The sequence below is a fragment of the Rhodococcus sp. As11 genome (assembly GCF_048957735.1).
GTDB lineage: Bacteria > Actinomycetota > Actinomycetes > Mycobacteriales > Mycobacteriaceae > Rhodococcus > Rhodococcus gordoniae.
Genome location: NZ_JARDJE010000008.1, coordinates 1 through 57,671, shown reverse-complemented (window position 1 = coordinate 57,671; position 57,671 = coordinate 1). Strand labels below are relative to the sequence as shown.

At 67.4% G+C, this 57,671-nt stretch carries 52 protein-coding genes and 1 pseudogene (1 of these 53 running past the window's edge); 26 read left to right on the top strand and 27 right to left on the bottom strand.

Annotation, left to right across the window (positions count from 1 at the left end):
• The 7 genes from PV766_RS12700 to PV766_RS12670 form a co-directional block, all read right to left on the bottom strand.
• Positions 1–1,415, bottom strand: partial view of a class I adenylate-forming enzyme family protein gene (locus PV766_RS12700; protein ID WP_421097216.1) — the 5' portion only. The gene continues 88 nt to the left of window position 1, outside the view; the window shows 1,415 of its 1,503 coding nt (coding positions 1–1,415); it begins with the start codon at positions 1,413–1,415; its stop codon lies beyond the left edge, outside the window.
• Between the two features lie 89 nt (positions 1,416–1,504).
• Positions 1,505–1,969: a PucR family transcriptional regulator gene (locus PV766_RS12695; RefSeq protein WP_421097142.1), complete on the bottom strand. Its 465-nt coding sequence runs from the start codon at positions 1,967–1,969 to the stop codon at positions 1,505–1,507.
• Entirely contained in the window at positions 1,966–2,532 is a 567-nt protein-coding gene (locus PV766_RS12690) for a hypothetical protein (protein WP_421097141.1), read from the bottom strand. The genes PV766_RS12695 and PV766_RS12690 overlap by 4 nt, the downstream gene beginning before the upstream one ends.
• A gap of 353 nt (positions 2,533–2,885) precedes the next feature.
• Positions 2,886–3,209 (bottom strand): hypothetical protein, encoded by a 324-nt coding sequence (locus PV766_RS12685; RefSeq protein WP_421097140.1) that lies wholly within the window; start codon positions 3,207–3,209, stop codon positions 2,886–2,888.
• Positions 3,210–3,272: 63 nt separating this feature from the next.
• Positions 3,273–3,575 carry a hypothetical protein gene (locus PV766_RS12680; protein ID WP_421097139.1) on the bottom strand — a complete coding sequence of 101 codons (303 nt, stop codon included), beginning with the start codon at positions 3,573–3,575 and terminating at the stop codon, positions 3,273–3,275.
• Between the two features lie 189 nt (positions 3,576–3,764).
• Positions 3,765–4,601 carry a hypothetical protein gene (locus PV766_RS12675; protein WP_421097138.1) on the bottom strand — a complete coding sequence of 279 codons (837 nt, stop codon included), beginning with the start codon at positions 4,599–4,601 and terminating at the stop codon, positions 3,765–3,767.
• Positions 4,598–5,437: a MerR family transcriptional regulator gene (locus PV766_RS12670; RefSeq protein WP_421097137.1), complete on the bottom strand. Its 840-nt coding sequence runs from the start codon at positions 5,435–5,437 to the stop codon at positions 4,598–4,600. The genes PV766_RS12675 and PV766_RS12670 overlap by 4 nt, the downstream gene beginning before the upstream one ends.
• Positions 5,438–5,577: 140 nt before the next feature.
• On the opposite strand from PV766_RS12670, the gene PV766_RS12665 reads away from it, so the two are divergent.
• On the top strand, positions 5,578–6,549 hold the full coding sequence (locus tag PV766_RS12665; RefSeq protein ID WP_421097136.1) for a pirin family protein: 972 nt from the start codon (positions 5,578–5,580) through the stop codon (positions 6,547–6,549).
• 300 nt (positions 6,550–6,849) lie between these two features.
• Here PV766_RS12665 and PV766_RS12660 read toward each other — a convergent pair whose 3' ends face one another.
• Genes PV766_RS12660 through PV766_RS12650 form a run of 3 tightly spaced genes read right to left on the bottom strand, consistent with a single transcriptional unit; the run spans position 6,850 to position 8,364 of the window.
• A complete protein-coding gene (locus PV766_RS12660) occupies positions 6,850–7,464 on the bottom strand; it encodes a maltokinase N-terminal cap-like domain-containing protein (RefSeq protein WP_421097135.1) in 615 nt (204 codons plus the stop codon).
• Positions 7,465–7,507: 43 nt separating this feature from the next.
• A complete protein-coding gene (locus PV766_RS12655) occupies positions 7,508–7,912 on the bottom strand; it encodes a DUF1304 domain-containing protein (RefSeq protein WP_064065395.1) in 405 nt (134 codons plus the stop codon).
• Positions 7,909–8,364, bottom strand: a complete 456-nt coding sequence (locus PV766_RS12650) for a cupin domain-containing protein (RefSeq protein WP_064065394.1) — start codon at positions 8,362–8,364, stop codon at positions 7,909–7,911. The genes PV766_RS12655 and PV766_RS12650 overlap by 4 nt, the downstream gene beginning before the upstream one ends.
• A gap of 87 nt (positions 8,365–8,451) precedes the next feature.
• Between PV766_RS12650 and PV766_RS12645 the strand changes: the two genes are divergently transcribed.
• From PV766_RS12645 to PV766_RS12610, 8 genes are all read left to right on the top strand, one after another.
• On the top strand, positions 8,452–9,561 hold the full coding sequence (locus PV766_RS12645) for a helix-turn-helix transcriptional regulator (RefSeq protein WP_421097134.1): 1,110 nt from the start codon (positions 8,452–8,454) through the stop codon (positions 9,559–9,561).
• Positions 9,562–9,819: 258 nt separating this feature from the next.
• Positions 9,820–10,809 (top strand): NAD(P)H-dependent flavin oxidoreductase, encoded by a 990-nt coding sequence (locus PV766_RS12640; RefSeq protein ID WP_421097133.1) that lies wholly within the window; start codon positions 9,820–9,822, stop codon positions 10,807–10,809.
• A gap of 19 nt (positions 10,810–10,828) precedes the next feature.
• Entirely contained in the window at positions 10,829–11,413 is a 585-nt protein-coding gene (locus PV766_RS12635) for a PadR family transcriptional regulator (RefSeq protein WP_129976789.1), read from the top strand.
• A 113-nt stretch (positions 11,414–11,526) separates the two neighbouring features.
• Complete coding sequence (locus PV766_RS12630) at positions 11,527–12,297, top strand: hypothetical protein (RefSeq protein WP_421097132.1); 771 nt, start codon at positions 11,527–11,529, stop codon at positions 12,295–12,297.
• 360 nt (positions 12,298–12,657) lie between these two features.
• Positions 12,658–13,032, top strand: a complete 375-nt coding sequence (gene gvpJ, locus PV766_RS12625; protein WP_016934320.1) for a gas vesicle protein GvpJ — start codon at positions 12,658–12,660, stop codon at positions 13,030–13,032.
• 94 nt (positions 13,033–13,126) lie between these two features.
• Positions 13,127–13,750, top strand: a complete 624-nt coding sequence (locus PV766_RS12620) for a maleylpyruvate isomerase N-terminal domain-containing protein (RefSeq protein ID WP_421097131.1) — start codon at positions 13,127–13,129, stop codon at positions 13,748–13,750.
• A gap of 32 nt (positions 13,751–13,782) precedes the next feature.
• Positions 13,783–13,986 (top strand): zinc-ribbon domain-containing protein, encoded by a 204-nt coding sequence (locus tag PV766_RS12615; RefSeq protein WP_064064072.1) that lies wholly within the window; start codon positions 13,783–13,785, stop codon positions 13,984–13,986.
• 405 nt (positions 13,987–14,391) lie between these two features.
• On the top strand, positions 14,392–15,852 hold the full coding sequence (locus tag PV766_RS12610) for an Hsp70 family protein (RefSeq protein ID WP_421097130.1): 1,461 nt from the start codon (positions 14,392–14,394) through the stop codon (positions 15,850–15,852).
• Between the two features lie 4 nt (positions 15,853–15,856).
• On the opposite strand, the gene PV766_RS12605 is transcribed toward PV766_RS12610, so the two are convergent.
• Positions 15,857–16,492 (bottom strand): hypothetical protein, encoded by a 636-nt coding sequence (locus PV766_RS12605; RefSeq protein ID WP_421097129.1) that lies wholly within the window; start codon positions 16,490–16,492, stop codon positions 15,857–15,859.
• 167 nt (positions 16,493–16,659) lie between these two features.
• Here PV766_RS12605 and PV766_RS12600 point away from each other — a divergent pair, with 167 nt between their 5' ends.
• A complete protein-coding gene (locus PV766_RS12600; protein WP_421097128.1) occupies positions 16,660–19,320 on the top strand; it encodes a LuxR C-terminal-related transcriptional regulator in 2,661 nt (886 codons plus the stop codon).
• Positions 19,321–19,333: 13 nt separating this feature from the next.
• Here PV766_RS12600 and PV766_RS12595 read toward each other — a convergent pair whose 3' ends face one another.
• Positions 19,334–19,882: a DinB family protein gene (locus PV766_RS12595; RefSeq protein WP_016934545.1), complete on the bottom strand. Its 549-nt coding sequence runs from the start codon at positions 19,880–19,882 to the stop codon at positions 19,334–19,336.
• 100 nt (positions 19,883–19,982) lie between these two features.
• Here PV766_RS12595 and PV766_RS12590 point away from each other — a divergent pair, with 100 nt between their 5' ends.
• Complete coding sequence (locus PV766_RS12590) at positions 19,983–20,966, top strand: helix-turn-helix transcriptional regulator (protein ID WP_165369234.1); 984 nt, start codon at positions 19,983–19,985, stop codon at positions 20,964–20,966.
• A gap of 60 nt (positions 20,967–21,026) precedes the next feature.
• Positions 21,027–22,103 carry an alkene reductase gene (locus PV766_RS12585; protein WP_129976782.1) on the top strand — a complete coding sequence of 359 codons (1,077 nt, stop codon included), beginning with the start codon at positions 21,027–21,029 and terminating at the stop codon, positions 22,101–22,103.
• A gap of 9 nt (positions 22,104–22,112) precedes the next feature.
• On the opposite strand, the gene mqo is transcribed toward PV766_RS12585, so the two are convergent.
• Positions 22,113–23,624: a malate dehydrogenase (quinone) gene (gene mqo / locus PV766_RS12580; protein WP_421097127.1), complete on the bottom strand. Its 1,512-nt coding sequence runs from the start codon at positions 23,622–23,624 to the stop codon at positions 22,113–22,115.
• Positions 23,625–23,712: 88 nt separating this feature from the next.
• On the opposite strand from mqo, the gene PV766_RS12575 reads away from it, so the two are divergent.
• Positions 23,713–24,630, top strand: a complete 918-nt coding sequence (locus tag PV766_RS12575; protein ID WP_421097126.1) for a LysR family transcriptional regulator — start codon at positions 23,713–23,715, stop codon at positions 24,628–24,630.
• Between the two features lie 14 nt (positions 24,631–24,644).
• On the opposite strand, the gene PV766_RS12570 is transcribed toward PV766_RS12575, so the two are convergent.
• The 4 genes and pseudogenes from PV766_RS12570 to PV766_RS12555 form a co-directional block, all read right to left on the bottom strand.
• Positions 24,645–26,111: an FAD-dependent monooxygenase gene (locus PV766_RS12570; RefSeq protein ID WP_421097125.1), complete on the bottom strand. Its 1,467-nt coding sequence runs from the start codon at positions 26,109–26,111 to the stop codon at positions 24,645–24,647.
• Between the two features lie 114 nt (positions 26,112–26,225).
• Positions 26,226–26,702 carry an SRPBCC family protein gene (locus PV766_RS12565; protein ID WP_421097124.1) on the bottom strand — a complete coding sequence of 159 codons (477 nt, stop codon included), beginning with the start codon at positions 26,700–26,702 and terminating at the stop codon, positions 26,226–26,228.
• A gap of 59 nt (positions 26,703–26,761) precedes the next feature.
• Positions 26,762–27,034 (bottom strand): cytochrome P450, encoded by a 273-nt coding sequence (locus tag PV766_RS12560; protein WP_421097123.1) that lies wholly within the window; start codon positions 27,032–27,034, stop codon positions 26,762–26,764.
• A gap of 11 nt (positions 27,035–27,045) precedes the next feature.
• Positions 27,046–27,552: pseudogene (locus PV766_RS12555) on the bottom strand (cytochrome P450); the annotation flags it as partial.
• Between the two features lie 284 nt (positions 27,553–27,836).
• On the opposite strand from PV766_RS12555, the gene PV766_RS12550 reads away from it, so the two are divergent.
• Complete coding sequence (locus PV766_RS12550) at positions 27,837–28,100, top strand: GlsB/YeaQ/YmgE family stress response membrane protein (protein ID WP_129976778.1); 264 nt, start codon at positions 27,837–27,839, stop codon at positions 28,098–28,100.
• 111 nt (positions 28,101–28,211) lie between these two features.
• On the opposite strand, the gene PV766_RS12545 is transcribed toward PV766_RS12550, so the two are convergent.
• Entirely contained in the window at positions 28,212–28,583 is a 372-nt protein-coding gene (locus PV766_RS12545; RefSeq protein WP_421097122.1) for a winged helix-turn-helix transcriptional regulator, read from the bottom strand.
• 80 nt (positions 28,584–28,663) lie between these two features.
• On the opposite strand from PV766_RS12545, the gene PV766_RS12540 reads away from it, so the two are divergent.
• Positions 28,664–29,074 carry a RidA family protein gene (locus PV766_RS12540; protein WP_129976776.1) on the top strand — a complete coding sequence of 137 codons (411 nt, stop codon included), beginning with the start codon at positions 28,664–28,666 and terminating at the stop codon, positions 29,072–29,074.
• 14 nt (positions 29,075–29,088) lie between these two features.
• Here the strand turns inward: PV766_RS12540 and PV766_RS12535 are convergent, their stop codons facing one another.
• Positions 29,089–29,442, bottom strand: coding sequence for a Zn-ribbon domain-containing OB-fold protein (locus PV766_RS12535; protein WP_064064061.1), 354 nt, complete (start codon positions 29,440–29,442; stop codon positions 29,089–29,091).
• 705 nt (positions 29,443–30,147) lie between these two features.
• On the opposite strand from PV766_RS12535, the gene PV766_RS12530 reads away from it, so the two are divergent.
• Positions 30,148–30,531, top strand: coding sequence for an alpha/beta hydrolase (locus PV766_RS12530; RefSeq protein ID WP_421097121.1), 384 nt, complete (start codon positions 30,148–30,150; stop codon positions 30,529–30,531).
• 6 nt (positions 30,532–30,537) lie between these two features.
• Here the strand turns inward: PV766_RS12530 and PV766_RS12525 are convergent, their stop codons facing one another.
• The gene (locus PV766_RS12525) at positions 30,538–31,866 is read right to left on the bottom strand and encodes a PucR family transcriptional regulator (RefSeq protein ID WP_421097120.1); all 1,329 of its coding nucleotides are present in this window, start codon (positions 31,864–31,866) and stop codon (positions 30,538–30,540) included.
• A gap of 232 nt (positions 31,867–32,098) precedes the next feature.
• Here PV766_RS12525 and PV766_RS12520 point away from each other — a divergent pair, with 232 nt between their 5' ends.
• The 4 genes from PV766_RS12520 to PV766_RS12505 all read left to right on the top strand — a co-directional run bounded on the left by PV766_RS12520 (position 32,099) and on the right by PV766_RS12505 (position 40,327).
• Positions 32,099–33,559, top strand: coding sequence for a TIGR02677 family protein (locus PV766_RS12520; protein WP_421097215.1), 1,461 nt, complete (start codon positions 32,099–32,101; stop codon positions 33,557–33,559).
• The gene (locus PV766_RS12515; RefSeq protein WP_421097119.1) at positions 33,556–34,950 is read left to right on the top strand and encodes a TIGR02678 family protein; all 1,395 of its coding nucleotides are present in this window, start codon (positions 33,556–33,558) and stop codon (positions 34,948–34,950) included. The genes PV766_RS12520 and PV766_RS12515 overlap by 4 nt, the downstream gene beginning before the upstream one ends.
• Positions 34,947–39,101, top strand: coding sequence for a TIGR02680 family protein (locus PV766_RS12510; protein ID WP_421097118.1), 4,155 nt, complete (start codon positions 34,947–34,949; stop codon positions 39,099–39,101). Before PV766_RS12515 ends, PV766_RS12510 begins: the two co-directional genes overlap by 4 nt.
• A gap of 77 nt (positions 39,102–39,178) precedes the next feature.
• Complete coding sequence (locus PV766_RS12505) at positions 39,179–40,327, top strand: hypothetical protein (RefSeq protein WP_064064827.1); 1,149 nt, start codon at positions 39,179–39,181, stop codon at positions 40,325–40,327.
• 24 nt (positions 40,328–40,351) lie between these two features.
• On the opposite strand, the gene PV766_RS12500 is transcribed toward PV766_RS12505, so the two are convergent.
• Both PV766_RS12500 and PV766_RS12495 read right to left on the bottom strand, forming a co-directional pair.
• Complete coding sequence (locus PV766_RS12500; RefSeq protein ID WP_421097117.1) at positions 40,352–40,747, bottom strand: tautomerase family protein; 396 nt, start codon at positions 40,745–40,747, stop codon at positions 40,352–40,354.
• A gap of 51 nt (positions 40,748–40,798) precedes the next feature.
• Complete coding sequence (locus PV766_RS12495; protein WP_421097116.1) at positions 40,799–42,202, bottom strand: FAD-dependent oxidoreductase; 1,404 nt, start codon at positions 42,200–42,202, stop codon at positions 40,799–40,801.
• Between the two features lie 149 nt (positions 42,203–42,351).
• Between PV766_RS12495 and PV766_RS12490 the strand changes: the two genes are divergently transcribed.
• Entirely contained in the window at positions 42,352–42,984 is a 633-nt protein-coding gene (locus tag PV766_RS12490; protein ID WP_421097115.1) for a pyridoxamine 5'-phosphate oxidase family protein, read from the top strand.
• A gap of 114 nt (positions 42,985–43,098) precedes the next feature.
• Positions 43,099–43,395 (top strand): type II toxin-antitoxin system Phd/YefM family antitoxin, encoded by a 297-nt coding sequence (locus PV766_RS12485; protein ID WP_421097114.1) that lies wholly within the window; start codon positions 43,099–43,101, stop codon positions 43,393–43,395.
• A gap of 188 nt (positions 43,396–43,583) precedes the next feature.
• Here PV766_RS12485 and PV766_RS12480 read toward each other — a convergent pair whose 3' ends face one another.
• Complete coding sequence (locus PV766_RS12480; RefSeq protein ID WP_421097113.1) at positions 43,584–45,092, bottom strand: protein adenylyltransferase SelO; 1,509 nt, start codon at positions 45,090–45,092, stop codon at positions 43,584–43,586.
• A 17-nt stretch (positions 45,093–45,109) separates the two neighbouring features.
• Between PV766_RS12480 and PV766_RS12475 the strand changes: the two genes are divergently transcribed.
• Positions 45,110–46,738 carry a Mur ligase family protein gene (locus PV766_RS12475; protein WP_421097112.1) on the top strand — a complete coding sequence of 543 codons (1,629 nt, stop codon included), beginning with the start codon at positions 45,110–45,112 and terminating at the stop codon, positions 46,736–46,738.
• Between the two features lie 14 nt (positions 46,739–46,752).
• Here the strand turns inward: PV766_RS12475 and PV766_RS12470 are convergent, their stop codons facing one another.
• Positions 46,753–48,336: an alkaline phosphatase D family protein gene (locus tag PV766_RS12470; protein ID WP_421097111.1), complete on the bottom strand. Its 1,584-nt coding sequence runs from the start codon at positions 48,334–48,336 to the stop codon at positions 46,753–46,755.
• A gap of 153 nt (positions 48,337–48,489) precedes the next feature.
• Here PV766_RS12470 and PV766_RS12465 point away from each other — a divergent pair, with 153 nt between their 5' ends.
• From PV766_RS12465 to PV766_RS12455, 3 genes are all read left to right on the top strand, one after another.
• Entirely contained in the window at positions 48,490–48,885 is a 396-nt protein-coding gene (locus PV766_RS12465; RefSeq protein WP_064064833.1) for a VOC family protein, read from the top strand.
• Between the two features lie 1,146 nt (positions 48,886–50,031).
• Positions 50,032–50,793 (top strand): SDR family NAD(P)-dependent oxidoreductase, encoded by a 762-nt coding sequence (locus PV766_RS12460; protein ID WP_421097110.1) that lies wholly within the window; start codon positions 50,032–50,034, stop codon positions 50,791–50,793.
• 330 nt (positions 50,794–51,123) lie between these two features.
• A complete protein-coding gene (locus tag PV766_RS12455; protein ID WP_115311451.1) occupies positions 51,124–51,918 on the top strand; it encodes a crotonase/enoyl-CoA hydratase family protein in 795 nt (264 codons plus the stop codon).
• A 739-nt stretch (positions 51,919–52,657) separates the two neighbouring features.
• Here PV766_RS12455 and PV766_RS12450 read toward each other — a convergent pair.
• From PV766_RS12450 to PV766_RS12440, 3 genes are all read right to left on the bottom strand, one after another.
• Entirely contained in the window at positions 52,658–54,862 is a 2,205-nt protein-coding gene (locus PV766_RS12450) for an acyl-CoA dehydrogenase family protein (protein WP_421097109.1), read from the bottom strand.
• Between the two features lie 2 nt (positions 54,863–54,864).
• The gene (locus tag PV766_RS12445; protein WP_421097108.1) at positions 54,865–56,001 is read right to left on the bottom strand and encodes a steroid 3-ketoacyl-CoA thiolase; all 1,137 of its coding nucleotides are present in this window, start codon (positions 55,999–56,001) and stop codon (positions 54,865–54,867) included.
• Between the two features lie 259 nt (positions 56,002–56,260).
• The gene (locus tag PV766_RS12440; RefSeq protein WP_064064983.1) at positions 56,261–57,562 is read right to left on the bottom strand and encodes an MFS transporter; all 1,302 of its coding nucleotides are present in this window, start codon (positions 57,560–57,562) and stop codon (positions 56,261–56,263) included.
• Between the last annotated feature and the right edge of the window lie 109 nt (positions 57,563–57,671).

The following is a 57,671-nucleotide window of genomic DNA, read 5'->3' as shown; positions in this document are numbered from 1 at the left end:
TCGGGCACCTTCGCGCGCATCAGGTGCCGCCGGCAGTGCTCGAGGAGGCCCTCGGCGGTCGTCGTCGCATCCGGGTACAGCACCACGTAGGCGACGGGAACCTCGCCGAGGACCGGGTCGGGCCGGCCGACGACCGCGGCTTCGAGAACGTCGTCGATCGAGGTAAGGACGGTTTCGATCTCCTTGGGGTAGATGTTCTCGCCACCACGGATGATCATGTCCTTGACGCGGTCGACGATGCGCAGATAGCCGTCCTCGTCCAGGATCCCGATGTCCCCGGTGTGCAACCAGCCGTCGCGGACGGTCTCGGCGGTCGCATCGGGGCGATCGAGGTAACCGCGCATGACCGTCGGCCCCGCGATGACCACCTCTCCTGTCTCGCCGGACGCCAGCAGTTCCCCGTCCGGCGACATGATCCCGATCCGCTGCCCGGGCAATGCCGGTCCCACCGTTCCGAGCTTGCGGACGCCGTCGACGGGATTGCAGGCGGATGCGCAGGTCGCCTCGGTGAGGCCGTATCCCTCGACCATGACGAACCCGAAGCGGTCGTGGCACCGCTGCAGCAGTTCCTTCGGGACCGGAGCCGCGCCGCACACCACGAACCGCAGCGACGAGGTGTCGGGCCGGACGGTGTCGGGCAGCGCGGCAAGCATCGCGTAGATCGCGGGTACAGCGGAAAAGTATGTGGGGCGGAGCTTTTCCACGTGGTCGAAGAATCGGCTCGCGGAGAACGATCCGATCACACTGAGCTGTCCGTGCGAGCGCCAGACCGCCAGTGCGCTCACCATGATCGCGTTGACGTGGAACAGCGGCAGGACCAGCATGCAATGGTCGTCGGCTGTGAGACCGAAATGGTGCGCCATCGTCGACGACATGGCCTCGGCATTGTCGTGATCGAGTATCACGCCCTTCGGCCGGCCGGTGGATCCGCTGGTATAGATGACCAGGCTCGGTTCGTCACCGCGCAGGGCCACGGGTTCGGGGCCGTCACCCTCGACGGCGAGATCGTCCACGGTGATGCTCGACCGGCCGCCGTCGGGCGCGTCGGTTCCGTTGTTGACGACGAGGACAGCACCGGAGTCCGAGATCTGATAAGCCGCTTCCGATTCCGTGAACGCCGGATTGACGGGCGTCGCGGCAGCACCGAGACGCCACGCCGCGATCATCGCGACGAGCAGTTCGACCCGGTTCGGCAGCATGATCGCGACGACGTCGCCCGCACCGACGCCGTGTCGCGCGAACTGCGCTGCGACAGCGCGGGTTCGGTCGTCGAGCCGGGCGTAGGTGAGTTCGAGCCTGTCGTCCCGGACCGCCGTGCGAGCGCGATCCTCGGCGGGGACATTCCAGGGAGAAAGGGAAAGCGGGAGAAGGGCATCTACAACTCCTCGGTCCGACGAGCACGTATCGGTTGTGATGCACGACACTATGCGGCCGGCGTGATCCAAGACACGTCCCGCGAGACCAACTTCGACGCTGCCGTTGTCGAATCTGCACAAAAATCGGGTCAACGACGGGACGCGCGCTTCCCCATGGGCATCAGCACGGGTCGTCCGAGCACGTGACAGACGTGCAGAGCCAACTCGAGATCCAACCGGTTGTCGGAGATGGGCCGTCCCCGTTCCTCCTCCGCCTTCTGCAGCCGGTACTTCACGGTGTTCCGATGAAGGACGAGTTCCTCGGAGGTCTGCACATAGCTTCCGCCGGTCCGCAGGAACATCCGCGTCGTGTCCCGCAGACGCTCCGCGGCCGGGTTGTCGATCGCGAGTCGGCCCAGCGCATCGGCGACGAAACGCCTGGTCGTCGCGAGGTCGCGTGCCAGCACCGCCGTCGCGGACATGCCGTCCTCTCCGTAGTACACCGCTCGGCTGTGCGGAACGGTCGCGGTGCTCGCGACGATCCGCACCGCTTCGGCCTGCTCGTGGCTGCGCCGGAACCCCGCGACCCCGACCCCCGGCTTCCCGAATGTCACGCGCAACCCGGGGACGGCCTGCACAACGGTCCGGAGGCGTGGCACGTCGACGACCGTGCCACCGCCGTCGTCGTCCACAACCAGGCCGTGCGGCGATCCACCGGGACGAGCAAAGGCGACCCTCCCCCACCGGCCGCGACCGTGAGGGTCTCCGCTGCCGCCGCGAGGGTCGGGGTCTGGTCCGCGCCCTGGGCCGGGCCTTCGATCCACGCGATCGCACCGAGGTGGGTTCCGTCGAGCCGGTAACCCGTCTTCGTCGCGAACTCCTCGGTATCGAACGCACCGCCGCTCAACACCTGTTCCACCAGCGCCGACGTCACGTTCTCGGACTGCCGGACCAGCACCCGCTGCTCTTCTTCGTGAGCGTCGAGCACGACGCGCGTCATCCAGTCCACATACTTGTGCATCCACCCGGCGAAATGGTGGAGCAGCTCGAGTTTCAGGTCGGGCGCACAATCGAGCTGCTGGATCTCCGCGAACATCTGGTTGAACAGGTCGTCGGAGCCGATGTGGTAGGCCCAGCGCAGCCGCAGGAACGCCGTGCCGCGCGAGCCTGACCGCATACTCCGTGGCGGCGGTGATCGGCTGGATACGATCGAGCGGGATGTCGTTGCTGATCATGTGCAGGATGGTGGCGACGTTGCCCTCCACGCTCGCGCGCAGCATGTCGGTCAATTCGGACTCGCCGAGATCTTCGACGGCCGACTCGATCGCCGCGTCCATGCTCGCGACGATCTCGTCTGACCGCCGCTGCATCCGCTCGCCGACCACCACCACGAGTTCCTGCACATCGGCGGCACGCGTGTCCTTCGACGGAGCACCGCGTCCGGCGTCATCGCTCATTGCACTCGTCTACCAGAAAACTCTCGTGCACAGTGTGCGATCACCACACCACCGACGAGGTCCTACACGAACGTCAGCCCGCGGCGTCGTCCTGACATGCCGCACAGCCTCGGGCAACGAAGGCCGACAACGGCATCATGTAGCGCAGGAACAACACCTTCTTCGGCACAGTGGTATCGCCCCACGGCAGTACGGTCACGGTCGGATCGACGACCGAGGGAAGGTCGGACGGCGCGGCGATCGCATACGTGTAGTAACCCGACGCGTCGAGTGCGCGATGATCTGGTCGAAGCCTGCCTGTGCGAGCTGTGCGGCGGGTCCGGTACAGGAAGTTCGGGTCGAACGGCTGCTCGCACGGTTGCCTGAGCATCGTCGCCCCGCCGAGGCGCCTGGTCACCTCGGGGCAACGGCACGCAGTCGCTGAGCGATGCGGCGTCGTCGGGCACGGACACGCGGATGATCAGAAGCCCACCGGGGTGCTCTGCCCCTCCGGAACACCGCGGATCTCGTTGCGCGCGTGGTCCGCCGGACCGGGTACCACAGTGGCATGCCACTTCTGCTGTGACGGACGGCGATTCCGCGCCGCTGATTCCGCGAACGGATTCCCGCTACCCGAATCCGGCACGATCATGTCGTCACGCAGCAAAGCGACGGTGTCGAAGTTCGTGCCGTAGGTGTCGAGCGAGAAGTACCGCGCGGCCGGATAGATGCCGGACACCTCGATCGAGTCGCCCGGGCCCAGCGCAGAAGGCCGGTTCGGCACCGTCGGCCGGGGGCACGGCGAGCGTGACGCTCCCGCACAGAAACGCAAGCGCGGCGACGATACGAGCACAGAGGACTCGGGACGAATTGCGGGACACGGGGACTCCGTTCGTCACATACACGATGAACGCGGGTCACCGCCTGTGAAGCGAATTCGGTGGACGAAATCGTCGATTTCACCCTCGCCGCATCAGGTGAGAAGCGCGGCGTCGAGTACTCGGCGCGCCACCGCGGGATCGTCGACGTGGATCGAGACCCGGCTCACGAGCGCCGGACGGCGGCGGTGTTCGAAGAATGCCGGCAACAGGACGTCGACAGGTTCCGCGAGCATGAGGTCGAGATTGGTGCCGTCGGGTCCGGGCAGGAACAGCACCTCGCCATCCACGCGCGTCTCCGTCGGCCGGAAGCGGTGGCGAGGAGTGCATCGCTGCAGGTTGTCGGCGCCGATATGTGCCACGACCTGATGTCCGGCGCGCAGGACCAGGCCGTCCCGCGTCAGAAGATGCGGATTGACGACACGATCCGCGAGCCACCCGACCAGGGGAAGAAGTGAGCACACCGAGACGATCGACAACGTCCAGCGCAGCCACTCCCAGGGCACGAGTATGTGGACCACCGCGATCTCGATGACCGACGCCACGAGCCACGCGATCGGCACGCTCATCGTGCCGCGGGTGTAGCCGATCGTCGTCACCCCGGGGCCGGCATCGACTCGACGCCCTCCTATCAGCAACCACAGTGCGCGATAGCTTCTCAGCTCCGCGCGCATCAGGGTTGCGGGCACGCGGCCGACGAGTTCGTCGAGCACCCTCGCCCATGGGGCTTCGGATCGGCGCAGAACTCGGATGCGCACTGCTCCGACGATCAGCACCAGGACCCCGAGAGGTAGCTCGAATCCGAGCCAGACCTTCAGCGCGGTCGCCGGGGCGAAGACCTCCAGCGCAGCAAGGACGGCGTTCGTGCAGGCCACTACTACGGTGAGGACAAGGGCGGCCCGGTGGACGAGCCGGACGGTGCGCTCGGTCATGACCGCGCTCCGTGCTGTTGCGGTCCCGATTGTTCGGCGACGCGCCGGACGAACCCGATCGCGACGGCCTGCTGGGCCGGGTCGGGCAGGAACTCGGCGAGAACGTCGATGTTCGATTCGAGGGCCGTCGCCGCCTCGGCCGCCCAGGAACCGAGCACCTCCACCATGATCGGGATGTCGTCGAGAAGTGCGGTCATGCCGTCGATCACGGCGGTGATCTCGTCGGCCGCGGCAGCGGAATCCTGTCCGGCGAGTCCGCCGAAACGTCGGTAGACGGCAACCATCGCGTGTCGTTGTCCGGGGTCGTCGAGCAGGGTTCGCAGTGCCTCGAGGTATTCCGGTGGGGCCTGTCCGGTGAGTGCGAGCATCTCCCAGCTGTCGCGCTCGCGCACGAACAGAGTCCGGGTACGCGGGTCGCCCTCGCCGTCGATGAGTTCGTCGAACGCATCGACGATCGGTGACGGCAAAGGCGAGAGCCGGTCGCCTGCGCGATGGCGCTCCAGGATCGCGGCGAGAGCATCACGCTTGACCTGCAGGGTCCGGATCTGGGCATCCGCCGCCTCGAGCAGCGATTCGAGGTCTGCAGTGAGATCGGACCCGGAATCGCGGTCGTCGCCGTCGATGAAGCGGCCGCCGAGAACTGTCGCCACCGAACCCAAGGGAACACCCGACTGGGCGAGCCGGCGGATGCGCAACAGGCGCACCAGGTCGGCGAACCCGTAGTCCCGATATCCGTTGGGTGCCCGTGGGGGTTCGGGCATGAGCCCGAGCCGGTGGTAGTGCCGGACGGCCCGAACGGTGGTTCCTGCGGCCTGGGCCAAGTCGCTGATCCTCATGGCTCCAGCATCGACCCTGACGCTACGTCAGGGTCAAGTCGTGGATGCGGCGCACCTCGGGCGGGAACAACCCGAGGAGGACGGCGGTTGAGTGCAGTAAGGTAGTTGACAAATCAACTACATGACCGAGAGGGGTTACCGTGCCCGCCGTAACCGTCGACAACGTTCTCGCTCTTCCCCGCGTCGAAGAGCCCACACCCGGCGCGCTCTCGCGTCCCGTCCTGTCCGTGACCACCGCCCCGCGCGGCTTCGAAGGCGAAGGCTTCCCCGTCCGCCGTGCGTTCGCGGGCATCGAGACGAAGCACCTCGATCCGTTCATCCACATGGATCAGATGGGCGAGGTGAACTACGCGCCCGGCGAACCGAAAGGCACACCCTGGCATCCGCACCGCGGATTCGAGACCGTCACCTACATGATCGACGGCGTCATGCAGCATCGCGACTCCCACGGAGGCGGCGGCACGATCGGTGGCGGCGACACCCAGTGGATGACCGCAGGCAGCGGCATCCTGCACATCGAAGCGCCACCGGAACACCTGGTGGTCAGTGGTGGGCTGTTCCACGGCGTGCAACTGTGGGTGAACCTGCCCGAGGCCGAGAAGTTCGTCGCTCCGCGGTATCAGGACATCGGTGGCGGCGAGGTCGCCTTGTTGTCCTCGGCCGACGGTGGCGCGCTCATCCGGGTGATCGCCGGAGAACTCGACGGGCACCGCGGCCCCGGTTCGACGCACACACCGATCACCCTGTTGCACATGACCGTGGCGCCGGGAGCGAGCGTCACGCTGCCGTGGAACCCGGAGTTCAACGCGCTGGCATACGTACTCGCCGGCGATGGCGCGGTCGGACCGGAAGACCGTCCGATCCGAACCGGGCAGACGGCCGTCTTCGGCAGAGGTGAGAGCCTGACCATCTCTGCTGCCGCCATGCAGGATTCGCGTACCGACGCGCTCGAGTTGTTCGTGCTCGGCGGCAAGCCGATTCGTGAACGCGTCGTCATGGCAGGTCCGTTCGTCATGAACACCCGGGCCGAGATCATCGAGGCGATGGACGACTTCCACGCGGGGCGTTTCGGGTCGATTCCTGCCGTGCGCGGCTCGGACGAGAAGGCCTAGACGTACCGGTCGCCCAGGGCCTCGCCCGCCGGAATGAAGATCCGGCGGGCGGGCAACCGGTACCGGCAACACCTCCGCTGGATCGACACCCGCCAGGGTTTCCCGTTCGCCGGGAACTTCGATCTCGCGATCCATGCGCATGCTCCGTTGACGGTGCACCTCGTCCAGATGTGGATTCCGCCGGACACCGCCGGTATCGAACCGAGTTACGAGGAACTGCCCGTCGCGGAGGAACTCGCGAGGGTAGGACCGGGCTTCACGGAGACGTTGCCCTCCGCGGCACTCGACGGACGAGACCGATCAGCAAATCGTGGCGAGCACACCTCCGCCACCTTCCCACGTGCCCATGAGGCCGGGACCGGCAAGCTCCACGACCGTCGGCAGGTGATGCACAACGATCGTGATACCCGCTGTGCCGATATGCGTCCGACTGTCGCTCTCATCGGTTGCATCGATTGTTGTGACTGCAGGGACCTCGATGCCCTCGGCACCACTTCCCCGAACGCGAACAGTTCCGGCGACCTTCCTCGGTTTGCCCCCGTCGACGTGGACATAGTGTTCGGCTTCGCTTCCGCCACTGCAGATCGTGACGAGTAATTGCCGGACGTAGACGGGATCGGTGGTCGCGTCGTAGACGAATCGGTGTCCCAGCACCGAATGTTCCGTCTCCCCGACCGATCGACCGTCGGGTAGTGGCGCCGAACGATAGGTCCAGGGCACCTGATAGACGACGCCTCGGGTGTCGCGCACGAGGTGGGTTTCGATACCGACCTCACCGGCCGGATCATCGAAACGAAACGCGCCGAGCCGGTCGACGTCGGAGTCGCCACCCCGGTAGAAGGACGTTCGTGGGAGCCAATCCCGCAGCAATCGCCTCTTGGTGGGAGACAGTTCGGCGTCGTACAGGAGAGCCATGCCGTCGACAATAGTGCCGGCGCAGAGCGAATGGCCCCCGCACCTACGCCAGTGCCAGCGCCACGAGCGCGACCAGCGACGGCACACTCTGGCACAGCGACCCCACCACTCCGGATCCACGTGGGCGACTCATCGCCATCCGGTCCGAGACGAACAGCGCGACCCCGGCCGAGAACATGAACGCACATGTATAGACGACGAGCGTGCGACCCGGGGTCTCGTGCCCGGTCCACCACACGATCACCCCTGCGATGGCTCCGGATCCGAGGAACAAATTGTAGAAGCCGACGTTGAACGCCCACATCCGTACCGGCGGAACATCCGCAGTAGGGATGCGGAACAGGTCCCGGTGAATGCTCGGGCGGCGGAACAGGATCGTTTCCCACGCGAATGCCAGCACGTGTATCGCGGCGGCGACCAGCGCCGCGAGCTGCGCGATGAGGATCATGTCGCGGCCTCCTCGGCGAACCGGATGTCATAGCGAGCGGCGATCTGCGCGAGTGTGCTCGTCAGCACTTCCTCCGGAAGATGCGCCTCGCCCAGCGCGTGGAGATCGGTGAAGAAGCCTCTCATCCCGGTACCGGGACAGACGAGGAGGAACGCCGCGTCGTCGGTGAGCACCGAGAAAGTGTTCGATGTCCCCGCCTCGATGGTGAGCGTATCGCCGGCAGCGAGTTCACAACCGTAGCCGTCGAGCAGGGCGAGAATCCGGCCGCGCAGCAGGTGGTAGGTCTTGGGCCAGGGCTCGGAGTGCAGCGGCGGTGGAGTGCCGCAGGGCGCCTCGACCAGCATGACCTCGTAAGCGCCGCCGGTATGTTCACCGGACGACAGAACGGTGACGACGGCGTCCGGCACCGAAAGACGCCTACCCGTACCGGCCTGAGTGAGATGAGTGGACACACTGGCGACGCTAGGGCGCCGTCAGTGGCCGAACCATCCCCGAAACCGGGGATGCTCCGGCGGTTGGGGCCGGCGCATACTGGGCTCATGCTCGAAGTGCGGGCAGAGCGGGTCCGCCGTGAGATCCTGGAGTTCGCGGGCACCGGCGCGGGTGCCACCGAACTGCACGAACGTGCCATCGAACTGGTCGATCGCATCGTGCGCAGCGACCTGACGTGCTGGGCGCTGTTCGATCCCCTGACCCTGGCGTTCGGTTCGATGACCAGTGGACGCAACCGCATTCCTTCCGAATACGAGCCACTACTCGCCGAATCGGAATGCGGTGGACACGATCCCGCGACGTTCGCAGACATCGTCCGCAGTGGACGAACGGTGGTGCGGGCCTCGGATCTACCGTCGACCGAAGTCGCCCACAGCCTCCGGCACGCTGCGGTATGGCGCCCGCTCGGACTCGACTGCGAGGTGCGTGTCGTCTTCACGGTTGACGGATTAGGTTGGGGATCAGCCGGTTTCGTCCGATCGGGTCCGGACTTCACGGATCGCGAACTGGAGTTCCTGGCGATGATCGCGCCGGCGGTGGCGGTCGCGACACGGGCGGCCGCCGTCCACTCCCTGCAGGCACGCCCCGGAGCCGATCCCGGTCCGGCGGTGATCGTGACGGACCCTGTGGGCGAACCGGTCGCGTCGACCGTCGCGGCGCGGGCCTGGGAGGAACGACTCGCCGGTCCTGTGCGACCGGCATTGCTGTTGCGGGCGGCAACGTTCGGAGCCCGGGCGAGTTCGACCGGGGTGTTCCGGGCGCGTGTCCGCAACGAGGGCGGAGGCTGGATCGTCGTCCGTGCGGCGCCGTTGAGCGCCGACGGCGACGAGTCCCGCACCGCGGTCACCATCGAACCCGCTGCGGCCAGTGACCTCACAGAGGTGCTGTTCGCCGCGTACGCGCTGACCGATCGCGAGTGTGAGGTGTGCACCGACGTGCTGAACGGGCTGTCCACCGCCGAGATCGCTCGGCACCGGGGCATCACGACGAACACGGTGCACGATCACTTCAAGTCCGTCTATGCGAAGACAGGATCGAGTAGCCGCGCGGAACTCGCCGCTCGGTTGGCCGGCCGGCAGATGCCACGGTCGTCGCTGTCGTCCCGGGCCGGCGCAGCGCCACGGAAATCGGTTCGGGGGGCGCGTCGGAACCCGTGAACGCCGGGGTTCGGGGTTGGATGTCCGTGTCCTCGACGTTGCCGGCACGATGCCCGGCCTCCCCGTGCGTCTGGACATCGTCGTAGAGATTCGTCGACCCGAACGACGCACCGTCCTGATGCACACGAGTGCATACAGCATGTATCAGCCGAAACATGCCGGCCCCGATCCGATCGAAGTCGCCCCATTGTTTTTTGCACCTTGTTGCACATAGGCTGCCGTCGAAGGGACCGTCCGGAGACAAGAAGGAGCCACACCATGACGCTGCCACCGATCCTGTCCGGCCCGCTGAGCGTGCCCCTGATCGCTTCCCCGATGTTCATCGCGTCGGGGCCGGAACTGGTGTCCGCCCAATGCCAGGCCGGTGTCATCGGGTCGTTCCCGGCGCTCAATGCCCGCCCCCAGTCGATGCTCGTCGACTGGTTGCACCAGATCACCGAGAGCAACGCCGACTATGCCGCACGCCACCCCGAGCAGTACGTCGCGCCGTTCGCCGTCAACCAGATCGTGCACCGCTCCAACGAGCGGCTCGAGCAGGACCTCGAGGTCATCGTCGAGCACCGGGTGCCGATCGTGATCACCTCCTTGGGGGCGCGAGAAGAGGTCAACGAGGCCGTCCATTCCTATGGAGGCATCGTTCTCCACGATGTGATCTCCAACGAATTCGCTCGTAAGGCGATCGACAAGGGTGCGGACGGAATCGTCGCCGTCGCCGCGGGAGCAGGAGGACATGCCGGCGTGCAATCACCGTTCGCCTTGCTCCAGGAGATCCGCCGGTGGTTCGACGGCCCACTGCTGCTGTCGGGATCCATCGCGCACGGCCGCTCCATCCTCGCCGCCCAGGCCGCCGGCGCCGACCTCGCGTACGCCGGCACCGCCTTTCTCGCCACCGAGGAAGCCCGCAATGCCGCCGATTACAAGAATATGATCGTCGACAGCACCGCCAAGGACATCGTCTACAGCAACCTGTTCACCGGGGTGCACGGCAACTACCTGCGAGGCAGTATCGTCGCCGCCGGCCTCGACCCCGACGAACTCCCCGAATCCGATCCGTCCGCCATGAACTTCGGCTCCGGCGGCGGCACCGACGCCAAGGCCTGGCGCGACATCTGGGGAGCCGGCCAGGGCCTCGGCGCGATCGAGTCCGTCGTCACCGTCCGCGAACTCGTCCAACGGCTCCGGGACGAGTACGAGCAGGCGTGGGGGTCCCTCGAACGACGCCGAGTCGTCATGATCGACGCCGGATAACGTGACCTAGGCTGACCCGATGTCACTCAGGTTCGCCATCCTCACCGCACTGGTCGAGCGCGACAGCACCGGACTGGAACTCGCTCGACGCTTCGACCGGTCGATCGGTTACTTCTGGCCGGCGACCCACCAGCAGATCTACCGCGAACTGGACCGGATGCGCACCGCCGACCTGATCCGCGAGGTCCCTGCGGACGGCAAACCCGGCCGAGGACAGCCCCGGCGTTTCACTATCACACCCGACGGCCGACGGCTGCTGCGCGGCTGGATCGCCGAGATCGAGGATCCGGACGTAGTTCGGTCCGGCATCTCCGTCCGTCTGCGCGCCGCCGCGGCCCTCGCCGATCCCGGCTCCGCGCGCCCGGCCTTGGAACATCACCGCGCGTATCGGACGGCGATGCTCGAGCAGTATCGAGCCATCGAGCAACGCGACTTCGCCGAACTTCGCGGCGACGCGCGGCGTACCCTGCAACACCGCGTGCTGCGCCTCGGCATCGTCCTGGAGGAGACCTGGCTGGCCTGGCTGGACGAGACGCTCGATACGATCCACCGACTCGACACGGCACCGGATACTTCGGACGACCGGAGCGGAACACTGCCGTAGGCCGATCTACGGTAGGCGGTGAGCTCAGAAGTGCTGTCACCAGGGGGGCAACAGGTGTCCCACGCGCGTGTCCTGCCCCGGAGTCGCCCACCGTTCGTGGCAAGGTCGACAGAATGCATCCGTACGACCAGGGGTTCGAGCCTCCGCAAGCGTGTTCGGAGTGGTGCCGGGCGCGCTCGTTCGACCTGCAGGTACTCGACGAGGGCGTCACCGTCGACCTGAAGTGGTGGAACGGCCATCTCGAGCGTGCCGGGCACGAGATCCGCCTCCGCGGCCGGAATCTCGACGGACGGATCATCGATGACGGTGACGCGATCGTCCAGCGCAACGACCTCCGTTCGGGCAGCGAACTGATCGATGCAGACCACGCCGGACTGGGTCTGCTGTTCCTGTGCGCGGCCTGGCGTAGTGCACACCCGAGACGACGCGGCGCCAGACGCTTTCCCGATGTCCGCGACGCACACGCCCCGAAGGACCGGGACAGGTTCGCCAAGATCAAGGGAGTCCTCGACTACTGCGCGAAGACCGAGTCGCTGCCCGAGACTGCTCGGCAGACCTGGTCCGGATGGCCGGATACCCCCGGGGTCGGCGTGCCGCTACTGGCGACCTATCTGTGGGCGGTCGAGGTCCGGACCGAGGCAGGGCCGGCGCAACTTCTCGATCAGCACGCGGTGTCGACGCTCATCCACGAAGGGTGGCTCGAGGATCCCTCGGTCGCCGACTTCACCTTGCGGCGCTACCACCGGTACGTCGAACTACTCGACATGTGGGCGTCGTTGATCACCACGCGTCCGGAGATGGTGGAGATGTGGCTCGTCGACCGCTGGCACGCCCGGATCTGTGAAGCCCGGGACGGGTCGCACGCGACGCCGCGCTTGTTCTGACTCCGCTCGGTTGTGGACGCGAGGCCGCGCGAATCACGCCGTCGAGGTCGTCTTCCGAGTCTGATCGGCGGCAACGCCACGGCTCCGAGGAGCACACCACCTCGCGTTCGTGCCCTCGACATGCTGGTCGCGCTGCCGGGAAGGCGTCATGATGGAGGAGTGACGCCCGCGTCGCCAGGAGACTTCGCGTTCCTCGCCCGGATCCGTACTGGGGATCCGGAATCGCTGTGCGCCAGTTCTGTTCACGCGATCACCCGGACGCCCTTCCGCCGCGACGGAAGGGCGCAGCGGTGACCGTACGGCACGAGGAGCAGCACCATGACATCGATCGAACCTTCCCGAGGCGGGGGTGGCGGCACGATGGCGCGGCCGAACTCGTCCGGGCTGGCAGACGTCATCGACACCATTCTCGACAAGGGTCTCGTGATCGACGCGTTCGTGCGGGTGTCCCTCGTCGGCATCGAGATCGTGACCATCGATGCCCGCATCGTGGTCGCCAGCGTGGACACCTACCTGCGGTTCGCGCAGGCCGTCGACAGGCTGGAGATCTCACAGACCCAGCCGAAGGGTGTGCCCGAGATCGTCGGTGATATCGGTGGCAAGGCCGTGGAGAGCGCCGCCGAGCACAAGACCCACAGCGCCCTGGACTCCGCTGCCGAGAAGGTGCTGGGATTTCTCGACGATGTGTCGGAGAAGCGGCAGGAAGCTCCGCGAAGCAAACGGAAGCGGCGGTAGCGGATCGACCGTCGTTTTCCGGTGGCGAACGTACGGCGAAGAGCACGGATGGGCGATACCGTCGGAACCGCAGCACGTCGACCGAGGGGTGGCAGTGGCGGATTTCGAACGGGACCGGGCGCTGATGATCCGTCTGTGGCGCATGTGGGGCTCACGCGCCGCCGACCTGTCCGACCAGCAGTGGACGACCGACACCCGACTACCCGGTTGGACGGTTCGCGACCTCTACGTGCACATCACTCCGTCCGTGATGATCGACATGCTCGCCACCCCCACAGCGGATGGTGCCGCGAAGGTCACCAGCGCGGCCGAAATGCTCCAGGTCTTCAATGCCGATCCGACCGTGGCCGAATTGCGGCACGGGCAGATGGCCGAGATGGTCCGGCAACTGGCGGTCGATGCCGATCGCGCGACCATGGCGACGCGCTTCGTATCCGAGTTTCCCGCCGCCTTCGAGTGGCTCACGGGATTGAATCGTGCCACCGTCATCCCGCATCCCTTTCTGGACTCGGTCGCGCTCGGCGCCTTCATCGACGTAGCGATCCTGGAGACCACGATCCACTGGCTCGACGTGGCCGATGCGGTCGGAGGACCACCGCCGGAGTCGATGGCACTCGAACGGACGCGCGACATCCTCGCCGCGGTACCCGATCCGCTCACGTTCGTCGAGGCAGCGTCGGGACGGTCTGATCCGGCGATCCTGCCGGTCATGCGCTGAGGGACCACACGTCGTCGCTCTATGCTCGGACGATGTTCCTTCTCTTCGGCTTCGGCACCAAGCGGCAGAACCTCGGTCAGGGGCAGAACCGGACGTGTCCGCGCTGCCACAACACCACGCAGTGGGCCCGCATGCGGGAGTTCAAGCAGTTCACGTTGTTCTTCGTACCGATTGCGCGCTGGAGCCGGCGGCAGCTGGAGCAGTGCGGGATCTGCGGTACCGCGGTGGAGATCTGAGGGCGATCGGTGGGGATCGGCGAAGGTGGACGGCCGCTCGGCCATGCCCGCGGAGCCGGCCTCGATCCGATCGGGCGATCCCGTCAGCTCGACCCGCAGTATGCGCCGCCGGAACAGAAGCTCTGCCCGCCCGGTGGAGCACCACGGCGCGTACCGCGCGGTCGGTCCCCAGTTGCTCGGTGGCATCGACGATCGCGAACCTCCTCGAATTCCGGTGGGACCGCCACGCGCGGACAGCTCGGCCCGCAATCGCGAAGTCGGCTGCACAAGAGGGATTTCGATACCGACGACAGCATGTGGCTCGTCGCGAGGAGCTCTCTCCCCAGCGACCCGGAGACGCGTGCCGACGTCGGCACCGAACGCCTCGGCGAGGCACACCGTGACCGAACCGTTATAGTCGGCGTCATGACTACAGTTCTCGGTGTCTCGGTCGGTGCCAGCGCGGTGCGCTTTGCGCGACGTGACACCGGGAGTGTCGACAGTCCGATCTTCCGCTCCCGCGCGATGCCCGCCCTACTCGACCGGCCGGCCGAGCTGGCCGCGGAGTCCATCGAAACGATGCTCGCCGAGACCGACGAGATCGAACAGGTGCGGGCCATCGGCGTCGCCTACCAGAACGAGACGCAGGCCGATTTCGTCCAGGGCGCGATGAGCAGACTGGACATCGACAACTTCCGACTCGTGCCGGAGGTGACAGCCGCGCTCGAAATGCTCGAAACCACCGGCGATCTCGGCGATCACAACACGCTCGTCTTCTACGACCTCGGCAGCTCGGGCCTCACCGTCACGGTCGTCGACCGAGGCACCCGTATCGCATTGAGTACGGCGCGCTCGAACCGGATCAGCGGCGACCTCGTCGACCGCCTGATCTACGATCACCACGTCGAGCTGCAGCGTTTCGCCGAGCCGGCCGACATGGCGGCCCAGCGGGCGCTCACCGCCCGGTGCCGCGACGCGAAGGAGCAGTTGTCGTCGAAGGACGCGGTGTGCATGCCCGGTGAGGGTGGTCTGTTGCTGCTCTCGCAGGACAGTTTCGATTCTCTCATCGACGAGCCAGTGAAGGCCTCGGCCGGCCTCGCCCTCGACGTCATCCGGCGCTCGGGACGCACTCCCGACGCTGCGGTGCTCATCGGGGGCGGAGCGAACATTCCGCTGGTCACTGCCGTGATGGAGTCGTGGCTCGACATGCCGGTCATCGTGCCCCCGCAACCCGAACTCGTCGCAGCGGAAGGCGCGGCGCTCCTCGCCCGCCCGGACACCGCGAAGCCCAGCGAGACGGCGGAGTTCGCCGCGCCGACGGAGGTGACCGAGACCGCCCAGTTCGCCTCGCAGCTGATCGCGTCGCACGCGCCGACCGAGGGTTTCGCCGCAGCCGACCTCCGGCAGGAGCCCGAGGCGACCGCGCAACCGCGGAAACGGCGACGCCTCCTGCTCGCCGGTGGGGCCGTCGTCGTCGCGGCGGCGATCGGTCTGGGCGTCGAACTGCTGCAGGGATCCGGCCGCGATCCCCAACCGACCGCGACGCAACAGGAGATGCAGGTGCCACCGGCGCAGCCTGCACCGGAGCCACGTCCCACGACAACCACGGACGCCGGCACCTCGTCGGAGGCCACTCCCACGGTGGACGAGCAGTCGGCGGTTGCGGATCGGAACGAGCCCCGCACCACCTACCAGCCGCAAACGCAGACCTCCACACAGGCGCCCATCTCCACCGGGACGCAGCAGGACGCGGCGGTCGACACCTCGGTGCCGTCTCCCGAACCCGAACCTGCTCCACTCGTCCCCGGGCTCCCCCGCTTCGAGCTACCGACACTCCCGCCGCCGCAGCTGCCGCTCCCGGAGCTGCCCCGGATTCCCGGGCTCTGAGTCGTCAGCCGCAGACCACCGGGGTCCGCTCGGGATTCGCCGATCCCGGATGTGACAACAGTCGCTGCCACCACCGGGCCACACGAGGACCCGGGAACGTCCGTGCTCCACGGGACCGGGTCGGCTCCCGCTTCGTCGCGGGTTCGGGGTGAGCGGAAACCGTCGGCGCCGCATCGCGCACCACGCACTGTTTCTGCGGTGCCGAGTACCTGCCTTCGCCGTGGTCCCACTCGACCACCACCGAGCGTGCCCCGCTCCGGATGATCAGCGACCGCACCGGTCCCTCCACGAAGACCTCGCGGTCGACGTGATGTGCGTCGAGATGCCCGGCACCGGGTGTAGAGGCCACGCCCAACAGGATCTCGGGTTCGGTGGACTGTCGGCTCGCTTCGACCAGCAAGCGTTCTTCGTCGACTTCGCGAACAGTGACGTCACTCCGCCCCGAAACGTCTCCTACCAGCAACGCGACGTATTCGGTCTCGCCCTCCTCATCGTGGATCGCCAGCAATCGGGCCTTTCGGGAGCCACAGCGCAGCGACTCGTCGAGCTCCGGAACCATCGAGCGCGTATCCTCTGCCGCGCTCAGATCGATCCGTCTCGACGTCCAGCTGAAGAACGGCTCCGACGATGTCGTTGTCATCACCAGCTCCTTCGGCCGCCGCCCGTTCGGTTCACTTCGACGACTCCATCGTCGTCACCGAACATGCAGGAGTCGCGCGTAGTGGAGTACTCGAAACAGGGCCGCATGCCGGAGCCGAAATCTCCATCCCGGAGATATCCGCACTCTGCACATCTACGATCGAGTGCATGGATCAGCGCTGGCCACTGATTCAGCGGCGGGGGGAACTGGACATCATTGTCGCGGCCCTGACGGACCCCGACCGAGGCGGTGTGGTCCTCACCGGAGATCCCGGCGTCGGCAAGACCACCCTGGCCCGCATGGCCACCGACTCGCTGGCCGCCCCGGTGCGCTGGATCGCGGGAACAGAATCCGCTCGCAGCATCCCGCTGGGTGCCTTCGCGCACCTCGTCGAAGCTCCCCCGACTCGCGACCCCGTCGCGTTCCTCGCCGCCGCCCGACAGGCATTGCTGCACGAGCACGGCTCCGGTCACGCACGCCTGGTCCTCGGTGTCGACGACGCCCACCTGCTCGATCCGCTGTCGGCCACCTTCCTCCATCAGCTTGCACTCGATCGGGCCGTCCACACCGTGGCCACGGTGCGCCACGGCGAATCCGTGCCCGACGCCGTCACATCACTGTGGAAGGACGGTCATCTCATCAGAGTGGAGCTGTCACCGTTCACCCGGCAGCAGTGCATCGACCTCGTCGAAACCGTGCTCGGCGGCCCGTTGGAGGAGCTGAGCGCCGACCTGATCTGGAAAGCGTCCGGCGGCAACGCCCTGTTCGTCCACCACCTCGTGATCGGAACCCGTGAAGCAGGCACGCTCCGCCGCGCCGGGAACGTGTGGCAGCTCCGTGGCGGCACGGCTGTCACCTCGGAGCTGGCCTCGCTCCTCGAACATCGCATCGATCACCTCACGTCGGAGGTGCTGCAGGCGCTGCAACTGCTGGCGTTCTGCGAACCGCTCGACCTCGAGATCCTCTGCGGTCTCGCCGGTGACGAGGCTGTCGAGGAAGCAGAACGACGCGGATTGATCGACGTCGTCGACGACGGCCGCAATTACCGCGTGCGCTACACCCATCCGCTCTTCGGCGAGGTGGTACGTCGCCGCGTGGGCCGGGTCGCAGGTCGCAGGATCCGCGGTCAGCTCGTCGAGGCCCTGGGCTCGCGTGTCCAACGGGGTCCGGCCGACCGGATCCGTCTGGCCGAGCTCTCCCTGGACAGCAACCGATCCGTCGGCACCGAACTGCTCGAGACCGCGGCCCACGACGCGATCGCCCTGGGCGACGCTCCACTGGCCGAACGGCTCGCCCGCGCGGCATTCGATGCCACGGGGACGTTCTCGGCGGCCGATCTGCTCGCCCGCGCCCTGGTGTGGATGGGTGGGATCAGCGAGGCCGAGTCCGTGCTCGCGTCGTTCGACCCCCGCACCCTCGACGAGAGCGAACTCGTGCGGTGGGGCACGACACGCATCTCCAATCTGTTCTGGGGAATGGGCAACGCCGCGGAGGCCCAGCAGGTGCTCGCCACCCTCCGCGAACTGGTCACCCGCCCGCACCTCCGTCCGGTGATCGACGCGATCGACTGCGGGTGTGCGGTGTACGAGGGCCGCCCACACGACGCGCTCACCCTGGCGCATCGCACCCTCGCCGCCGAACCTGCACTCCCCTGGGCGATCGAGTGGGCCTTCTTCGGCGGCGGTCTGGCGCTCGCGGTGATGGGACGCGGTCACGAGGTCCCCGCGATGGCGGCGCGCTGTGCAGCGATCGCCCATCAGGTCGACGGTCTGCTGCGCTATCCCGCCGGTCTGGGTGAGGTCCTCGCGTTGCTCCTCACCGGGAATCTCGACGAGGCCGAGCGGCGGGCCGAGACCTACCGGCACAGCGCGATGCGCGGTCCCGCCGACGCCCGCGGAACCGTCACGTCGACAGGGCAGTATCTCGCCTGGGGCCTGGCGAACATCCTGCGCGGCGTCGTCGACACGACGCGAGGGAGGTTCGTCCACGCCGTGCACCGTCTCGAGCAGGCCGTCGCCGCGCTCCAGGTGGACGACCGCGCCGCCGCCGTCTCCTGGAACGTGCCGGCGTACATCGCCCTCACACAGGGCTATGCCGTACTCGGTCGTGTCAACGACGCGGACGACGCGCTGGCACAGGCCACATCGCGGAGCGGACGGCACGTCGCCGTCTTCGAACCGCAACTCCGGATCGCGGAGGCATGGCTCGCCGCGGCGCGCGGCGAGACCACGAACGCGGTCGGCCTCGCCCGAACCGCGGCGGAGACCGCGGCCCGGAACGATCAGTTCGGCATCGAGGCCGTCGCCCTGCACGCCGCCACTCGGTTCGGGGATCACACGACAGCAGAACGGCTCTCGGTTCTGGCCGAACAGTGCGACGGGCGCTTCGTCGCGGTCATCGCCGCCCATGCGTCCGCGGCCGCGGACGGCGACGGCCGGGGACTGTCCGCAGCGGCGATCGACTTCGAGGCACTCGGCGCGCTCGCCGACGCGGCCGACGCCCATGCTCGGGCCGCCCTCGCCTACCGCGATCGGGGAGACACACGGCGGTCGATCGAGTCCGCGGCCACAGCCGCGGCGCTGGCCGTGCGATGCGACCACGCCACGTCGCCGGCACTGGACGAAGCGGCCCGCCCGCTCCCCCTGACCAGCCGGGAACGGGAGATCGCCGCCATGGTCACCGCCGGACTGTCGAACCGGCAGATCGCCGACCGTCTCGTGGTGTCCGTTCGCACCGTCGAGGGCCACATCTACCGGGCGTGCACCAAACTCGACGTGTCCGACCGCACCGAACTCGCCGAGTTGATGCGGGACACCGGCCGGCGCTAGCGCGACGACCGGCTCATCCCATCGATTTCGCGCCGTCGAGGGATTCACGGATGATGTCGGCATGACCGGCGTGCTGTGTCGTCTCCGCGACGATGTGCAGCAACGCGCGGCGCACCGACCATGTCTCCTCGATGTTCCACGGCGCCTTCGGAAGTTCATGGATCACGTCCAGCGACGGCAGTGTCCGCACCAGCTCGTCCGTCCTCGCCGCCACCTCGTCGTAGGCGCGCAGCGCTCCTTCGAGGGTCTCCCCCGGCTGCAGCTGGAAGTCCTTCTCGCGCTCGGCGAAATCTTCCTCGGTCCACTCGGTGAAATCCTTCTCGATGTAGTCGGCGCCGACCACAAGGAAATCCGCCCATCCTCTCTCGACCTCGGTGACGTGCTTGATGAGGCCACCGATCGTCAAGGCGCTCACAGTGGTTCGTTGGGACGCCTGATCGGTTGTGAGATCGCGGGCAGTGAACCGCAGGAAATGCCGCGCGTGGGCCAGGCTCGACAACACATCGCGGCGTTCCTGGTCGAGCCTCGGCGTGACGTTCTCGGTGGTGGTGGTCTCGGTCATCGGGTGCTCCTCGTCGTCGTGGTTCGGTGAGAACTACGCTACGAGCTATTGGTGCCAGTTCCTGTCACTTATTGCTCCGAAGGTGCGGAAGAATGCGACCATGTCCGACACGAGCTCCCGCACGCTGCGACTTCTGTCGCTGCTGCAGACCCACCGCTACTGGCTCGGCGCCGACCTCGCCGAGCGGATGGGCGTCTCGCTGCGCACCCTGCGCCGCGATATCGAGCGGCTCCGCGATCTCGGCTACCCGGTGCGGTCGGATCGCGGAGTCGGCGGCGGATATCAGCTCGCGCCGGGCGCGTCGCTGCCTCCCCTGGCCCTCGACGACGACGAAGCGGTCGCGCTCGCTGTCGGTCTACTCACCGCGGCCCAGACCTCGATCACCGGGATCGCCGAGATCTCCGTACGCGCGCTCGCCAAGGTCATCCAGGTGATGCCGCCGCGACTGCGGCGCCAGGTCGAGGCACTGGACGCGGCGACGGTCTCCGCCGACACGCCGTGGGCGACACGCGCGACCGATTCGCAGCAACTGGTCACCGTCGCGCGCGCGTGCCGCGACGACGAACGCATCGTGTTCGACTACACCGCGGCCGACGGGACCGCGACGAGCCGACGCGTCGAACCTCGCCAGCTCGTGTCTCTCGGGCGACGCTGGTATCTGGTCGGGTACGACCTCGACCGCAGCGACTGGCGCAGCTTCCGGCTCGACCGGATGACCGAGGCCGCCGCCACCGGGATGCGCTTTCGCCAACGCGACCTGCCCGGCGGCAATGCCGCTGCCTTCGTCGAAGCCGGAATCCGCGGGCGCTCCCACGTGAAGGTCAGCGCCGAGCTGGCGGCCTCCGAGCACGAGGTGCGCCGACGGATCGGCCAGTGGGCCGAGGTGATCGCGATCGACGCCGACCGGTGCCGGATCGAGGTGGACGCCGACAGCCTGGACTGGGCGGTCTTCGCCGTGGGCATGTCCGGTGGCCGGTTGCTCGGCGCATCTCCCCCGGCGTTCGTCGAGCACCTCGCGGAGTGGTCGAATCGCCTGCTCGCAGGTGCCGAGAGACCGGATTCACCATCTCCCGACACGGTATGACCCCCCTCACAATCGGATCGGCATCGGAATGTCGCCGGGACGCGAGCGGTTGCGCCACCCATGGACTTGTTCACACCGGTAGCTCTCGGAGACCTCGAACTCGCGAACCGTATCGTCATGGCCCCGCTGACCCGCCTGCGTGGTGGTTCGGCCGGCGTACCCGGAGATCTGATCGTCGAGCACTACCGTCAGCGGGCGAGTGTCGGCCTGATCATCGCCGAGGGAACCTATGTGAACTTCGAATCCCAGGCCTTCGTCGGCCAGCCCGGAATCGTCACCGACGAGCAGGTCGCCGGTTGGCGCCGCGTGGCGGAGGCCGTGCACGACCGTGGCGGCCGCATCGTGGTGCAGTTGATGCACGGCGGCCGCGTCACGCATCCCGCTGTGAACGGTGGTCGACGCGTCGTCGCGCCGAGCGCCCTCGCGATCGACGGCCAGGTGCACACCGAACAGGGTAAGCAGCCCTACCCCGTGCCCCACGCACTGACCACCGACGAGATCCCTTCCGTCGTCGACGACTTCGTCGCATCGGCCCGCCGAGCGATCGACGCCGGGCTCGACGGCGTCGAGGTCCACAGTGCCAACGGCTATCTGTTGCACGAATTCCTCTCTCCCGCCTCCAACGTGCGGGCCGATCAATACGGCGGTTCGGTGGAGAACCGGATCCGGCTGGTCGTCGAGGTCGTCACGGCCGTGTCGGACGCCGTCGGTGCCGGACGCGTCGGACTGCGGATCTCCCCCGAACACAACATCCAGGACGCGGTCGAGACGGACCGCGACGACGTCCACGCCGTCTACGGCGCTCTGGTCGACGCCCTGCAGCCCCTCGGTTTGGCGTATCTGTCCGTCCTGCACAAGGAGCCGACCGGAGATCTGGTGCAGGAACTGCGGAACCGATTCGGCGGCAAAGTGATCGCCAACAGCGGATTCGGTTCGCCGACGACCCGTGACGAAGCCGTGCAGCTGATCGAGGATTCGCACGCCGACGCCGTGGCGGTCGGTCGCGCGGTGCTCGCCAATCCCGACCTGGCCGAGCGGTGGCGGGACGGACAGCCGGAGAACCCGCCGCGTCCCGAACTGTTCTACGCGTCCGGAGCCGAGGGGTACACCGACTACCCGTTCCTGCAGACAGTCTGAGCGGAGAACTCACCGCTCCTCGAAATCCTTGCGCGCCGAACCGTTTCTCGCCGCCGCTGTAGCGCGGGCGGAACCCGGTTCGGCGCGTGAGGTCGTCTCGGCGTCCAGGTGCAGGTCGGGCATCATCCGTTCGAGCATCGGTCGCCACCGCTCGACGTGGTCCGGGAAGCACGTGCGCAGCACCTCGATCAGTGCCGTCGGGGCGATCGAGGCGCCGGGTGATGCGCCGAGCAGACCGGCGATGCTGCCGTCCGCGCTCGTCACGACCTCGGTACCGAACGTCAGGACACCGATCCTGCGGCGATCGGGCTTGACCAGCTGGGCCCGCTGCCCCGCGTCGATCAACTCCCACTCGGAATCCCGCACATCAGGGCAGAATCGCTGCAGCTGCCGAAACTTCCGTGTGCGGGACGCAAGCAGTTGGCCGATGAGATAGCGCACCAGCGGCAGATTCTGTATCCCCACCCCCAGCAATGGAGCGAGATTGTGGGGGCGCAGAGTGGTGAACAGATCGGTGAGCCGGCCGTGCTTGAGCAACCGTGTGCTGAACGTGGCGTACGGACCGAACATGAGCCATTCGCGCCCGTCGACGATCCGTTTGTCGAGATGCGGCACCGACATCGGCGGGGCGTCCACGTCGGCCTGGCTGTAGACCTTCGCTGCGTGCCGCGACACCACATCCGGATCGGCGGTGCGCAGGAACTGCGCCCCTACGGGAAAGACCGCGAAGCCTCGCACCTCCGGGATCCGGGCCTTCTGCAGCAGTTTCAGGGCATACCCACCGGCGCCGACGAACACGAACCGGGACCGGACCGAGAACCGCCCCGTCTTCGTGCGTCCCGAGACCATCCACCGCCCGTCGGCGGTGCGGCGCAGTCGTGTGACCTCGTGTCCGGTACGAATCTCGGCGCCACGACGGCGCGCGTCCGACAGCAGTCGATGTGTCAGGGCGCCGAAGTCGACGTCGGTGCCCGCCTCGTAGCGCGTAGCGGCGACCGGTTCCGATCCGGTGCGACCGGCCATCACCAGCGGCGCCCATCGGGCGATCGTGTCGGGGTCCTCGCTGTACTCCATCGCCGAGAACAACGGTGATCGCTGAAGTGTGGCGTACCGCCGGCGTAGGTAGTCCACATCACGTTCGCCGAAGACGACATCCATGTGCGGCGTCGCGTTCACGAACGTCGCAGGTGCCTCGTCCGGCTCGTCGAGGGAGTCCCAGAACTGCCGTGAAATCCGGAACTGTCGGCCGATCTCCTCGGCCCGGGTCGAATCCGTGGGATCGGGCATGTAATTCAGCTCACACAGGCCGGCGTGTCCGGTCCCGGCATTGCTCCACGGGGCACTGCTTTCCATCGCGACCTCATCGAGTCGTTCCAGGACGAGAATCGACCGATCGGGTTCGAGCCGTGCCAACAGTGCACCCAATGTCGCCGACATGATGCCGGCACCGATCAGGACGGCGTCGTACTCGGGGTCGTCGTACTGTGTTCCTTCGGCAGAGTGTCTCCGACTCACCGTCATTCACCTGCTTTCGTCGTTATCGATCATCAGCGTGCGCCCTTCCCCACTCATCCGTCCAATGAGATTCTGCGGTCAGTACCATGCAAATATGGATTGGTATGTGACGACCGAGACCACCGCCGTGGCTCCGCTACTCGTTGCCTTCGACGCCGCGGCACGCGAAGGCCACATCACCCGGGCGGCAGATCTACTCGACGTCCCCCAGTCCTCGGTCAGCCGCCGTATCCGGGCACTCGAGAAGACACTGGGCGTGACACTGTTCCAGCAGTCCGGGCGCGGGGTCGTCTTGACGACGGCCGGACGAGAGTTGCACGAACGCATCCGACATCTGATCCGTGAACTCGACGGCGCGATCACCACCGTGCGCGAGCACGCCGATCCCGACCGCGGCGTCGTCCGCTTCGGGTTCCCACTCACCCTCGGACCGGTGAGCATCCCGTCGCTGCTGGCCGAGTTCCACCACCGCGCACCCGGAATCCGGCTCCACCTGGTCCAGGCTCACGGCGAAGCACTCGCCGCGATGGTCCGCGACGGCCGGCTCGATCTCGCCGTCATCATCCCTCCGCCGCAGGATCTACCGGTCACCGTGCTCGCCCAGCAGAAGCTGTTGCTCCACCTCCCGAGCACCCACCGACTCGCCACGCGTGCCCGGCTCGACCTGTGTGATCTCGCGGACGACCACTTCATCGCGAGCCCACCGGACTACCACATCCGAAGGGAACTCGAAACTGCGTGCACCGAGGCCGGATTCGAGCCGCACATCGCGTTCGAGATCAGCGAGTTCGACACGATCCGCGCACTGGTGGCGAAGGGCCTCGGGGTCGCACTCCTGCCTCGCTCGGAAACACCGGTGACCGGAACCGCCACGATCCCGGTCACCGGCATCGAGAACCGCACGATCGGATTGACCACCGGGACACGGACGCCCTCACCGTCAGCGGCGCGACTGCACGCCCATATCACCGAACACGCCGACAGATTCGATGATCGCCGGGTCGATCCATAGGGATTGCTCAGCTGTCACTCGTGCCGATGATCGCGGTCTGTAACGCCGCACCACCGTTCGAGCGCGTCGCTCAGTCCGTCCGTCGAGCCCTCCCCCACCCATGCCACATACCCGTCCGGGCGCACGAGCACAGCCGACGGCGCATCCACCCCACCGAGGACCGGCAACTCCCATGCGCCGTCGTAGCGCGCTCGCACATGGCCGACGTGTTCGGGCAGGGTCCCGAAATCTGTTGGCGGAACATCCAATTGCAGCAGCAATGGATGGGCCTGGTGCATGAGTTCGAACACGCGCACCGACTCCTCATCGACGACGATGTCGAGATCCGGCATCCGCCGCCCCACCAGTGGATGACCTTCGCCGAGGTCGTAAGTGACGTCGAGACCGGAGATCAACGCTGCGATCGGCGATCCGGCGTCGTCGACGCGGAGCATCTCGTCGATCAGATCGCGCAGGGCCTCCTGGCGTGGATCGGCTTTCTGGAACAGGGATTGCGCCATCGTGAACTTCAGCGCTCGCGCCCCGGCCGGGTGCCGTTCGGCGTGATAGGTGTCGAGCAGTTCGTCCCCCGATGTCCCTCGCACGACCCGCCCGAGTTTCCAGCCGAGATTGACGGCGTCCTGGATGCCCAGGCCGATCCCGAGTCCCCCGGTGGGCGAATGCACGTGTGCGGCGTCGCCCGCGAGCAGGATCCGGCCGGCGCGATAGGTCGTCGCCTGCCTGGTCGCGTCGGTGAATCGCGAAAGCCAGGTGGGAGCGTGCACACCGAAATCGGTACCGAACACGTGGATCAACTCTCGTCGCAGGTCGTCCAGCGTCGGCGCTGCGGCCGGGCCCAGCTCGGCCTCGGTCACCACCACCCGCGCGCGGCCCTCTCCCATCGGATACAGCCCGTGGACGCCGCGTTCATCGATCGTGGCGTCGGTGGGGAGTTCCTCGGTGACCCGCACTTCGGCGATCAGGCTGCTCCGTGTCGCATCGGGCCCTTCGAGTCCGATCCCGGCCTCGCGGCGCACGACACTGCGACCGCCGTCGGCGCCCACCACGTACCGAGCCTGCACCGACTCCCCTGATGTGAGCCGAAGGTGGACGCTCCCCTCGTCCGCATCGACGCCGACGACCTCCGAGTCCCGTCGGATCCGCACTCCGAGTTCCTCGACCCACTGCAGCAACAGCCGTTCGACGTGGTTCTGGAACAACGCCAGCGTGTACGGGTGGCGGGTGGGTAGGCGCCCCACATCGAGCCGGGTGCCTCCGAAGGTCGCGGTGTTCACCGTTCGCCCCTCGGAGAGAAAGCGCTCGGCGATCCCTCGTTGATCGAGCAGTTCGATCGTGCGGGCATGGATACCGCCACCCCGTGACCCTGCGAGTTCCTGCGATGTGCGACGTTCGAGTACGACGACGTCCGCTCCGGCCAGGCGCAACTCCCCCGCCAGCATCATTCCCGTCGGCCCGCAACCGACCACTGCTACCTCGTGCATGTCCACCCCTCTCCACGACATCGGACGGGCAGTATGAGCCCCGGGGTGGGGGTTGCGGCAAGCCCCCACCTGCGCGATACCGTGGAAACGGGACGGGACGACCAGCGTCCCGGGTCAGCCCCCGAGGATGCGTTCGATCGCGTCCAGGGTCGCCGGAATTCCGCTGCGGGCGGACTGTTCCCGTGCGGCGATCCGGGCAGGTGCCTCCGCCCCGAACTTCTCGTGGAAGAACGTCAGTCCGGCTTCGGTGAACTCCCAGGTCTCCGTCAGCTCCGTGCCGGCGTCCGCGGGCTTGATGATGTAGCTCCAGCGCACGAGGCCGGGACCGACCGACCACGCGAACTCGCGGCCCGGAGATGCGACGACGACCTCCGACCGTGTCTCCCAGGTGCGCTCGGGGGTGACGTTCCGTCCGGTGAAGAAGGACCCGACCTCGGGGCCCTGACCTTCGTCCCACCAGCATTCCGCGCAGACGGGAGACCATTCACCTGTGCGGGTGACATCGGAGACGAGGGCATACACCTCGTCGGGGGTGGCGGAAACGGCGACGGAGGATTCGAAGGTCAGGGGTGTGGTCTGCATGGCTGCCATCCTGCCCTGTCGAGATCACCGCGTCGCGCCGTACTGCCCCGGCCGGATCGCCGGGACGGCTACGCAGCGACGGCTCTGCCCTCCACGCGCGCCGGCACGGGTTCGGCCGCGACCGAGGTGAACGGTGTCTTCACCGGAAACTCGTCGTGGAGGGATTGCACGCAGAGCTTTCGCACGATGCTCGCAAGACCGAGTGTTGCTTCGAGCATGGCGAAACGGTCGCCGATACAGGTCCGTGGGCCACCCCCGAAAGGCGGATACTGCCGACGCGACCGATTTCTGATCGCCCCGGTGCGAACCGCTCCGGATCGAATTTCTCGGGTTCGTCCCACAGTGCAGGATCACGGTGGAATGCATAGATCCCGACGACCGTGTTCGTGCCGGCCGGGATGCGGTAACCATCCACTTCCACGTCCTGCATCGCCATCCGCCCGGTCGTGGCCCCGGGCGGACACATTCTGAGCGACTCATGGATCACCTGGACGGTACAGGGCAGATGCTCGATATCGTTCGCTCGCAGGGGACGGTCCCCCAAGTCGACAGCTTCCGGCGCCACGCGCTCTTGAATTCCGGGATTGCGTCCGAGTTGCCACAAACTGTAGGTCAGAGTGGTCGCGGTGGTGTCGTGACCGGCGAAGAGAAAGGCGAACAGGTCGTCGCGAATCTCCTTGTCGGTGAATGGCTTACCGGTGGCCGGATCGGTGAGTTCGGAGATCCGATCCGCGTGAACCGCCACGTGGTTCCTGGTGAACAAGGGCTGCAATGCCCGGCGTCGGGGCACCCACGGTTCGTGGGGAAGATCGAACAGGTTGTTGCCGCCCCACAACCGTTCCTGGACACAGACCGTCATCTCCTTGTCGAAAGCCCCGTCGGAGCCGCCGAGAACATCGTGGGCGTCCTGAGGCGAGGTGACGATTGCGAAGGTCGGCGCCCATCGAGCGGGACGGAGGTGGACGAGGGTGACCGGTCCACCCGGCATCAGGAACGAGGCACTGCGCAACCGCATTCTTGGTGAACTGCACGGGTGAATTCGTCTGCAGGCAACAGTTCGATCGAATGTCAGGATCGGACTTCGAACTGCAATTCGATCCGTAAAGCGCTGTTCCCGTGTCGATGTGTGCTTATACTCGCGCAATGTTGATCATCGGGATCATTCTGTTCGGGCTGCTCGTCGGCGCGGCGGCACAGATCGTCGTGGGCAGATCCGGGACCGGGATCGATTGGACGCTCGCGTGCGTTGCGGGCATCGGCGGTTCGTTCGCCGGCGGTCTGCTCATCAGCCTTCTCGCGGGTGACGGACTCGAACTGCGGCCCAGCGGGATCATCGGCTCGCTCGTCGGCGCGATCATCGTGACGGCTGCCTGGTCGGCATGGAAGGCGCGCTCGCGTCGGGCGTAGCTGTCCGAGCGACCACCGGCCCCGCGAACGAGCAGCGACTGCTCGACATCGAGCCGGGAAATCCGGTGTGCCGCCTCGGCCGTCGCTCAGGGGCCCGAGCACTGATCTCGATCATTCGTCGGAAGCGTCGTCGAAGCGACGCCGCGCCTCCTCGATGTAGGGAAGATTCGTCGACGCCCACAGCAGGAGGGCGTCGATCGGTTCGCGCGCGGTCTTCCCCAACGGGGTGATGCGGTACTCGACGCCGACCGGTCGGGTGTTCACCACTCGGCGTTCGACGATCCCGTTGCGCTCGAGTCTGCGCAGCGTGTTGGTCAGGGGTTTCTGCGTGACCCCGGGAACGGCGCGGCGCAACTCGTTGAAGCGACGCGGCGCCTCGCACAGTTCGGTGAGCACGCTCAGCGACCACTTGTCGAGGATCTGCCCCAGCAGCTCCCGGTGGGCAGCGAGGGCCAGCAGATTGTGATCAGCGGTATCCGTCATGAAACCTGGTTTCGTTGAAGTGACTTTCGGCTACCAAGTATAAATCGGATACCAATCGGATTCGATCTCAGGAGTAGCCCGTGCCCGTCACGTTGTTCAGCCCCGCAGGCATGCTGCCGAACGCGCCCTACCATCACATCGCCGTCGCCACCGGAACACGGCAGGTCCACGTCGCCGGCCAGGTCGCGCACACGCCGGACGGTTCACCGGTCCCCGCCGACCTGGCCGGTCAGGTGTCCCGGACGCTGCGCAACGTCGCCCGGGGCCTGGCCGGAGCCGACGCGAGCTTCCACGACGTCGTGCGCCTGACGTTCTACGTCACCGACTGGCACCCGGAGAAGATCGAGGCACTCATGACCGGCGTTCGGGCCGTGGCGCACGAGATCGGACTGCCCGATCCGATGCCGCCGGCGTCGCTGATCGGAGTCGCGGCGCTCTACGAACCAGCAGTGCTCGTGGAGATCGAAGCGACCGCGGTTCTCGAGGGGTGAGCGTCGTTCGTCGGTCAGGCCGCGCAGACCTCGAAGATGGGGAACCCATCGCCGCACGCCGTCGCATGGAACGCGACCCGCACCCGGGCGTCGGCGCAGTCGGGGAACGATCCTTCGATCTTCGAGTACAGCCACGGCCCGGCGTCGAGTTCGACGATCGCGAGCGTGACGGCGGTATCGTCCTGCGGGCCACCGTCGAGAGGCTCGACGACCTTCCAGGACACGATCGAACCGGTACCGGAGCAATCGGCGGACTCGAGATTCGCGCTGCCACAGGAGGAGCAGCGCACTGTGTCGGGAGCGAGCAGCGTCGTGCAACTCCCGCAGCGCAGGATGGTCATGCGGCGCTGCGTCGCGTGGGGCGCCATCGCGGTCCTTCCGTCAACGAGAATGTCCGAGCCACAGCAGCAATCCGTCGCAGCAGGGGCGAGACCCCGACGGGCCGATGACGTGGCTCCGGTCATCGGCCCCCATTCGAAGGTAGGCCTCGGTAGGGGACTTGCCATCGGTACGGGAGCACACAGATCAGTGTTCCATGCTGGTCTCAGCGCACAATCCGGGGTTCTTCCGCTGGGACTTTCGGGCTGCCGTGCCATGTGGGGACGAGGGCCCGAACATCGCCGTGAACTGTAGGTTTTCCCCACCGGCCGGTGACGCACCTCTCCCTGGCACCCGGTGCCGCACGCAATCACTGTGCGCACAGCCCGAAGGAGACTCCAAACAGTATGCACGTACCCCGGTGAAACGAACACCCATCCTCCTCAGCCTGGATGAGCAGCGAGCCCGCTGCGTCGCCGCGCTGGGTCACCCCGCTCATCGCGGCCGTCTCCCCTGCGGATCGACCGGCCCCAGACATTCGACCGGTTTGTGAGGAGTTCTCCTGTGACGACCGCACGCGACGTGCGCGCGCCATCCGCCCCCGCGAAGGCCCGGGGGCCGAAACCCCACCTGGCCTTCCGGCCGCTGTCCGCCGACGCGAGTTCCACGGTGCCAGCCCCCAGGCTCGGCTGCTGCCGGCGATCGACGGGACGGGGTCCGCCCCGGTCGCACTTCCGAATTGTGGCGGATCCTGGGTGGAAGGACCACGTGCGGGTTTCGACCGGGTGATGCTCTACCTGCACGGGGGTGGCTTCCTGTGCGGAGGGATGCGCAGCCACCTGCGTCTCATGTCGCGAATCTCCGACGCGGGACGAACGCCGGTGCTGATGGTCGACTACCGGATGCTGCCGAAGCACTCGATCGACGACGCCGTCGACGACGGGGTGGATGCCTTCCGCTTCCTTCTCGCCGCGGGGTACCGGTCGGAGCAGATCGTCGTCGCCGGGGATTCGGCCGGCGCCTATCTCGCGTTCATGGTCTCGCTGACACTGCGCGACCGGAGATTGCCGACGCCCGGGGCGATCGGCGAGATCGGACGTTTCGTTCGGGCCGTCGTCCCGGGCCGCCGGGCCGGATGACCGCCCTCACCCGGGCGGCAAGGGGCTTTCGGGATCCGGTGCGAGCACGGTGGGTCCGAGCCAGTGACACAGAGCCAACGCGTTCTCGAGATCGAGTCGATGTTCGCGCACGCTGTGACCGATCTGCTCCTCCGCCTTGCTGATCCGATAGGCGACCGAATTCCTGTGCAGGTGCAGCCGTTCGGCAGTCGCTACGAAACTTCCTCCACTGGTGAGGAATTCGCGGAGGGTGTGACGTAGCTGCGCGGCGCCGGGATCATCTGCGGCGAGCCGGCCGAGCACATCACCCACCCACGCACGCACCCAATCGAGGTTCGTGCACATCAGCGCCACCGCCCCGACCTCGTCGATCGAGACGAGCCGCGGCCCCGGCAGCTCGGACGTCAGAGCCACCTCCCGCGCCTGAGCCGCCTGCCGATGGGTGCGGACGAAACCGTCGATGCCCTCGTGAGGTGCGCCGAGCGCCACACCGACGGGTCGCTGCCACGCCGCAACGATCTCGGTCAACATGCTCGCATCGACGTGGTCGACCGCACCGAGCGGTATCCACGCCCAGGCCGTGTACTCGTCGGACTGCTCGAACAGCGCTCGACCACCGACTCCGAGGTGCTCGGTGAGCACCGTCACCGCCTGCTCGAGCCCGTTCCATTCGGTCCCGGACCGGTCGCCGCCGGCCACCTGGATGTCGTCGGTCCAGACGATCACGCCGAGATGGTGCTGCCCGAGCCGATATCCCAGGGTGCGCTCGGCGTCCCCGACCTCGATGGGACGTCCGGCCAGAATGTCCTGGATCCGGGCGGTTCGGGAGGCATTGCGGTTGAGCAACCAGGTGTCGCGTTCCGACTCGTACACTCCCAGCAGCGTCTGGGACACCCCGTCGATCCCGGCCGAGAGCCTCATGAGGATCTCCACCCCCGCCTGCGTCACCGCTCCGGCATCCTCGCTGAGTCCCGCCAGCGCCTCGAGATACCACCGCATGATGCTGTCCTGTGCAAGCCGATTGCTCCGATCCACCACCGAGACCGGGAAGCCCTGCCGGGCCAACATCCGGACCAACGCATACGATGCGGCCGGTATCTCGATCTCGTCGCGGTCGTTTCTGAGAAAGCGGGTGATCGCGTCGACACCGTCCTCGGCGGTCTGCTCGAGTGCGCGACGAGTCGGGCGATCCTGGGACATCGCGTCGATCTCCGGGGAGATCCGCTCGAACATGTACCGCATGATCTCCGAACGCCGCGTGATCGGCAGATCGGCCGCCGCGTCGATCAGTGCACGCGTGTCCGGTGCCGGATCGCCCACCGCGCGGGCGCCCCGTCCGATCTCGTGAGCATTCATCGTTTCCGTTCCCGGAGCGTGCCGCCTCCGTCGAGGTGCGCTGCCTCGACGGTAACGGCTCGATGCGGGCGGCGACCGCGGATCGGCGGCGTTGATCCGGACACGATCGTGCCGACACTCACCCCGGGTGTTGTCCTGACCCGTCGGCCGCGCCGCCTAACCTGTCACGGTGAGTGAATCAGGCCGAGCGCGGTTCGACGCGATCGAGGACGCGTTGGTGCGGGACGACCGCCTGCGGTTGTTCTCGTTCGCCACGGCCGAGAAAAGAGTGGACTACCTGTGGGTTCTGCGCGCATTCGATCACGCGCGCGGCAACTATTCGGTGCTGCTGCACGCCGGGGACGTCGAAAACGTCCTGGCCCGGCTGCCCGGGGCGACCGGCGACGACGTCCCCGATTCCTCCGAGATCCCGGCGCTGCTCGAGCAGTTGCACGCATGGGGTGTACTCGAACGCAGCTACGACGGCACCCGCGCGGCGACACTCGCCGAATATCGCAACCGGCACTACGTCTACCAGTTCGGGCAGGCCGGTTACCGGGTGTTCCGTGCCGTCGAGGATGTCCTGTCGTCCCGCGGTGAGGATGTGTCGCTGTCGCGCCTCGCACTCCCCGACCTGCTCGCCGACCTGAACGATCTCGCCGACGCGAACGCGGCCGGCGACGGCGAACTGGTCTACCGGAAGCTGAGCCGGCTCGACGCGACCTTGTCGGACATGGCCGAGCGCGCCGCCCGCTTCTATCTCGTCCTCGGCGACCTGGTGCGCACCACCGAGGTCACCCCGGAGACCTTCCTCGCGCACAAGGATGCGTTACTCACCCACATGCGCGAGTTCAGCACCGACCTGGCCCGCTATGCTCCGAAGCTCTCCGCGGCCCTGGACCGGGTGCAGGCCACCGGCGTGCAGAAGCTCACCGCGGAGGCGGCCCGGCACGACGAGCGGGTGTTGCTGTCGTTCGAGGAACGCGAAGCGGACTGGGCGCAACGCTGGTGGGGCATCGAACACTGGTTCGTCGGTGTAGGTGCCGAGCCGAGCGAGTCCGAACGTCTGCGCGGCGCGACGATCAACGCGATCTCGGCGGTGCTGGGACTGTTGCGCCGGCTCACCGAGCAGCGGCGCGGAGGCGTCAGCCGCGAGTCGCAGCTGCGGCATCTCGCCGGCTGGTTCGCCGCGGCACCATCCGAGGACGCCGCGCACGCGCTGTTCGGGGCGGTCTTCGACCTGGACCGCCCCCGGCATTTCTCCGTCGCACATCCCGATGCCGACGTCGTTCCGGTCACCCGGTCGTGGTGGGAGGCGCCACCGGTCGAGATCTCCCGCACCCTGGCCGAGACCGGTCGCCGGCCCGCAGCGGGGGCGCCGGGGCGGATCCAGCGCAACGATGCCGGGGTGCGCCGGTTGCGCGAGACCCAGCTCGAGAAGCAGCGTCGCCGGGCCGAGGCGGCTCGTTCCCTCGCCGCCGGTGGGGTGCGCGAACGGAAGCTGAGCGAACCGGAAGCGGAGGTGCTGTTGAGCCTGCTCGACGCGGCGTTGTCGGCGCGAGTCCCCGTGAGGGGCCGGGTGCGCAGCGACGATGTCGCCTCCGGCACCCAGAACGGGGTCGAGCTCACACTCCGCCCGAGCGGCGAGTCCACCGTGGTGCACACCGCGCGGGGGCGCCTGTATCTGGACGGTCTGTCGGTGGAGGTGCGGTGAGGGCGCGTTCGATCCCGTCGGTCGAGTTGGATTCGTATCAGCGTGCTGCCCGGCTGGTGCTCACCCACCATCTCGTCACCGCGACCTTCCCCGACCGTGCGGCGCTGGCGACGGTGCGCCGCTGGGCCACCGAGTTGCGCGACGATCTGCTCGCCACCTTCGGATACCGGCTCGAGGTCACCGAGACCACCGCGCGGCTGTTCACCGTCGCCGATCGTCTCGACGCGGGTACGGGCACGTCGACGCACACGGGTCGGCCGTTCGACCGTCGCCGGTACGCCTATCTCGCGTTGGCGATTGCGGCGCTCGGTCGTGGTGCCGGCCAGATCACCCTGTCCGAACTCGCCGAGCACGTCGCCTCCGAGGCGGGTCGGGTGAACGGTGTCGAACTCGACACCGAACGCGCCGCCGATCGCGATGCCTTCGTCGACGCCGTGACCTGGCTCGGTGTGCGCGGCGCGATCACCCTCGCCGACGGTGATGCCGGTGGGTGGGCGAGCGACCCCGAGCGCGGTGAAGCGCTCTACGATGTCGACCGTGCGGTCGTGCACGCCCTGTTCCGGCCACCGCGGGCGTTGCAGCATCTCGAATCGGTGTGCGGTCTGCTCGGCAATGCGGGTGCCCCGCATTCGGATACGGCGGAGGTTCGGCGGCGGGTGCGACGCGCAGTGGTACAGCGCCCCGTGGTCTACGCCGACGACCTCGACGAGGACGAGGCGCTGCAGCTGGCGTTGCGCCGCACCACCGACGACGTGGAGTTGCTGACCGGCCTCGTCTGCGAGCGTCGCGCCGAAGGCGTTGCGCTGGTGGACACTTCGGGACGACTGTCGGATCTCCGGTTCCCGAACACCGGGACGGTCGCCCAGGTCGCCCTGCTGCTGGCCGGAGAGATGTGCGACCGCGTCCTCGACCCCGACACCCCGGCCCCGCCCCGGTTGCCGGTCCCCGCGGAGACACACGACGCCCTCGTCGCCGCCGTCGATGCCGCGATCCCGAGGTCGACGGTGTTCACCCCGCTCGCGGTGTCCGACACTCCGATACCGCACGAGCAGGCCGAGAACGACGACATTCGCGCACCGCTCGAGCATCCTTTGCTCGAGGATTCGTGGCTGGCAGGCACCGTCGGGCGTCTCGTCGACATCTACGGCCGGACCTTCGCCGCGCAATGGCAGGCCGACCCCGCCGGACTGACCGAAGCCGCGGTGGACATGCTCGACCGGCTGCGGCTGGTGGCCCGGGTGGCGGGCGGGGTGCTCGTCCTGCCCGCGATCGCGCGCTTCCGCGGCGTGACGGTCAGTGTGCGTGAACGGGATCCGGAGATCGACCTGTTTCCCGAGTCCACCCCGCCGACAGTCCCCGACCCCGATACGACCCCGACGGAGATCTCATGAGCAGCGCCCGATTCCGCCCCACGCGTGCCGGGATCATCAACCTGTGGGACTACCGCGACCAGGAGTTCTCGTTCGCCGACGGACGACTGGTGCTGCGCGGACCGAACGGGTCGGGCAAGACGAAGGCCCTCGAGGTGCTGTTCCCCTTCGTGCTCGACGGCCGCATCGAACCGCGACGCCTGAACCCGTTCGCCGGCGAGGAACGCACCATGCGCTCGAATCTGCTGTACCGGGGGCAGGACAGCGCCCACTCCTATGTGTGGATGGAATTCTGCCGCGGCCGCGCCGACGACCCGGAGGCCGTCACCGTCGGCATCGGCATGCGCGCCACCCGCGGCAACGACAAGGTGACCCGCTGGCACTTCGTCGTCGACGGCCGTGTGGGCGTGGACTTCTCACTTCTCGACGACGAGGACCGCCCGCTCACCCGCAAGCAACTCGCCGACCGGATCGGAGCCGACGCGATCACCGATCGCCCCGTCGACTACCGGGGCGCGATCGACGCACGCATGTTCGGACTGGGCGCGCAACGCTACGACCAGCTGATCAACCTGATCTTGACGCTGCGCCGCCCGCAGCTCGCCAAGAACCTCGATCCGAAGGGCTTGTCGCAGGCCCTGACCGACGGACTCCGCCCCCTCGACGACGACCTCATCGTCGAGGCCGCCCGCTCGTTCTCCGCCATCGAGGAAGTCGAGCGCACACTCGAATCTCTCGCGGCCGCCGACGACGCGGCGCAGCAGTTCGTCAAGGTGTACTCGAAGTACATCCGTCAGCAGGCCCGCACCGCTGTGGACAAGGTCGCCGTTCGTCTCGGGGTGGTCGACACGGCGGTCCGGTCGCTGCGTGAGGCGTCCGAGGCCCGCACCGAGGCCACCGCCGCACGCACCGCCTCGGAGGAACAGCTCCTGGTGGCCGAACGCGACCACGAACAAGCGCGCACCACCCTCGAGGCACTCCACCGCTCGAGCGCCTACGAAGGCAAACAGCAGCTCGACGACCTCGCGTCGGCGGTGAAGAACCTCGAGCGCACCACCGCCGCGCAGGCCGAGCAGGCGAACCGCGCCCAGGCCGTGGTGGCCGACCGGCTCCGCGATCACGACAGTGCCCGCGACGCGCTGGAGACGGCGACGGCGACGCGTCGTCGCACCGAGGACGGGCTGAGTGCGGCAACCGAGGACGCCGGCATCACGTGGAGCGGTCTCGACGACATCGAACGGACCGAGCAGCTCAACGCGGCGATAGACGCGCTCGCCGAGGAACGCGACGCCGACGTGCGCGCCGTGCGCAGTGCACTGTCCCATCTCGACGGTGCCGCCGCGGCGCGATCACGGGCCGAAGCCGCGGCGGTGCGTGCCCGCGCGCAACGCGACACCGCGTCGGCCGCGGTGGAGACTGCCGAGACCATCGTCGAGCTGTCCCGCAGCGAGATCGCCGCCGAGCTGGGCCGGTGGTGGTCCGATCGCGCCGAGACCTTCGCGGCCGTGGGTCTGTCCACTCCGGTCTTCGAAGCGCTCGACACCGCCTTCGGAACCGTCGGTCAGGACGATGCGCCGGCTCCGGCGGCGGTGTTCGCCGAGCACACCGGCCCGGTGCTCGACGACCTGCGGTTCCGGCGTCGCGTATGCGGCTCGGAGATCGAGTCGCTCGGCACCCGCATCGCCGAACTCGAGACCGAACGCGCCGCCGTCGCGGCCGAACGCGACGACGCTCCCCCGGTATTCCCCGCTCGCACCGGCAACCGTGACGATCTTGTCGGCGCCCCGCTGTGGCAGCTCGTCCGGTTCCGCGACGACGTGTCGACACAGGACGCCGCCGGTATCGAAGCGGCATTGCAGGCCGCGAACCTGCTCGACGGGTGGATCACCGATGGCGACCTGCCGGACATCGAGTCGGAGCAATTGTTGGTGCCGTTGGCGCCCGAGCACCGGCCGAGCGGTCCCACGCTCGCGGATGTACTCGTTCCCGAGCCCGACACGGCCGTCCCCGAGGAACGGGTCGCCGCGGTGCTGTCGTCGATCGCGTGGGCCACCGACCTCGGACCGGGCGCGCGGGTGTCGGTCGATGCGCACGGCGGGTTCCGGCAAGGAGTGCAGCTCGGTCGCCACGTCAAGGAGCAGGTCGAGTTCATCGGGGCCACCGCCCGCGCCCGGCGTCGGCAGCGTCGCATCGTCGAACTCGAGACCACCATCGCCGAATGCCGCGCCGACGTGGAGTCGCTGCGCGAGCAGGATCGCGAGATCGGCGACCGGCTCACCGCACTCGACGACGCCGCGAAGTCGTTGCCGCGCACCGGATCCGTGCTCGCGACGCTGCGCAAGGTTACCGAATGCGCCGGCGCGCTGCGGACCGCATCCGAGTCCGCGGCCGCCGCCGACCGCGACCTGGACCAGGCGATCGCCGCGATCGCCACCAAGGAACAGCACCTGCGATCGACGGCCGGCCGGCACCGGGCACCGCTCACTGCGACGGAACTCGACAGTCTCGACGCGGCCGTGCGGCACTTCCGTTCGCAGGCTCAGGCCCTGCAGCGCGCCCTGCGCGAACAGGTCACCTGTGGCGATCGGCTCCGCGACACCGATCTTCGCCTCGAGGAAGCACGGGTCTCCGCCGAGAACGCGGCCGAACTCGCCGCGGAGAACGCCGAAAGACTGGCCGACGAACAGCAGAAACTCGCGACGCTGCGCGAGTCCATCGGGGCGAGCGCCGACCGCCTCGACACCCAGCTCGACGAGGCGCGGCGCAGGATCGAGATGACGAAGACCGCCGAACGGACCGCCCGCAAGGCCCACGAAGCGGCGCTCGAACGAATCGGCAAGGCCGACGCGGCCCATACGGGCGCCGAGACCGCCCTGCGCTCGGCGCTCACCGAGGCCCGGGCCGACGCCGACACACTCGCGCCGTTCGCCCGCCGCGACCTGCTGATACTGCTCGGTGTGGACACCGAACACGTCTGGCCGTCCAGCGCGGCCGCGTGGCTCGACGCCGATCAGCTCGCCTATCGGATCCGGCAGTCCCCCGACAACCCGGTCGACGTACTGCCCACCGAGGTCCTCGCACTGTTCCGTGCCCTCGACACCGCCACCGAATCGGTCACGACCTCCGAGTCCACTCGCAAGTCCACCGCCTCGGCGCTGACGTCCGCACTGCAGGAGTTCGACGCCGAACTCGCCCGGGGCCGCGACTACCGGCTGCACTGGGACGCCGCCGAGGGCGTCACCGTCGTGCAGGTACAGGATGAACAGGGCTACACGTCCGTCGCGGCCTTCGCGCAACGTATCGCCCGAGCGCGGCAGGAACAGGAGACCCTGCTCACCGACTCCGAACGGCGCATCCTCGAAGACGCGCTCCTCACCGGTCTCGCGCAGCAGATCCACGAGCGCACCGTCGACGCCCGCGACCTCATCGCCCGGATGGGTACCGAGATGCGGCAACGGCACATGTCCTCGGGCAACACCATCGGGGTGCACTGGGTGCTCGCCGACCATCTCGACGAGCCGGCCCGGGCGGTGTGCAAACTCCTCGACCGCGACGCGTCGATGCTGGCACCGGACGATCTCGCGGGGATCCGCGCGCATTTCGCCTCGCGGATCCGCGCGGAGCGGGCCGCGCACCCGGAACGGTCGTACCCGGAGATCCTCGCCGCGACGCTGGATTACCGCCGGTGGCGGGTGTTCTCGTTCAGTCTCATCGGTGCGGACGGCAGCGAGGACCGCCTCACCCCGGCCCGGCACTCGGCGTTGTCCGGTGGCGAACAGTCCGTCTCCCTGCACCTGCCGTTGTTCGCGGCGGCGCACGTGATGCTCGATTCGGCCGACCCGCACGCGCCGCGCCTGCTCGCCCTCGACGAGGCCTTCGCCGGCGTCGACGACACCGGTCGCAGCGAACTGCTCGGTCTGTCCGTGCAATTCGACCTCGATCTGTTCATGACCGGTTTCGACCTGTGGATCACCTATGCGGGCGTGCCGGGGTGCGCGCACTACGACCTGTCGCATTCGGTGGCCGAGCACACCGTCGCCACCACGCTGCTGGTGTGGTCGGGGGGCGAACTGCTCGCCGAGCACGACGGGTCCGATCTGGAGAGCGCGCTGGGATCTCCGCGGACCCGTCGGGTCGCACGCCCTGCGGAGGGGGCCTTCGAGTTCGCCTGATCGTGACGACGGTCACTGCGGCGTGTTGCTGGTCGATCGGGGCTCCCCCCTTGCCTCGCGGTCCTACGATCCGGAAGATGACGAGGCTTCGGGTATCCAGACTCATCGTCGGCGCCGCGACCGTGGTCGGCCTGCTCCTGGGCGCGGGCCCCGCGGCAGCCGCACCGGCACCGGGCGCGCGGGTGACCGCGTCGCCGGACGGTTTCATGCTCGACGGTCGGGCCTGGTGGCCCACCGGGTTCAATGCCTACCAGCTCGCCACCGATTGGTCGGTGAACTGGGGATGCGGCGCCATGGTCGACCTCGACGCCTATTTCGGCGCGCTGCCGCCGAATTCGCTCACCCGATTCAATCTGTTCCAGGCGCTGGCCGTCAACCGGTTCACGGGACAACTCGACTTCGGACCGATGGATGCGGTCTTCGCGGCGGCCGAAGCGCACGATCAGATGCTGCTACCTGTCCTGGCACCTCAGGACGGTGCGTGTGAGGACGAGGTCTTCAAGGGCCGGCAGTGGTACGTCGACGGCTGGACCGAGTTCACCCCGGGCCACGAGCGGGTGGTGATGAGCTACCGGGACTGGATGCACACTGCCGTCGCCCGCTACCGGGATTCCCCCTCCCTCGCGGCGTGGGAGCTCGTCGGCGAGCCGGAGACGAGTTCCTGCACCGACGCCGCGTGCTATTGGTGGACCCGGTCGTGCGAGCCCGGGGCCGCCCAGGTGCTGCGCGACTTCTTCGATACAGCCGGTGCCGAACTGCGCGCTGTCGACCCCCGCACCTTGATCACGGCGGGGTACACCGGAGGCGGCCAGTGCGGAACCCAGGGCGACGAATACCGGTTCGTCAGCGCCTCACCGTATGTCGATGCCGTGCAGTACCACGACTACGGCGCCGACGGCGTGCCCTTGCCCGGCGATCAGTGGAACGGTCTCGCCCGGCGAGTCGCGCAGGCCACGGCCGTCGGAAAGCCGTTGCTCGTGGCGGAGATCGGTGAGCTCGCCGGATCGTGCGGATCGCTCGTCGACCGCGCCGAGCACATCACCACGAAGATCGAAGGTCAACGCGCCGCCGGCACCGCGGGTGCACTGCTGTGGGCGTTCGTACCCGACCCACGCGAGTCCGACTGCACCTTCGACATCGGGTTCGACGATCCCCTCTGGGATGTGGTCGACAACTTCGGCTTCCTGGAACCCTCCACCGCCTCGAACCCGCAGTTCTTCCCATAGATCGACGCGGGGAGGGTGCAGTCCTCACACGTCGACGGTGAAACCGAGATCCACGTCGCACGCAGCCTGCCCGCCGCGAATTCCCCAACTCGCGGCGGGGATGTCCCGGACGATGACCGTGACGTGGTCGGCGGGGATCCCCAGAACTTCGAGCCGCTCGGTGATCTCACGGTAGAGGCGCCGCTTCGCGTCCACGCTGCGCCCCGCGAAGCAGTCGACGATCACCAGGGTGTAGAGCTCGGGAGAGGTCAGGGTCGGCGGCACCGCGAAGCGTTCAGGTTCGTGCACCACAAGCCGGACGTGCTTGTCGACCTCCGGGATCCGGAAGGCAGCGACGAGCGCGTCGTGCACGGCGTCGATGATGCCGGTCTCGACCTCGCGGTCGTGGCGGGTGCGAACCTCGATGACGGTGCTGGGCATCCGACACTTCTACCGGTCGGAGGACCGCTGCGCAATGGACGGAGGCGGAATTCATCGGCGGACGGCCGAGAAATTCCTCCGCTTCTCGCCGGGGACCGCCGAGTTCGCGGCGTCGGTTCTCCGGTGGCGCCGGAGGTTACCCACGCACACCCGTCCCACGAGCGCAGGGTGGAACAGACAGCTCGGCGGATCCATCAGGCTGCTGACCCGCAGGAATCGGTCGACGACCACGGGATCGTTCTCGGCAGCGGCCAGGACACGCGCCACATACGCGTTGCCGAGTCGGGTCTGCACGCTGCGTGAACCTTCGACCTCGGGCAGCGCCAGATCCGCGCCGACCGCGAGCTGCCACGCGGCGCCGATGGGTTTCCTCGCGGCCCGGAAGAATCTGCGGGACAGGTCGTCCTCACCGCGCCGCAGGCAGTCCCGCAGCGACATCGCTTCGACGGCGGCTACCGTCATGCCCTGACCATAGACCGGATTGAAGCTGCAGATCGCATCGCCGAAGACCAGCAGTCCATCCGGGAAACGGTGCATCCGCTCATAGTGTCGCCATTGGCTGGACGGGAACTTGTGCTGCGCCAGCTCACCGAGGGGTTCGGCGGTACGGAGCGCGGCCACGACATGCTCGGGCGCGTACGCCTCCACGGCGGAGATCATGCCGTCCAGGCGCGGTGGCGGTTCACGACCAGCCATGGCGGCGACCGTGAACAGCCACGTGTCGTGCTCGTAGCCGAACAGCGCCATGCCCGCGGGGCGACCCGGCACGGCGCCGATCAACACCATCTTCTCCATCGGTGTGCCCGGCGCGAGTCGCAACAGCTGGCTGCGATACACGACGTGGACGACGACATGCTCCTCGACCGGTCGCCCGTAACCGAGTTTCTCGAGACCCGCCGGGGTGCGGGCTCCGCGCCCCATCGCGTCGACCACCAGATCCGCCGTCAGGCTCCGAACACCCTTGCGGCTGCCCACCTGCACTCCGGTGATCCGGCGGCGGTCGGGTGTCGTCGTCAGGTCGCCGACGTTGTGCCCGTCGAGGAGAGTGATGTTCGGGATGGCGCGCACGCGCCGCCGGACATGATGTTCGAGCAGCGGCCTGCTCGGCACGTAGGTGGCTCGGCGGTCGCGGAAGCGACCCGACGGCGCCAGCCGGTGGCCACCGAGGACGAAGTGCATCTCCGACAGGTCACCGTCGGCGATCACCGGTGCGCCGTCGGCGATCAGTTCGTCGAGGATACCCGGGAACAATTCGTCCATGGACCGGGCGCCGCGGGCGAGAAGCCCGTGTCCGTGCCGCCCCTGCGGTACCCCGTGGCGGTTGTCCGCACCGGTCGGGAGGACGTCGCGTTCGACGACCGTCACCGCGCGGTACGAATCGGCCAGTGCACGGGCCGCGAGCAGACCGCCGACGCTCGCGCCCAGAACGATTGCATGGTCACCGATCTTGTCCATCTCGTCATCTCCGTCGGCCGGTCGACTGTCGCGCACCTACGTGCCTGTACACGAAGTCTGGGGCGGCGATCGTCGACGGTCGCGAGTAGCGCACTACTCGATTCGGAATCCGGTTGCCCGGCCGCGGCGGCGCTGCTTCGATCGGAGCCATGAACAACCGCACACGTCTGACGCGCAAACCCGAACGCGGCACCGACGATCCCGCCGTCCTGCACCGCCTTCTCGACGAGGCCCGCATCGCGCACGTGGGATTCGTGCGTGACGGATCGCCCGTGGTGCTGCCGATGGCGATGGGACGCGACGGAGACCGGTTGCTGCTGCACGGTTCCACCGGCGCCGGGATGTTCCTCGCCGCCCGTGCCGGAATCGAGGTGTCCGTCGCGGTGACACACCTCGACGGACTCGTGTTCGCCCGGTCGGCCTTCGACCACAGCATGAACTACCGCAGTGCCGTGCTGTTCGGAGTGGCCACACCGGTCGTCCCGGACGAGAAGGAACGTGCGTTGAGGGTGGTGAGCGAACATCTGATGCCGGGACGCTGGGACGAGGTCCGGTCGCCGACCCCGAAGGAGCTGGCCGCCACCACCGTCCTGGAGGTGCCGCTCGCCGAGGCGAGCGTGAAGGTCCGGGCCGCCGGTCCGGGTGAGGATCGCGGGGACGGCGAGGACCACTCCGTGTGGGCGGGAGTGGTGCCCCTGCGTACCGTCGCCGACGATCCGATCCCGTCACCGATCACCGGTTCCGCGAGCGCACTGCCACGTTCCGTGCGCGCACTCCTGTGATCTCGTTCGGAGTGTCCGCCGTGTCCACCCCCGATTCCGGCATCGGTGATGAAAGGATGCCCGGGTCGGGGGAACAGATCGGAGTCGCCGCGAGTGCCACCAACGTCCGTGTCCGTGAAAGCCGCACGCAAGCGGCTCGGTGAACTGGTCCGAGAGGTCAACGACGACACTGTCGCCGTCGAGATCGTCGGCAAACGTGGCACGGGCGTCCTGATCTCCCAGGACCGTTACGCGGCGCTGCAGGAGGCGACCTTCCTGCTGCGCTCCCCCGAACTGATGGACAGCCTCCGCCGCGAGATGCAGCGGGCGCTGCTCGAGGACGCCGAGCCGGCGGACGAACCGCCGCTACGATCCGCTCGCCGGCGCACGAAGAACAAGAAGATGCGGAAGAAGCGCCATCGTTCCCGCTGAGCGCCGACCTGCCGAAGCGTCGTCGGTCCGTCGTCCACAACAGTTCGGGCCGGATCGACCCATCCCGTACATCTGCACACCGTCACCGACGACCACGGCCCGCCCGGCACCCGGCTCGTCCAGGGCCGGCCGAGACGGCCGACTCCCCGAGAGCGCCTGATCGAGCAGAGGTGCGCGGGATCGGACGGTCAGGTGCCGCAGAAGGTCCGGAAGGACTCGGCGAACGAACGTGGTGCCGGCGAGGCGTATTCGGCCCACTCGGCACGCATCTCGAAGGGATGCGTCACCATGTCGAGCAGTGTCGCGAACGGCGCGAGGTCACCGGCCGTCGCGGCCTTCAGAGCTGAATCGACGTGATGATTACGGGGGATGTACAGCGGGTTCACCCGGTCCATCGCCTCGGCCCGCTCTTTCGCCCCACGGTTGTCGCTCGTCGCGGCGGCGTGCCAGCGTTCGAGCCAGGGCGCTGTGCGCTCGCGCGGCACGAGCATGTCCAGGGATGCCGGATCTCCTCGCAGTTCGTCGGCGAGGGCACGGAAGGTCGCGGTCCAGTCGGCGCCGTGCTCTTCCAGCAGGGCCAGCAGATCGTCGACCGAGACCCGGTCGAGCGCGTCCTCGGAGAGGCCGAGCTTCGCCGCCATACCGACCCGGTAATGGTGCTCGTAGCGAGCGTCGAAACTGTCGAGAACCGCGGTGACGGCGCCGATCGCCGCGTCCGGGGTGGAATCGACCAATGTGAGCAGGGTTTCGGCGAGACGTGCCAGATTCCACTTCAGGACGGCAGGCTGGTTGCCGAAGGCGTAGCGCCCACTGTGGTCGATGGAACTGAACACTGCGGCCAGATCGAAGGCGTCGACGAAGGCACACGGACCGTAGTCGATGGTCTCTCCCGAGATGGTGGTGTTGTCGGTGTTCATCACGCCGTGGACGAAACCGACGAGCATCCACTGCGCGACCAACGCCGCCTGGGCCTCGACCACGGCGGCGAAGAAGCCCAGGTAGCGGTTGTCCTCGCCGGTCTCCGGCCGGTCGAGCAGGTGCGGATAGTGCCGGGCGATCGCGTGGTCGGCAAGCGAGCGCACGATCTCGCCCCGTCGCACCGCGAACTCGAAGGTCCCCACCCGCAGGTGACTGGACGCGACCCGGGCCAGCACCGCTCCGGGCTCGACACCCTCGCGGTACACCGACCGGCCGGTCGCCACCACCGACAACGAACGGGTGGTCGGGATACCGAGCGCGTGCATGGCCTCGCTCACGAGATATTCGCGCAGCATCGGCCCGACAACCGCGAAACCGTCCCCGCCCCTGGAGAACGGCGTAGGGCCCGAACCCTTGAGATGCAGGTCGGCACGTCGGCCGTCCCCGTCGACGAGTTCGCCGAGCAGCAACGCGCGACCGTCGCCGAGCAGCGGGGCGTATCCGCCGAACTGGTGACCGGCATACGCCATCGCGACAGGCTTGGCGCCGACCGGCACCGCCGAGCCTGCCAATACGGCTACCCCGTCGGCGCTGCGCAAGGCCGCCACGTCCAGGCCCAGTGACACCGCGAGCTCCTCGTTGAGCGCGAGCAGTTCGGGCTCGGGCGCCTCGGTGCCCTGCCACGGCACCGACAAGCCACTCAACTCGTCGGCGAAGGAACTACCGAGACCGGATATCGTGGTGTTCGTGCCGACGGGGAAATCCGGAATCGCAGTCATCCCTCGAGGGTAACCGTGTGACTCCGCCGCCTGTCGCGGGCGAATGGAACGCCGGTGCACCCCGGTCACCGGCGGCGCATCATTTCGCCCCGGACCGGGTATCCGCCCCCGTGCATCCCGACCCGGACGATCCTGGCCGCCCCTCCCGGCAGATCCGGATCCGCGACGTCGCCGAGCACCTCCGCGATGTCTTGCGGGCCGGGCCGCCGGACGGTCACGACCGCGTGATCACCGGGATCAGCGACGACTCCCGGACGGTGCAGCCGGGCGATCTGTACGTAGCGTTGCCCGGGCATCACGTCCACGGCCTGGACTTCGCGGCCGAAGCCGGCTCCCGCGGTGCGGTCGCGGGGCTCAGCGACCGGCCGTCGCATCTGCTGCCGACGTTCGTCGTCGATCGGCCTCGCGACGTGGTCGGTCCGCTGGCGTCGTGGATCCTCGGTCATCCCTCCCACGACCTGCAGGTCCACGGCATCACCGGCACCAACGGCAAGACGAGCGCGACCTATCTCCTCGACACCGCGCTCTCCGCGAACGGTGTCGTGACGGGCATGATCGGCGGTGTCGTCGTCCGCGGTCCCACCGGGGTTCGGGCCGCAACCCGCACGACCCCCGAAGCCGCGGTGGTGCACCGAACCCTCGCCGAGTTCCGCGACCAGGCTGTGCAGGCGGTGACGCTCGAGGTGTCTTCGCACGGCATCAGTCAGGGCCGCATCGACGGTGTGCGGTTCCGCACCGTCGCTTTCACCAATCTCGGACCCGACCACCTCGACTTCCACCACACGATGGAGCAGTACTTCGCCGCCAAGGCGGCACTGTTCACCGCGGATCGCGCGCAGGCCGCCGTGGTGAACATCGACGACGAGTACGGCCGACGCTTGGCGGCGTCGGCCGAGGTACCGGTGTGGACGCACTCGACCCGCGATGCCCGCGCCGACATATACGCGGACACGATCCGGTGCGACCTCCACGGCACCACCTTCACCGTGCACACGCCGGCCGGACGTGCGCCGGTGCGACTGTCTCTGCTCGGACCCCACCAGGTGGCCAATGCGCTGACGGCGCTCACCTCGGTGGCCGCCGCCGACGGAGACGTCCTGCACGCCGCGGCGGGTCTGGAAACGCTCGCGGGTGTGCCCGGACGACTCGAACGCGTCGACGCCGGTGAAGGCGTTCTCGCGTTGGTCGACTACATGCACAACACGTCCGGGCAACGCGAACTGTTGCCGTTCCTCCGCTCGCTCGCTCCCGAGCGGCGGCTGGTTCTCGTCATCAGTGCGACCGGGGAGCGCGATCCCGCCAAGCGATTTCCGCTCGGCCACACCGCGGCGACCTACGCCGACGTCGTGGTCGTCACCGACGACAGTCCGCTCTCCGAAGACCCGCGCATTCTCCGGGAAGCGGTCGCCGAGGGTGCGCATGCCGCGCACGGTGCCCGCGTCGTCGTCGAACCCGACCGTCGCCGCGCCTTCGAGATCGCCGTCTCCCACACCGGTCCCGGAGATGTCGTCGTCGTGGCCGGGAGGGGATGCGAGCCACGCCTGGTCTCCGGGGAGAGGATTCAGTTGTTCGACGACCGGGACGAACTGCGGCGCGCGCTGCACCGCACGCACCGGAGGTCCACCTCGCGCGTGCCCCGCTGCTGAGGACTGCCGGGTTCCTAGGCCTGCAGGCCGGGGTGCCCGGACAGGATCGTGAACGACGCCTTCGTCGACACCGGCGCATCCGGTTCGGTGACCGTGTCCAGCACCCGGAAGTCGGCGTGCACGGCATCCGGGGTGATCGTGGTGCGCACATAGCCGCGGCGATCGTTGTAGAACCTCAGATGCGGGTTCGCCTGCATATGGCCGATCTGTGTCGCGCCGGTACCGTTGCCGTTCGACGTGATCGACGTGCACACCAGTTCCGAACCCACCACCGGGGCATCGGGGTCGGCGAAGTCGGCCTTGATGTCGTTGGCCCAGTGCCGGTGCACGTCGCCGGTGAGGACCACGGCGTTGCGTACCGGCGAGTCCACCCAGCCCTGCGTGATCCGGCGCCGCGAGGCGGCGTATCCGTCCCAGCCGTCCATGCTCACCTCGTCGGTGTCGGGGCTCGGATCCCTGTCCTGTTCGGCGAAGAACACCTGCTGGCCGAGGAAATCCCACTGCGCGGTGGAGGTGCGGAAGCCGTCGAGCAACCACTGTTCCTGTTCGGTTCCGGTGAGTGTTCGTGCCTCATCGTGACGTTCTACAGCGTTCTTCTTCCAGCCGTCGCCGGCGGCCTGGTCGTCGCGGTACTGCCGGGTGTCGAGCATGTGGAAGTTGGCGAGATTCCCCCACCGGACCCGCCGGAAGATCTTCATGTCGTGTCCCGAGGGCGCCGACGAGGGTCGCAGCGGCATGTTCTCGTAGTAAGCCTGGAAGGCAGCTGCGCGGCGGGCGAGGAAGTTCTCGGTGGTGTCGTTACCCTCAGCGGCATCGGCATTCTCCGGAACGGGACCGGCCCAATTGTTGTCGACCTCGTGGTCGTCCCACACGACCAGCCAGGGCGCGACTGCATGGGCCGCCTGCAGATCGGCGTCGGCTTTGTACTGCGCGTGACGTTGACGGTAGTTCGCCAGGGTGACGGTCTCGGGCCCGTCGAACGAACGCACGAGACCGGTGTCGCTCGTGTAGTCACCGCTGATGTACTCGTACTGATAATCCCCGAGGTGCAGAACGAGATCCGGATCGTCCTCCGCCATGCGCCGGTAGGCGGTGAAGTAACCGTGTTCGTACTGGGCGCAACTCGCGAACGCCATCGTGAGGGCGGCCGGGATCTCGGTGGCGGCCGGTGTCGTCAGTGCCCGCCCCACCGCGCTCATATGGTTGCCGGTGCGGAACCGGTAGAAGTACTCCCGCCCGGGGCGCAGCCCGAACAGTTCGACGTGGACGGAGTGGGCGCTGTCGGGGACGGCCTGTTCGGTGCCGCGTGCGACGACGCGGGTCATCTTCTCGTCTTCCGCGACTTCCCATTGCACCGGAACGTTCCGATTCGGCATTCCACCGAGTCCGTCCTCGGCAATCGGGTCGAGGGCGAGCCGCGTCCAGATGACGAATCCGTCCGGCGCGGGGTCGCCGGAGGCGACACCCAGCAAAAAGGGGTCGCCCTTCACTCCCGGTGCGGAGGCGCGCCCGTATCCGGTGACGCCGATGGAGGTAGCTGCGGTGACGACGGTGATTCCGAGTCCGGCCGTGAGGAACGATCTACGCGACAAAGGCATGGCCACGAAAGGTAATGGTCGAATCTCTTTCTCACGGAATGCGTTACCGAACGCGGGGAGAACTCTCGGAAACATTTGGGGATTCGCCGACAGGGGTGGGCACAATCGCCTCGAGGTCTACGATGAGGAGGGCTTCGGACGGAGGAAACTGTCATGGCTTTTCCTGCACTCACCCACGTCGCCGTCACCGTCTCGGATCTGGCTGCGAGCACCGCGTGGTACTCGAATCTCTTCGACGCCATGCCCGCCCTCGACGAGGACGACGAATCGGGCACCTTCCACCACGCGGTCTTCGCGCTCGACGGCGGCACGCTGTTCGGCTTGCACACCCATTCCGGGTCGCCACCGCAGGGGTCTTTCGACGAACGGAACACGGGGCTCGACCATATCGCGTTCGGTTGCACGGCGAGCGAGCTCGAGAAGTGGCGCGAGCGGCTCGACAGTCTAGGAATCCCGCACGGGGACATCAAGAACGCGGCGTACGGCTCCGGGCTGTCGTTCCGCGATCCCGACAACATCGCGCTCGAATTCTTCGCGCCACCGAGCTGATCGTCCCTGCACGTCGGTGGATATCCACCGCGGCTACATACTCTCCGGCGTCATCTCCGCCGCGGACGATAGATCGACGTCGCCCACCGAACAGCGTCCTCGAGTCGCCGTTCGCTCATCTCGAACACGTCGTCGAACTCCGGCTTCACCGACTCACACGGGCAGTAACCGTTGGCAGGGCCGGCGCAGGTGGAGAGGACGGCCCCACCATCGACGACGAAGGCCTCGGAGTAGATCTCGCATGCGAGTCACCGATTCGCCAGGACCCTGTGGGTAGCCTTCACTTCGTACACCTTCATCACCTCCTCGCAGGCCCGAATGTTCGAACCGGTACTTCGCAAACTTGCAGACCCCCGCTGCGAACCTCTCGAGTCGAATAGTCGCGCCCGCCGACCGATTGTCCGGCCGCGCGTCTCTCGGCGTCACTCTGCATCGCGTCTCGCAGGCAGCCATGGGAGCGAGGCCGAGCAGTTGCAGCGAGTTTCCGACAATGCGACGGCATGTACGCCGTACCGCACCGACTCGGCGAGCAACGCGTTCAAGAGCGGTATCTGTCGCGGAACACCGGCATTTCTACGCCACGGACCTGTTCCTCGACGAGTTCGAAGGGAGCATCCGGCGCAGTGGCTTCCGCACGCGCGTCGAGAGACCGGTGGAGGTCGAGCATCCATCACGCCTTTCCGAAGAAGGTTCGATCTGCACGGGCCGTCGCTTCTCGGACACCGGTGCCGACCGATCACCGTCGATGTTCGACGGGCCGGCCGTTCACCGCGCAGCCACTCTCCGAGCGGCCACCGAGCTGTTCATTGCATCCGTCGTCGTAGGTCGTCGATGTCGAGAGCTTGTTCTTGATATCGGGGCGATGCTCACGCTGTGGTTCAGGTCTCACTGGGCGGCAGCACAGCGTCGGGTTGCAGTGACTTCGGGCGTCCGCAACACAACCGGCGGAAGACCGCCGATGATGGACTCCGGGTAGCGACTCGTCGAGAACTGTTCCTGGACTTGAACTCCCCGGCCATCCCACCCGAATCCTGGCTACCGGGAATGCAACCGAAGTGATGGCGACCACCTGACTACTCTTCCACCGACAAGCTCCTGCCTCACACCGAAGGCCGAGCGTGACGGCGAGTAGTGGAGAGCTTTCAGATGAGTGAACTGGACGGGAAGATCGCGCTCATTACCGGCGCAGGCCAGGGTGTCGGGCAGGGAATTGCGTTTGCGTTGGCCAAGCAGGGCGCGTCGATCGCGGTGGTCGGTCGCACCGAATCGAAGTTGATCGAGACCTGCGAGCAAATCCGGCAGTTCGGTGGTCGGGGCGAGCCGATCGTCGCCGACATTGCGGACGGCGACCAGATCACGAAGTCGGTCGCCGAAACGGTCGACTTGTTCGGTGGCATCGACATCCTGGTCAACAATGCCAGTCTCAATCCGCTCGGCGACATCCTCGACCTCGATCCCGAGAGACTTGCGGCCGGGCTGAACTCAGGTCCTGTGGCGACGTTGCGAACCATGCAAGCCTGCTATCCGCACATGAAGGCACGCGGTGGCGGAGCGGTGGTCAACATGGTCAGTTCCGTCGCAGTGCGCTGGGACGCCAGCAACTACGGTGGTTACGCGGCCGTCAAAGAGAGTGTGCGCGCTTTGACGCGAGCGGCCGCGTGCGAGTGGGGCAAGGACGGCATCCGGGTCAACGCAGTCGCCCCACACGCCCGGACACCAGGCCTCGAGCGATGGATCGCCGCCCGTCCCGAGGAGGCGGCAGCATTCATTGCGAGCATTCCGATGCGGAGAATCGGTGATGCCGAAAGCGATATCGGCCGGGCAGTGGCATTTCTGGTCGGCCCGGATGCCGGATACCTCACCGGTGCGACGATTCCGCTCGACGGCGGCCAGTCCCGCTGGGGCTGACCCTGGAAGGGTCGCCGTTCGACCGGCGGTGTCGAGGCAGATGGCGCTGCCCCCGTCGAGAGGATCAAGTCGAGTCGCGGATAGCGGTGTAACGCGGCCCTCGCACCCCCGGCTCTGATGGGGGCCGCTTCCGGCGAACATGTCCCGGTCTGCCGTCATCGGGTAGGTTGTCGTCGCCGGCGCGCCGATCATCATCGTCGGACAGGTCCGTTCTGCACGTATGTTCAGCGCTCGGTTTCGAATGCCGGTCTTCAAGAGTCGGGTTGTCACCTGACCGTCGCCCCTGATGTCGTGACGAGATCTTTGACGATAGATGGAATGGGAAGTGCTATGGCAACGCCAGACGAAGAAAAGAATGTCGTACTGCTCCACCGCGATGGACCCGTAGGAGTTATCACCCTGAATCGGCCGCAGGTGCTCAATGCCGTCAACGCTGCGGTGTCCGATGCACTGGGCGCTGCTCTCGACGAGATCGATCGTGACCCCGACCTGCGAGTCGGCGTCCTGACGGGATCGGGACGGGCGTTCTGTGCCGGTGCCGATCTGAAGGCCTTTGCCGATGGCGGATCCGTACTGCCGACGAACCATCCCGAGTGGGGATTTGCCGGCTTGGTCGAGCACTACGTGTCCAAGCCCCTGATCGCCGCCGTCAACGGCGTGGCGGCCGGCGGCGGTACCGAAATCGTGCTCGCCTGTGACCTCGCCGTGCTCAGTTCTGAGGCCACGCTCGGATTGCCGGAGGTCAAACGCGGTCTCATCGCCGGAGGCGGTGGGCTCATCCGCCTCCCCAATCAGATCCCTCCCAAGATCGCTGCGCACGCAGTATTCACCGGCGAACCGATCTCGGCCGAGACGGCACTTCGCTGGGGGTTGGCCAACGTCGTCGTTTCACCCTCGGAAGTGCTGCCCGAAGCCTTACGTCTGGCCCACGCCATCGCTGCCAACGCACCCATCGCGGTACAGGCGAGCAAGAAGATCATTTCGCAGGGACAAGCGTCCGGACTCGAAAACACGATCTGGAAAGTCAATTCGGCCGAGTCCGACGCCGTGTGCGCCAGTGAGGACGCGCTGGAAGGCGCCGCCGCGTTCACCGAGAAACGACCGCCCGTGTGGCGGAACTGCTGACCGCACAACGTCCTGCTGCGCACCCGTTCGTGAAACGCCTCGGAGTCGCGAGGAGGCACCACGACTCCGAGGCGAGCGACGTCCGCTCCCCAGGATTCCCTCGCCGTTGAACGAATCGAGCGGCGCGACCGACCGATCGGGAGTCGTGGTCTCAGTGTCGATTCGGCAGAATCAAGCTGTCCATGACGGACGTGTCGCGCACTTCCTACTTCCGTCCTACTCGGGAATGTACCCGCACGTGTTCGACCCTCGAGGTCCCATCGGCATGTCGGCCTTCGAGGTCGTCCCCAGCAGGTCGTCGTCCGAGGCCGACGTGGAAACTGGTCGATACCTTCCCGACTACGTGAACTCTCGCAGACCGCACTGCCGGATGCAGCGCTTCATACTTTCCTCAGGGACGGCTACAGCAAAGCCGGCGCCGAAGCGCCTGCCGTCCTCCCTCTCCGCAGGGGCGCCACTGCGCCTGTGCCCTCGGCATGGGATGCAGACCACAGACGCTTTCTATCGGGTCGACGGTCCTCTCAGCACACCCGACAACCGGTAAACGCAGTCGTTCTGATCACCGACGGTGCACCCTGCGCCGGCAGGTCACACCGACGAGCTGGATCGTCGAGAACAGGCTCTACAGCAACCGTCGACACCGATCCCGACTGCCTTCCATCACGCCGAACTCGTTCCGAAACAGCCGGTGAGTAAGTGTTATCGAGACCAGATCGGGATCGGTCGGCGTGCGCGGTCCTTATCGGGGCAATCCGAGTACGCGACGGGCGATCACGTTGAGCTGAATCTCGATGGTACCGCCGCCGAACAGGACTGCAGGCAGGCCGATGTGGTCGATCATGTGCCCGTCGTCGTCGACGGCTCCGGCCGGGCCGAGTAGCGAGACAAGCGCTCGCGAACCGTCCCGTTGCGCGATCGCACTGAAAACTTTCTGCACGCTGATCTCCGCGCCGACGTCGAGACCCGACAGACGACCCTGCACGCTGCGCAAGTTCATTGCCGACAAGGCCATCTCGCGGGCGGTGCTACGCCCGAGAGTACGCAGCGCCGCGTCGTCTCCTGCGGCATGCCGGCCGGACTCGACGAGACCGCGTACGCGTGCGGCGGAGCCGTGCGCGAGTTCGGTCCCCATGTTGAGTCTCTCGTTGGCCAGCGTCGTGGCCGCGAGCCGCCAGCCCTGACCCGGTTCGGCGACGAGGCAGTCGTCGGGCACGAAGACATCGTCGAAGAACACCTCGTTGAACTCGGCTTTTCCGGTCGCCTGTCGCAGCGGCCGCACATCGAGTCCCTCGCTCTGCATGTCGATGAGGAAGTAGGAGATGCCTTCGTGTTTCGGCACATCGGGATTCGTTCGCGCCAGACAGATACCCCAGTCAGCCTGATGCGCAAGCGAATTCCATACCTTCTGACCCGCGATCACCCAGCCGCCGTCCACCTTGCGGGCGCGGGTGGACAATCCTGCCAGGTCCGAGCCGGCGCCCGGCTCGCTGAACAACTGACACCAGACGATCTCGCTCCGGAGCGTGGGAGCAACGAACCGCCGCTGTTGGTCCTCGGTGCCGTGGAGCAACAGTGTCGGCAGGACCCATTCCCCGATCACAGTGGTGGGTTGTTCGAGTCCGCGGCGCGCGAATTCGTCCGCGATCACGGCCTGTTCGTGCGGCGTGGCTGCCAACCCGTACGGCAGGGGGTAGTGCGGCGCGACGAAACCGGCCTCGGCCAATCGGGCTCGGCGTGCACCGCCGCGCGCCGGCGCCCACCCCTCGGTGTACACCGCGTCGTCCGGAAGCGAGAGCACTTCGTCGAGGACCTCCCCGACGCGCTCTCGCAGTTCCGGAAGGGCGTCCGTACCGACCAGCGAGAAATCGCGAGCGCTAGACATCGCGAGCTCGCCGAGCCGGCGGGCCCAGACCTCTTCCGGGCCGACGATCGAGGTGATCGACAGCGCTCGCCGCCAGTACAGGTGCGCGTCATGCTCCCAGGTGAAGCCGATACCGCCGAGCAGAGTGACACACTCCAGAGCGATGTCGACGGCAGCCGGCACAGCCGTCACGGCTGCCTGTGCGGCCGCGAGCCGCTGCTGTTCTCGACCGTGCAGTTCCGATCGCGCGGCATCCCATGCAGCGGCAGCAGCGATGTCACGCCGTACCAGCATCATCGCCGCCTTGTGCTGCACGGCTTGGAAGCTCCCCACCGGCCGGCCGAACTGGTGCCGGTTGCGGACGTGGTCGACGGCCGTGTCCAGCGCCCACGCTGCGATCCCGGCGGCCTCGGCACCGAGCAAGGTGTTGACGATCAGGTGCACATCGTCCCTCTCGACCGGCGGCAGCAGGTGCTCGGCGTTCACCACCTCGCCGGAGAGTCGCAACCGCCCGATCGATCGAGTGAGGTCCACACCCTCGGCAACTTCGATCTCTCCGGCAGTCGAGGGAAGCCGGAACCACACCCACGCGCCATCGGCGGTGGTGGCACACACGATCACCTCGTCGGCGCCCGGCAATCCGAGCACCGGTTCGGAAAGGCCCGTTACCGTCCATCCCTGCTCGACGGGCGTCGCGACGAGTCCGGGCACGGTAACTGCGGCACCGGTCGCACCGTCGACGAACCGGCGCAGGAGATCCGTGACGACCTCGCCCGAAGGGAGTGTGGCGATCAGTGCGCTGGCGATGACGGTAGGTACCCACGGACCCGGCGCAAGGGCACGACCGAACTGCTCGGCCACGACGGCGAGCTCCGGGAGACCGGCGCCGGCACCGTGATCTTCCTCGGCCAGATGCAAAGCATGCAGGCCTTGCTGGACGCATGCGTCCCAGATCTCGGGCCGTTTCCCCTCCGCAAGTTCCGCGAATGTCTCACGGGTGCGTGCGATCGGTGCGTGACGGCGGGCCACGCCGGCAACGGCGTCGGCAAGGTCACGATGGTCTGCGTCAAGAGCGATGGCCATGTCTACATCCGTTCCAGAATTACGCACGTGGTGGCTGCGGAGGCACAGATGGCGATCATCGCGATCTCCTTGTCCCGACGCTCGAGCTCGTCGATTGCCGTGGCCAGCAAACGAATACCCGTTGCGCCTGCTGGATGACCGAGAGCAATGGCACCACCGCCGACATTGAGCACCCCCGGATCGACCTTGTGGACCTGTGCGAACGACATGGGCACGGCAGCGAATGCTTCGTTGACCTCGAACAGGTCCACGTCGGCGACGGTCATCCCTGTGCGCTCGAACAGGGTATGCGCCGCGGCAACCGGGCCGTCCAGCATGAACTCGGTATCGCCGCCGATGACACACTGCGCGAGCAATCTGGCCCGCGGCCTCACGCCGAGGTCACGAGCCTTGTTCTCGGACATCAGCACGGCTGCGCTCGCACCGTCGGACACCTGCGACGACGTGCCGGCGGTGTGGAGGCCGCCGTCGATCGTGGGGCGCAGCCGGGCAAGCGCCTCCATGCTCGTCTCGCGCAGGCCCTGATCCTGGGTGACTCGCGTACCGAGCCCGTCGCCGGGGATTGCGACAGGAATGATCTGCCGATCGAACCAACCGTTGTCCCAGGCGGCGCGAGCGCGGTGCTGCGAACGCAGTCCGAATTGGTCGAGTTCCTCGCGCGTGAACCCACGGTGTCGCGCGATCCGATCGGCGGCAGTGTACTGATCGGGCATGTCCACCGACCAGGTCTCCGGTCGAGGCGTCCCGGCTCCGGTCCCGACCTTGGCGGTCAGCGGTACCCGCGACATCAGTTCGACGCCACACGCCAACCCCACCTCGAGGGTGCCGAGGGCGATCTGACCGGCGACGAGAAGAACCGACTGAAGGGCGGTGCTGCACTGGGCGTCGATCGTGGATGCCCCTGTATGTGAGGGTAGACCGGCATGCATCCACGCGGTGCGGGTGATGTTGCCGAACTGCTCTCCGATCGGAGTGACACATCCGCCGACAGCCTGCTCGACGAGGGAAGGATCCAGATCGAGTCGGTCGAGCACTCCGCGCTGCGCCAGCCCGAGCAATTCAGCGGCGTGCAGACCGGAGACCCAGCCGTCGCGCTTGCCGAACGAGGTGCGCGCGGCATCGACAATCACGGGTTTCATTTGCAGAACCTCTCTCTGTGAATCTTCCTGGAGCAGTGCAAAAGACGTGGATGTAGTTCTTCGGTTACAGGGGCCGGAGCCACCGACCGGACGCTGCCACGCGTGCGCGAAATCGGTCGGACCACGTCGGCGCCGAGGAGGCAACGCGCTCGATCAGCGACCTGATCCCCTACGCGACCGCTCTTCTACTCGGCTCCGAAGCGCTGTTCTCTGGAACAATTGTCCTGCAGCAGTTGGCTATTACAAATCGGGGCCGAGATTACGCGTTCGTGTAGACGCTGCCCCGCCGGATCATCAACGTCAAGCCGATCGTCAGCAAGCCTGCAAGAATCATCATGGTGGCAACCAGATTCAACCCGCCGACGGCGCCGGCTGCTGTCGATGCCAGCAGCACCGTTGCGACCGAGGTGCCGATTCCTTGACCGGCGGTGCGCAGCACCGCGTTGGTGCCGGTCGCCTCGCTGGTGTTGCTTTCCGGAACCGCCTCGATGATGAGGTTCGGGAGTGCGGTGTAGGCGAATGCGGTCGCGACCGAGACGGTGATGATCATCGCGGTCATGCCGACGATCGAGTCGTGGAATACGATGATCATCGCGCTACCGATGGTGAACAGGGCTGAACCGAGCAGCATCGATACCCGCGAACCCACAGCGCGCGTGATGCGCCCGCTCAGCGGAGTGCAGACGAAGCCGAACATCGAACCGATGAACGACAGCCAACCGGCATTGGTCGCCGAGACGCCCAAGCCGAACGGTCCTGTGGTCGGAGACTGCAGGACCAGCGGAATGATCATCGTACTGATACCCATCGGGCCGGCGGCGATCACCACCGTCGCACACATCGTGAGCGCAAACTTACGGTCCGCGAACATCCGGACGTTGACGATCGGATCGGTCACGCGCAGTTCCCACATCACCCACAGCGCAAGGACTCCGGAGCCACCGAGCACGAGACCGAGCGTGCGGAGATCACTCCAACCCCATGCGCCGGCTTTGTTGATGCCGAGCAGTACCGCCGCGATGGCAGGGGCGAACGTGATCGCACCGACGTAGTCGACTCGTTGCGTGGTGGCGGTAGGAACCTGCCAGGGCAGGACGAACAGCACCAGAAGGAGAGCAAAGATTGCGTACACCGCCGCCACGATGAAGATCATGTGCCAGCTCGCATAGTCGATCATGACACCGGCGACGAGCAGCGAGGCCGAGCCTGCGGCAATCGCCGAGCCGGAGATGAGAGCAATGGCAACGGGCACCTTCACGGTCGGAAGGTGCGCACGGGCCACCCCGATACACAACGGGAGAATTGCGCCTGCGACACCCTGTATGGCGCGGCCGACGATGATACTGCCGATGCTGTCGCCGATCGCACTGATGAACGAGCCGACGGCGGCGGCGGCAAGCAACACCACGAGCACACGCTCGCGCCCGTACATATCACCCAGACGTCCACACACTGCAGCGGACGCGGCAGCGACGAGAAGGAAGGCAGTCACCGCCCAACCCACGGTGGCGGCGTCGCTGTCGAACTCACGAATGAATGTCGGAATTGCGGCGAAGACCATCGACGTCTCGAAGGCGCTGATGATCTCGACCGGGTTGCGTCCATGAAGATGGTGTACGAACCGCAGCCGAATGACACTGCGGGCGTGTCGTAACCGAACGAAAGACGGT

Bases quoted from the DNA above. Each gene is read 5' to 3' on its own strand.
- PV766_RS12445 (WP_421097108.1), bottom strand. From the start codon at position 56,001: ATGAAACCCGTGATTGTCGATGCCGCGCGCACCTCGTTCGGCAAGCGC.
- PV766_RS12585 (WP_129976782.1), top strand. From the start codon at position 21,027: ATGGACTTGTTCACACCGGTAGCTCTCGGAGACCTCGAACTCGCGAAC.
- PV766_RS12465 (WP_064064833.1), top strand. From the start codon at position 48,490: ATGGCTTTTCCTGCACTCACCCACGTCGCCGTCACCGTCTCGGATCTG.
- PV766_RS12645 (WP_421097134.1), top strand. From the start codon at position 8,452: ATGCTCGAAGTGCGGGCAGAGCGGGTCCGCCGTGAGATCCTGGAGTTC.
- PV766_RS12605 (WP_421097129.1), bottom strand. From the start codon at position 16,492: ATGACAACGACATCGTCGGAGCCGTTCTTCAGCTGGACGTCGAGACGG.
- PV766_RS12595 (WP_016934545.1), bottom strand. From the start codon at position 19,882: ATGACCGAGACCACCACCACCGAGAACGTCACGCCGAGGCTCGACCAG.
- PV766_RS12470 (WP_421097111.1), bottom strand. From the start codon at position 48,336: ATGCCTTTGTCGCGTAGATCGTTCCTCACGGCCGGACTCGGAATCACC.
- PV766_RS12630 (WP_421097132.1), top strand. From the start codon at position 11,527: ATGCATCCGTACGACCAGGGGTTCGAGCCTCCGCAAGCGTGTTCGGAG.
- PV766_RS12550 (WP_129976778.1), top strand. From the start codon at position 27,837: ATGTTGATCATCGGGATCATTCTGTTCGGGCTGCTCGTCGGCGCGGCG.
- PV766_RS12505 (WP_064064827.1), top strand. From the start codon at position 39,179: ATGACGAGGCTTCGGGTATCCAGACTCATCGTCGGCGCCGCGACCGTG.
- PV766_RS12480 (WP_421097113.1), bottom strand. From the start codon at position 45,092: ATGACTGCGATTCCGGATTTCCCCGTCGGCACGAACACCACGATATCC.
- PV766_RS12455 (WP_115311451.1), top strand. From the start codon at position 51,124: ATGGCAACGCCAGACGAAGAAAAGAATGTCGTACTGCTCCACCGCGAT.
- PV766_RS12655 (WP_064065395.1), bottom strand. From the start codon at position 7,912: ATGATCCTCATCGCGCAGCTCGCGGCGCTGGTCGCCGCCGCGATACAC.
- PV766_RS12565 (WP_421097124.1), bottom strand. From the start codon at position 26,702: ATGGCAGCCATGCAGACCACACCCCTGACCTTCGAATCCTCCGTCGCC.
- PV766_RS12640 (WP_421097133.1), top strand. From the start codon at position 9,820: ATGACGCTGCCACCGATCCTGTCCGGCCCGCTGAGCGTGCCCCTGATC.
- PV766_RS12510 (WP_421097118.1), top strand. From the start codon at position 34,947: ATGAGCAGCGCCCGATTCCGCCCCACGCGTGCCGGGATCATCAACCTG.
- PV766_RS12675 (WP_421097138.1), bottom strand. From the start codon at position 4,601: ATGACCGAGCGCACCGTCCGGCTCGTCCACCGGGCCGCCCTTGTCCTC.
- PV766_RS12500 (WP_421097117.1), bottom strand. From the start codon at position 40,747: ATGCCCAGCACCGTCATCGAGGTTCGCACCCGCCACGACCGCGAGGTC.
- PV766_RS12615 (WP_064064072.1), top strand. From the start codon at position 13,783: ATGTTCCTTCTCTTCGGCTTCGGCACCAAGCGGCAGAACCTCGGTCAG.
- mqo (WP_421097127.1), bottom strand. From the start codon at position 23,624: ATGACGGTGAGTCGGAGACACTCTGCCGAAGGAACACAGTACGACGAC.
- PV766_RS12690 (WP_421097141.1), bottom strand. From the start codon at position 2,532: ATGCGGTCAGGCTCGCGCGGCACGGCGTTCCTGCGGCTGCGCTGGGCC.
- PV766_RS12635 (WP_129976789.1), top strand. From the start codon at position 10,829: ATGTCACTCAGGTTCGCCATCCTCACCGCACTGGTCGAGCGCGACAGC.
- PV766_RS12440 (WP_064064983.1), bottom strand. From the start codon at position 57,562: ATGGTCTTCGCCGCAATTCCGACATTCATTCGTGAGTTCGACAGCGAC.
- PV766_RS12610 (WP_421097130.1), top strand. From the start codon at position 14,392: ATGACTACAGTTCTCGGTGTCTCGGTCGGTGCCAGCGCGGTGCGCTTT.
- PV766_RS12660 (WP_421097135.1), bottom strand. From the start codon at position 7,464: ATGGCTCTCCTGTACGACGCCGAACTGTCTCCCACCAAGAGGCGATTG.
- PV766_RS12670 (WP_421097137.1), bottom strand. From the start codon at position 5,437: ATGAGGATCAGCGACTTGGCCCAGGCCGCAGGAACCACCGTTCGGGCC.
- PV766_RS12590 (WP_165369234.1), top strand. From the start codon at position 19,983: ATGTCCGACACGAGCTCCCGCACGCTGCGACTTCTGTCGCTGCTGCAG.
- PV766_RS12575 (WP_421097126.1), top strand. From the start codon at position 23,713: ATGGATTGGTATGTGACGACCGAGACCACCGCCGTGGCTCCGCTACTC.
- PV766_RS12535 (WP_064064061.1), bottom strand. From the start codon at position 29,442: ATGGCGCCCCACGCGACGCAGCGCCGCATGACCATCCTGCGCTGCGGG.
- PV766_RS12490 (WP_421097115.1), top strand. From the start codon at position 42,352: ATGAACAACCGCACACGTCTGACGCGCAAACCCGAACGCGGCACCGAC.
- PV766_RS12495 (WP_421097116.1), bottom strand. From the start codon at position 42,202: ATGGACAAGATCGGTGACCATGCAATCGTTCTGGGCGCGAGCGTCGGC.
- PV766_RS12545 (WP_421097122.1), bottom strand. From the start codon at position 28,583: ATGACGGATACCGCTGATCACAATCTGCTGGCCCTCGCTGCCCACCGG.
- PV766_RS12450 (WP_421097109.1), bottom strand. From the start codon at position 54,862: ATGGCCATCGCTCTTGACGCAGACCATCGTGACCTTGCCGACGCCGTT.
- PV766_RS12525 (WP_421097120.1), bottom strand. From the start codon at position 31,866: ATGAATGCTCACGAGATCGGACGGGGCGCCCGCGCGGTGGGCGATCCG.
- PV766_RS12460 (WP_421097110.1), top strand. From the start codon at position 50,032: ATGAGTGAACTGGACGGGAAGATCGCGCTCATTACCGGCGCAGGCCAG.
- PV766_RS12570 (WP_421097125.1), bottom strand. From the start codon at position 26,111: ATGCACGAGGTAGCAGTGGTCGGTTGCGGGCCGACGGGAATGATGCTG.
- gvpJ (WP_016934320.1), top strand. From the start codon at position 12,658: ATGGCGCGGCCGAACTCGTCCGGGCTGGCAGACGTCATCGACACCATT.
- PV766_RS12600 (WP_421097128.1), top strand. From the start codon at position 16,660: ATGGATCAGCGCTGGCCACTGATTCAGCGGCGGGGGGAACTGGACATC.